This is a genomic window from Allocellulophaga tsushimaensis (genome assembly GCF_055383085.1).
In genome coordinates this window covers 692,060-749,730 of sequence record NZ_AP039451.1, presented here as the reverse complement: position 1 = coordinate 749,730, position 57,671 = coordinate 692,060, and the positions used below count along the sequence as shown (strand labels likewise).

Here is a 57,671-nt window from a genome sequence, read left to right as displayed (position 1 = left end):
TGTTTCCACCATATAATCTGTCGTTTTGCTCTTTTCTAGGTCCAGAAATCCAGTATTCGTCTCCCGATTTAATTTCTACATAATTAGATTTAAACCCCATTCCTTTTAGGCTTTGGAAAATCAATCCACGATAGTATATTGTTTTACCTGATTTAGAAAAATATACCCTTCCGATTCTCGCTGTTCCTTCAAGTCCACCAGACTTATCTTCAATATACATAATCTTTGAGCGTTCAATTTTAAATTCTTTTGGTAATTCAAAATCTACTTCTTGTCCAAATCGATTTGTGATTTTATTCTTTTCATTTCAGATATTTTAAATTGACCTTAATTCTTTGGGTATATCTTCCATTAGGCGCAGACTTCTATGAAGAAGATTGCTGAGATATCTTATATATGTGATGTTATATGTAGTGACCTAATATAATATTCAATTCTAATCCATTCTGTGTAAGAGTGTGGCTAATTCTTTACCATAATCTATAAATGCAATAGTTTCATCTGTTCTTGCCAATTTAATTTTATCAAATATCACTAGTGCCTCGCCATTACTTTCTAAATGATACACCTGATGATTTTCGAAAAAGCGAATGATCTCATCTGTAAAAAATGATCTGATTTCGGTTTCATTATTTCCCAAAATGAGAAATTTATTTGAAAAATCTGGATACATTTCAAAATCGATATCTTTATAGCCTGTATAGGCTCTTACACGGTCAATTATTTTATCAAACATCCCTTCTTTTTCCATTGTAAAAACAGGAATTTTTTTAGGTAGTTTTAAAACCATTAATGTTGTATTAAAAGTCTCAGCTGTAAAAGCGGCGCCTTCACTAAAAGTTACATCAGTAATTTCCCAAGGGATATCTAGGTCTTTAAATGTTCCTTTGAGACAATTTGATTTGCGTTCGATAGGTCTAATTTCAAAAAAGTGAAATTTCTTTAAATATGTAGTATTCCAATTTACTTGACTCGTGTATTGGTAATCTTTTTCATTGGCTAAATTTTGCAATCGATCTTGCCTTGCAGATAATTTTACGACTTGATTGTTTAGTGCAATTTTTAAAGCTCTATTATGGGTAGAAGAGGAAACATGAGAGTCTAACCCTTTAATGATCACTTTGCCTCCTGTATTTTTATGCATTTTTAGGTAATCTACAATATAATCCATAAAGGTTATACCTACTAATCTTGTTTCTGATAAATCAATATTAACATCTGTTCCAGAAGGAATTTGAGCTACCATTTTATCAATTTTTAAGATCCCTAAAAAATTCGCAATTCCTTTAACCTTTATATCATAATTGCCATCTGGTCTCATAACCAAATTTGAACCAGAGCGATAGACCATTTTAAAAAATTGAGGTATAGAAACCTTAGCCAATAGCATATGACTTAACATTACCAATACTAATCCACCAAGTAATCCAACTAATAAATTAGTGTAAAGGGTTAATACCATAGTACAAACAAAAAATATTAATTGCTCAATACCTTGATTATAAATTTGTTTAAAGACAGAGGGCGATGCTAATTTAAATCCAGTATAAACTAGTAAAATTGCAAAAGCACATAGCGGTACCTGCCTCATTATGGGGCTTAAAACCACAATAAAAAGCAGCAATAAAAGCCCTTGATACATATTAGACCACTTTGTTTTTGCACCATTATGAATATTAACTGTACTTCTAATAATCACAGCAATTATAGGTAGACCTCCAATCATACCAGCTGCAATGGTGCTCAATCCAATACCTGTTAAATCCTTATTTAAATCTGTTTTTCGCTTATATGGATCAATTTTGTCAACAGCTTTTGCAATGGCTAATGATTCAATACTTGTGATGATTAAAATAGAGACTACCGTTGTCCAGAATTCTATAGTATTAATTTTACTGAAATTAGGATGCATTATAGAATCCATAATATTATCAGGAATATCCAACAGTAGATTTGGTCCTACTTCGTATGCCTTTCCAAAGAATGAAAGCGTATGCTGGTCAAAGAAATTAAAAGCATAAACAAAGGGAATAGAAATTGCAATGACCCACATTGGGGTAGGCAAAATATGAAAAAACTTAGAACTGATTTTGGAATGAAATAACGATATAAGTAAACCTACTAATGCAATAATCACCACAAATGGATTTGCTTGCGGTAAGTGTAGAACTGCATCAACAAGGTTTTGAATAATGCTTGGGCTATCTGAATGTGTGCCTAATGCAACATGGATTTGTTTTGCAAAAATGATAATTCCGATGGCCGCCAAAATACCATGAATTACTGAAGAATGAAAGATATCTGCTAACCTGCCCAATTTCAATAATCCCATTAAGACCTGTATTGCACCAGAAACAACTACTGCAGCCAACACATAATTAAAGGCCTGTCCTGAACCATCATCCATCAACGCGATCCCTAAAAGTATTACCGCAATGACTCCTTTAGCTGGCCCGTTTACGGATATATGGCCTCCTCGATATAAGGTAGTTATAACACCACCAACAATTGCTGAAATGATACCTGACATCGCAGGAGCACCCGCTGCTAAAGCAATACCTAATGAAAGCGGTAAAGCAATGAGAGACACACTTACTGCTGCAATTAAATCACTTTTCCAATTTTCAATTAAACCTTTAAAGCCTTTTTTTGGTGTAATTTCCATTTATCTACTTATCTGTATTATACAATAGTAAAGTTTTAAATAAAAAATATAGCTATAGATCGTTTCACGATTCTAAAATTATGTAATATATGACTTAGTTTTACTTTTGAAAAATTTAAATTGATGATTTTTGTCACAAAGTTGTATTAAATATGTTGATTCTAATACACCGCCTTGGATATACGCAATATTACATGTAGTAATCTAAAGGGATTAAAAAATATAACCAGTACAAAAAATACTATGATTTTAAATTGCGGTATCCCCAGTTCTTTGTGCTTAAACTGTTGTTAATTTCTACAAGCGCATTCTTGGTGTTCATTGAGATATACAATTGTTTCCATGTTAAGTTTTTTACAATAGGAATATGTATATCGGCTAGTTTTTTAAAATAAATACAGGCTTTTCCCATTTTAAATTTGCCTAGATCTTTTAGAAGAATAGCACTCTTTTCTGTTTTTGAATAGCTATAGAGTGAAAACTGGTTTTTTCGAGGTGAGAAGCCCAACAAAGGAGCATCTCCTTCATGACCACTAGCATATGTGTAGTGATAGTTTCCAATTAAATATCTGTCATGTTGTATACTAACCTAAAGTAGTGACAAAAATTAATATGCACAGAAATACTGATATCAAGCTCGTATTATTTCCAGAGTCTTTTTGAGTAGCAAAACAAGCATTCTTGGACTTCTTTATTGTTTTTCAGCAATATTATAGTAATATTTATGACTATTCTTTTTTAACCCTTTATCTTATACTTTTGTTCTAACTCTTTTATATACTCTATTGTGCTTCTACTAAATGAGGGGTATTCTTCTGGATTTTGCTTAGTAATCTCATCGTAAAGAATAAAAAAAGCAAATGGATTATCAGCTACTTTTATCAAATCTTTATTCCTACCATTGTCTACAATAACTTTCGCCATCCAATATCCTGGCACATGCCCTACCGTACCTAATAATATATCTCTAAAATCATCTGTAGTGTGGTGAATGCCTTTTGCCTGCTTACGTATAGTTTCATCTAATTTGAGTATAACTGCCTCAGATTGTCCAATGTAAAAATTATTTACCATTTCTTTTAACCACCAATCTGATGCCTCCGAGAGCATAACATCTTTATCCACCATATCGGCAATACCTTCATTTAAGGTTGCATCTAAGGCCCAAATAATACCCTTATCGATTGGATCAATATTTATTTTTTCTAAAATATTTGGTCTTTGGAGATGATGAAATTCGTGAGATTCAAAGTTTGCTAGTCTTCTATTGTTATTTTGAATAGCAGCCATTATTGATATGAAAATACCTTTATCATTTGCACTTCCGTCATGGTCTAATGCATGATAGTAAATTTTAAATAAACTATCATTTGTCAATTTGTTTTCGGGTAAAAACTTAGTTGTTCTCAATACCATTGAATCTGCTATAGAGGCTAGATTATTCCTAATCCAAACTAGATGATTTCTGTAAAGTGTATCATTTTTTTTATACATACTTCTAATTTTGTAAAAGATATCATTTTCGTAATATGATTCGTTTATACTATCATTAGATGTGTAAATGTCAGTTATAGTTTTTCTTAGTTTATCAGTAAAAGATTTAGGTATATTGTTTTCTTTAATATAAAGAGAATTACCTTCAATTTTTAGATAGTTATTCCATTGTTTATTGCTTATATGATTCTTTATTTTCAGAGAATCTATCAAATTGAAATACCCTTCAGCAGCATCAAAATTAAAAGAGATATTAGGTTCAATTTCGTTCTTAGTATGAATATTACAAGAAATTAGATTAAAAAATAAAATTATTGTCAATGCATTTTTCATTTTTCTAATTGGTTTCAATGGTTTCAGTTATGATTTTTTTTGGTTTAGAAATCAGCTTGTTTTAAAAGTAGGAAATATTCTTGGATTTTTAGCTTAGCCCCTTGCTAAGGATTAGTGTTTTTATTTTTCTGCTGCATTTATTTCTGAGGGAGAAGTTTTTACGAAGCCATAAGAATCTGAAGTTTGAGTGTTTTCAGTTGATTTTTTGACTTTTTCTAAGCCCTTAATCTTATTTTAAATTGCTTCCAGTTATTGATGTTACATTACAGTTTGTACCTAACTATATGCTATTTAATTTAAATAGATACTCATTAGACACTTATAAATAATGAAAGAAAAATAGCTCATTAATGTATCTAAAAACAGCTAATAGTGCGTACATATAAAGTCTTTATAGATCAACAACATTAATTTAATTTTTAAAACCCCAATTTATGAAACGAAAAACTATTGAACTGGATAGCGTAAATCTATCCATCCGAAATCGAAGAAAAAGTATTTTTTTTACCCTACTTACTATATTTATTTCAATGATTAGCAACAAGCTATTCTCACAAACAGTGAGTATTAGTCACCGAACCCAGCGTTTTGTAGGTGATGTTTCCGAATTAGATAGGAGTAAATTTTTTATGCTCCATCAAAGAAGTTTTCTGCCACCTGCCACAGTAAATGCGCTTGAACCCTTATTTACTCAGTTTAATATTGTAAATGGTAATAATTTAAATACAGCAAGTAGTTCAAGTATAAATGGTGGAGTAAGAACCTTCTTTGGGCCAGCCGCAAAAGCAAGATCTGAAGGCCTTGCACATGGAACCTTCAGGGTTGCTGCTAATAATTTTCCTAATCCAAGGGGTGTAGTCCCAGGTGTGGTTTGGGTAGAGCGCTTAAATGCTTTTTTCCCTCCACGTAGTACAAATATTTCTTTACCAAATGCGGCTAATTGGGTTCGAGATTATTTTGCTACGGAGTCTGGAGAGCTTCCAGAATATTATGAACCTTATAATGAGCCTGATGTTAAATTGGGAGACCATACATCAAGTACAAATTTTAATCGTGCGCAACAAGATGCGGTTTGGAACACATCTGTGGAACTCACCAGAATTATTGCCAATAGGATGGCACAAAATCCTAATACTGCTAACGTTAAGGTTATTGGTCCGGCTAATGCATTTCCTCAATTTGAGCAAGGAGCATTTAGTTATTGGAACACCAGACAAAAAGTGTTTATTGATGAGATGTTGAACTCTAGTATTGGCGGTATTTCTTTTCATACCTATGATGCAGTAGACGGAGGTGGTGTAAACAATACTTCGGGTTCTTTTAGATCAGGATCCAATAACGAAGCACTTTTCGATCTTCAGGAAAATTATAGTCAGAATGTATTGAACGAAATCAGACCATTTGTCATCACAGAATATGGTAATCTCGTTGCTGAGGTTGTTGATAACAGCTATAATGATCAAGATGCATGGCAAAATGTACGTTCTTGTAATGCGATGATGTTTTCTTTCTTGGAAAGAGAGCATATTATAGGAGAGGCCATTCCATTCATTATCATCAACGATAATGCGAGCCTGAGAAATTACCGTATTTTCCGACCAGCTCCAGGGAATATAGCAGATATTAACCTAAACCAGACTTCGCCGAACATTAATTTCTATGAAACGTGGAAAGACATCAAAGGACAGCGTATTTTGGTAGAATCCTCTGATCCAGACGTTGTAGTGCAAGGGTTTAAAGATGGCAACCAAGTGTATGTTCTTCTCCATAGTTTAGAAGGCAACAAAAATGTAAACCTTGACTTCCTTCAAGCCAATACAGGTCTGTCAAGTGTAAATATCAAAAGAGTTAAAGCACCTTTCCAAGCATTAGGAAGTGTATCTAGTACGAACCAAAACAATGCACCTGGTTCAGTGAGTGTTGATTTTGGAGAAACTGTTGTATTAACGTATACCTATGGTAGTGCAAGTCAAATTAGCAATACAAATACAGTAAGGTCCACTAAGTATTATGCAACGGAGACTGTAAAAGCAATGGTCTCTGGTAATAATAACTTCGCTGTCAATGGTCTTCCAAACAGCATTAATGGAACGGCAACTTTAAGAATTGGTGTGAGTAGATCATCCAGTACTAATGTGAATAAAATGCCATCTAGTGTAGTAATTAATGGTACTAATATCCCTATTCCTGCTAATAACTATCAGGGTTTTAATCAAAGTGTAAGAAATCGTTTCTTTGGAGTAGTTGAAGTTCCTATACCAAATGCTTCTTCAGTACTCAATGCTAATAATAATATTGCTATTCAATATGGCGGTGTAGTTACCTCTGGAAATCAGAGAGATTTTATCAGTTCAGTAGTAATTCAGGTTGAAGCTGGAAACCCTGGAGGAGGGGATAGCGGTACTTCTTGTAGTGGAAGTTCAACAATTACAGGGCTCACTGCAACAGCAGTGTCTAATACTTCTGCTAATGTAACATTTACCCCATTAACAGGTGTTACTACCTACGAAGTGAGAGCGTTTAATGCAGGGACCTTTAGTGGTAGTGCAACAGGAGCGGTTAGTTTTGCCTCAGGTTCAAGTGCTCCCATTACAGTAACAGGTTTAACTGCTGGCACTAACTATACTTTTGCCATCAGAGCAATTTGTACTGCTGGCGGAGTATCTCCATTTGCAAGTGTTGATGGTGCTACGAGTGGCGGAGGAAATACGGGTACTCCTTGCAGTGGAAGTGCAACTATAACAGGACTTACTGCAACAGCAGCCTCTAATACTTCTGCTAGTATAGCATTTACCCCATTAACAGGAGTTACTACCTATGAAGTGAGAGCGTTTAATGCAGGGACTTTTAGTGGTAGTGCAACAGGAGCGGTTAGTTTTGCTTCAGGTTCAAGTGCTCCCATTACGGTAACAGGTTTAACCGCAGGTACTAATTATACTTTTGCCATCAGAGCAATTTGTACTGCTGGCGGAACATCTCCATTTGCAAGTGTTGATGGAACTACAAGTGGTGGTGGAAATACGGGTACTCCTTGCAGTGGAAGTGCAACAATTACAGGACTTACTGCAACAGCAGCCTCTAATACTTCTGCCAGTATAGCATTTACCCCATTAACAGGAGTTACTACCTATGAAGTGAGAGCGTTTAATGCAGGGAACTTTAGCGGTAGTGCAACTGGAGCGGTTAGTTTTGCTTCAAGTTCAAGTGCTCCCATTACGGTAACAGGTTTAACTGCAGGTACTAATTATACTTTTGCCATCAGGGCAATTTGTACAGCTGGTGGAACATCTCCATTTGCAAGTGTTGATGGTGCTACAACTGGTAGTAGCCAAGTTACTGCTACTTCCTATGATTTTGGTACAAATACTTCACCTCTTCAACCTACGTATACCAGAATTACGCCAACTTCCAGTAACTGGACAAATACTGCAGGTTTAGACAGTAGAGATAGAACTACTGGTCCTGGATCTTTGCCCAATACTATCAATAGAGATTTTATCTTCAGTGCTAGTCCTAGAACTTTTGAACACACTACAGCTAATGGCACATATAACGTATTGGTAACCTTTGGAGATAGAGGTTTTGCCCGTACTGGTCAGGCAGTGAGAGCAGAAGGTACTCCGGTAGTCACTGGTTTTAATACGGGTGTTAATGAGTTCCGTAATGCCACTTTCCAGACTACTGTTAATGATGGTAGTTTAAGTTTAGAGTTTTCTATTGCAAGTGGCGTTTGGTGTGTTACTCGAGTAGTAATTACACCTGTTACTACTGCTAGTGCAAGATTCGATGTTGATAGTATTATCAGTACAACAGAAAGTGCAGATGCAATTGTATATCCTAATCCTTTTGTTGATACGATTAATATAAAAGTGGAAAATAATACAGAGACTACTACTATGGAAATATATAGTATTAATGGACAGTTATTATATACAAAACAAGTTAAAGCTAATGAATCTGGCGAATTAAATATCGACTTGTCTTGGTTATCTAAAGGTGTATATATCGCAAGATTTAGAACTCTAGATAAAGCGTTTAAGCTAATTAAGAACTAAAATTTCAATAAATAGGAAAGACTATTTTTTATTTTAATAAAAGGGACTGTCTAAAAAGGCAGTCTCTTTTAATACATATCCAGTCCTAGTTTTTAATATATTAGGGACTTTATCTATTTTCGTCAAGATATATTCTAAAGATATTCTTTAGCCCTCCAGGGAGCTGTTTTCTAAAAACCTAAATGGTGTAAATTGAGCAACAATATAAGCGTAGTTCTCTCATGCGATCATATTCGCTAAACAAGTGGTAAAGGCTAAGCGGTTTGCGAGCTATTTTGTTACAATGCTCCAAACCTTAAGAACAATATTAAAATTTTAAGTTTTGAGTTAGTCTAACATATTTGTGTACAATTTTGTGGTGTTGAATAGGTTAAATCTAACAAAAGAAACGTTAACTTTAGTATACCTAAATTATTCCTAACAATCTTGGGACTAGCTATTAACTATTTATATATGTCTTTGTTGGGTACGTTTTAATTTTCTTAAACGATTTGCTAGCATGTCTAAAATTAATGTAAAAATCTAATTGGATAATACTATTTCCATAGGTAGCACATATCCATTTTCATACATCTCCCATTTATTTGAATTTAAAGAATATAGGCTACCAAAGTAAGTATGCTCATCTTTTTTTTTGCTTAAATATACAACAGGAGCATACAGCGTTACTTCATGACGATATTTTTCAAAACTCAATAATTTTGAACTTTCAGAATCTTTTGAGTGCCTTTTTTTATCAAACTCTGAGACATATTTAGGATATGTTGAACGTTCTATAGGAGCTACAAAACACATATTTGTGGGAATAATGAGTTTTTCTATTGCAATAAAAAAACCGTCTTCTGGAACCTCCACAAAAAAATCATGAAAGTCTATTTCATATTTTTTTTGTTTCCGATTAATATTAAGAATAATACTTTCTCCTAGAAGATCATTATTAGGAGTTCCACTAATAGAATCTTTATCATATACTCTAATTCTAATTTTTGATTCTGGTATGATCTTATTAGTAAACTTTAAAGTCACTTTTTTTAGATAAGAAATGGATAAATCTATTTTTTCACCTTCAATAAATTGAGCGATTATAGTAGTATCTTGTCTATGTAAATGCCTTTTTTCTTGATTTCCTTTTAAGTTGCCAATGGAAATTTCTTTAGATTTATAATTTTCAAGAACAATTCCCTGTAACTGTTCTATTTTTGGTTGTAAATAAAAGTTTTTGTTATAGAGTTGGTTTGCATTAACAAGCGTGTCGTGATAGCTTAAGCAAGAGATAAGTATTTTAGAATCTAAAAGTTTTTTTTCTATTACCAGTTTAAAGTTTCCATCTTCAGTAGTGGAAACACCAATTTTAGAATTTTTAAATTGTATGTGCGCATATGCAATAGGCTCTTTAGTTTCATTATCTAATAATTTACCTTCCAAAGGTATAATTTGTGCATAAAGAATATTTGAGATTAAAAATGTAATGAATACTAATTGCTTCATATTTTTTAAAATTATTATCAAAGTTCTGTATTATATGTTTTTAACTATTTATGTTTTGTTCATCAATGTGCTAAAAAGTGTTTCTGTATGATTTCCATGAGATTTTTTGGATACTGAAATTAGCAAATAAATCACAAATAGAATATTTGCAAGGATTTTATGAATAGGTTTGTACTAACAATGATTATAAACGGCTTAAGTTAGCAACAGTTCTATCAATTGAATACAATGCTATCATTTGTTTTTTCATAAATTTTTTTGGTGTATACTTTAAAACAAGATTTCTAATAATTTCCATTGGTCTATTAGTTATCGCAATTTTAGAGGTAGTTCGGGATTGTCTAACCAGTTTTTGAACTTTAGCTTTTCTACAATTATAGAATCTTTCAAATGCAATGTCAATTTTTTCTGAATTTTTGATAAAATTAGATAGGTAATATGCATCTTCTATTGCTTGTGCCCCTCCTTGACCTAAGTCAGGTGTCATACTATGAGCAGCATCTCCTATTAAACAAACACTGCCAGAATACCATTTATCTAATAACTCTAAATCTGATAAATCTCCTCTAATTATTTTATCATTTGTTGTATTTTTAATAAGTTTAGTTACGATCGGATGAAATTCATTAAATATTTCGGTTAATTGCGTTTTTAGGACTTCTTTATTGTCAATACCATTTGGTTCGCTTAGTTTTACGGCAAACCAATAGGTCTTTCCATCCTCTATTTTTGAAACTCCAAATTGTAATTTTTTGCCCCAAAGTGTAAATCCAATTGAAGCGAGCTTCTTTTCAATTTCAAAATTAGCAACTCCTCTCCAACAAGTTTGGCCTGAATATCTTAATCTACTATACAGAAATAATTGTTTCCGTACACTGGAGTGTATTCCGTCTGCACCTATAATTGAATTTGTAGTAATAGTAAAATTATCTTGAAACGTTACATTGTAGGAGTTGTCAGAGTTTAGCGAATACCCAACAAATGCTTTACCAAGAATAATGTTTTCCTTAGCTAGATAGGAATACAGAATCTTCTGTAATTTTCCTCTATGAATTGCCAGAGTACTATAACCAAACTTTTCTTTTACAAACAGCTGGTCCGAATCTGATATTGGTTTGAGTTTGTGGTCTGCTACTAAAATGCTATTAAAAGTATTTCCAGAACTTTGTATTTCCGTTAATAATTTTGGATTTATCCACTCAATTACTTGAAGTGCATTTGGTGAAAGCCAAATTCCAGCTCCAATTTCTTGTAATGTCTCTGCTCGTTCATATAGTTTGTAGTTAACACCTAATTTATCAAAGCACAAGGCTGTCATAAGCCCTCCAATTCCTCCTCCAATTATTGATATTGTATCCATTTAATGCAATTATTACTAACGGTCTTGCGTATGAAATGTAGTTTGCAAAAAGAAACTAAATTTCCGTCCTGATAGCTATCGGAATAACACAGAGCCGAATTTTTATCTTTTCTACTTTTAATTATAGCAAATTAAAAATTTGTAGGTCTTCATAAATAATAAAAAACCTTTTGATTTAGAACTTCATAGCTATATTTTATACCTGGTGTTGTTGTGCGTTTTATTAGCTAAATTTCGATTTTATTCTTTTCCAAAAAGTTTGTTTTCCCTTTTCAGTATTACCTTTTGTCAAGTTAAAAGTTATTGAAGATACTCGTCTATCAACCATTTTTATTTCGTTGGCATTTTCTGCTTCAGCATCCAAAAAAGATTGGGTCAGCATTTCAGACTGTTCTCTTAACTCTCCCCAAACAGACGAATCAAATACTTTGTTTTTTGCATCAATATGCTCAAATCCGAAATCTTTGATTAGAGTCAAAATTGTATGCATAGGTGAGATTCCAATAAGTTTTAAATCCGTAATCAATTTGTCAAAATTGATTTTTTCTTCAGAGCTTTTTAATTTATTTATCAATTCATTTTTTAAATAGTCTTTGGCTACTTCTTCGGCTTTTTCTCTTGCTTTTTCCCCTCCAATAATTCGCTCATTATATTCATTAGAGCTATCAATCTGATTTTCATTACAGAGCATATCGTAGACACCCCACCACCAATAATCTTCATCCATCCATTCAGCACGTAAGGTTAACCCTGACCACTTTGCAGTGCAATCATCATTTAAATCCCCGGTCCATTTTATTGGCTGGTTAAAATCTCTGTTATTTTCTTTTATTTTCATTAGTTCGTATATGATGTATTACCTGGGTTAAGGTATAAAGTAAGTAGGGCGTTCCTATCTGATATGCTTTACATGTTCTTTACAAGTTTGATTATTTTTTTGGAATGAGTTTGTATAAGATTAGTGGCGTGCTTTAAGAACTAAATTTAGTAAATAAATTCCACAAGGGTTTTCATAAGTAAACGTGCAATAGCAATTGATTTTATACAGTGATGTAACTAGTGTTTTTTATCCACTTTAGTAATTAAAACCCTACCTTGTTTTTTTGCTTCTGAATCTCTAATTCCACCAAGAATCACTCCTAAAATCATTCCGCTATTAATTCCAATCAATAAAGAATATACGCCTAGTATTGATTGAAATAATATGCTAAAAATTGAACCCATAACAATTCCAATTCCTGCTCCAATTCCAACGTAATAACCTTCAGGAACTAAAGAAAGTTTGTCTTTTAAGAATTTCTGAAATTCGGACAGTTTTTGTTTTAAGTATTTTTTTCTATGATCTAGGTCAACCATTAAATTCAGAGTTTCTAACTCAGATTCAATTGATTGAATCTGATTTTGAGTTAAATCTCTATTTTTTAAATCCGATAAAATTCCAATGTATTTATCGTAAATTTTTATTTCAGATTTTTCTTTAGAATCATTTTTCAAATTCAAGAAGAAATTTAATATTTCTTTTATCATACTGCTCTGCTATTAGCTATAACGATCAAGGTATAAAGCGAGTAGAGTGTTCCTCTCTGGTTTGCTTTACCTTTAGTTTTTTCATGTTCTATAAAAGTATGCTAATTTTTTTGGAATAGCGAGCACTATATGCAGCTTTTAGAACGCCTTATTCGTTTTGTATTTTATTGTGTGCTGTTGTCTTTAGACATTGAGAATATCACGGATTGTTAGCTTGTTAGTTAAGGCATTTAACACCTTGTTTAGCTTAGTTATTCACTACATTGAACTTTTTGCTTTCTATTAATCTCAATAAATTTTCTTTCCAATTCTTAGCCAATGAACCACCATTATCATTTTCTATTGAATCTGTAATTACTCCATTTAAAAGATATTCAGTTGAAGCAACAACTTTTTTATTGTCAATACTTATACCAGCTGGTCCTCTAGCAGAATGATGTTCATGCATTGGCATTTTAGAATAAGTAATTTTAAAACTATTTTTGCATATTTCTTTTGCGTGAATATTAAATTCAGAATCAATGATTGAAAGAATGACGAGAATTTGAGGACTAGCCCAAGAGCCAAATTTTAGACGATTCCATAAATCAATTTTAATTTCTGACTGTAGTTTTTTGGCAATTTTAAGAGTCGCAAGAGAAGCTACTAAATGTGGTCTCCAATTTTCACTCTTTAATAACAGTTTAATTCCGTCTACTACATCATTACTTGAATTTTTAGAAATTATATAATCGAGCCTATCAATACTTTTGGCGAGATTCCATTCTTTTGGCGGATTAGGAATGTCGTACAGATTCATAAGTGGTAAATGATTAGGATGTCCATTCCAAAAATCATTAAAAACTCCGAAATTTGGTCTTTCACCCATTTTTTTCTAATTAAACACCTTCGTTTCAGTTTATTACTTAGCTAAATATAAATATTTTGCTTTTATCTTTTTTTTTGAAAATACTAAATCCAAAAGATTTGGCGGTGATTGTTGATATTTCAGGTTTATAACTCAAGCAGCCAAGCCAGTATTGTTTATAGGTTTTGTTGTGCGTGGGCTTTTCCGTTTGGGCTATGTTTTAATAGAACTTTATTTTTTTTTGAATTCCAAAACATTTATTTGAATTTCATTCAATTCACAATTGAACATTTTTCCATTGATATCATATCCATAAAAGGCTATCCCGTCTTTACTCTCTGTTAAAATCAATGTTGGCCAGTTATGGGCAAACATTAAATCAAATCCCTTAACTTTTGCTAAACCCCAGCTTGGCGATTCCCAGCTTGGAATATTTTCAATTTGTTTCCTATGCATAATGAATTGGCTATCAAAATAAATTGTGTCATTAGATTTAGGAATGTTGGCAAATTCTGAGAAGTTTACATAACTAGGGGTATTGAATTCAAAAGCTTTTCCTGTTAACTTTTTTTTCCAATCAGAATTGTTTTTTAAAGTATCTGGGATTTTTTTTAGTACAATTTCACGTTGTACTGAACCAGTTAAGTTTAAGACTAGGCTATCTTCATTCATTTGATTAATCTTAAAAGAAAAACCATTCACATTTTCCTCTGATTTTAAATTAAACTTCACACCAAAGTCAAAATAATTACTACCACGAACATTTTCTAAAGAACTTAAATTATAATGATAAATTTTTTGGTTTTCAATATCCCAAACACCTTGTCCGTCACTTTTAAATTCTATCTGATTGTTGTCGGTTGTATGGTTAAGTACCCAAACTCCTTCTATTCGTTTGTTCAAAAAAAACAAATAACAACTACCTCCTAATAGAAAAAGAATAAGTATTGGTATGAACAGCTTTTTCATTTAATTCTTTAATTTTCAGGTTATGCACAACGGTTCGGCTAAGGCAAGTAGGGCAGGCAAGGAAACTTTTCGTTTCCGTCTGATCTGCAAGCCAGAGCTTTTTCTTTTTTAATTGCCATATCCGAAAGATTTGGTGGACTTAGTAAACAAATCCAAACCACTAAATTTAGAGCTTTATGCCCTATTTGCTATAGGTATTGTTAAGTTTAGTTATTTATTCCAGTTCCAGTAATAATTTAGGACCATCGTAAAATCCTTCTCGGTCGACTTGAATCATTCCAGAAAAGTTTTTTTCAAAGAACTGCATAAGTTCTCCATTTGCGTCATAACCTTTGTCCACGATATCATTTGTTGGCAATTGAACACAAATTATATATTCGGTCTTTTTTAAGTGTTCAGCCGCCTTTTTCTTTTTCAGTTCATAGAAACGTGGTTTACCGACTAACTCCAAAAACTCTTCTAATTCCTCTTCCGCAAGTCCGCCAGAATTTTCAAGTCCATTTAGTTCAACTAAAAGCGGCAATCTTTTTTTATCATAGATTAATTCAAAATGATTCCAGTTTTCAGTTAGCAACTCTGCTCCATTTAGATTAGAACTTACACCTATTCCATTTGCGATTACAAAGTCCAAAATACTTTGAACAGTCGGTTTATTTTTGGTTGCACAAAATACTCTTGTGAAATAACCCATATATTATTTTAATTAAGCCCAACGGTTCGGCTATGCCTAGTACGGTAATAAATAAGAGATAACTTTCCGATTAAGCACTTAGCCAAATTTTTTTATTTTGTTTTAATTTTTCATTGTTTAAACCCAAATCAAAAGATTTAACGGACATTATAAAAATACACTAAACTTTTAATTAAGCACTAAAACCTTTATTAATTATAGCCATTTTTGGCGGTAGTTTTATTTCCGCAGGGTGCTTTTTAATTCCTCTGCTTTTGTCCGTCCTGCTTTATACTCTGGGTCAAGCTCTATAGCTTTATCAAGATAACGTAAAGCCTTTTGGCGATATTTTTTTCCTTGATATTGATTGGCCCAGGCCCAATAAGTAAAGCTAAGAACTTTGGAGTTTGCGTAGTCAGAATTTTGTTCTGCTTTTTTGATTATGGCGCTAAAGTCCTTTTTTGAAAATTTACGTTTGCTAAAAAAGAACCAAGGTAAGTTCTCCGCTACACTACCTCTCAAAAATTCAGGCAAGTAGGTTATGTCTGAATATTTTTTGACGGCTTCTTCGAATAGGTCAAAAGACTTACCGAGTAAACTTAACTTTTTGGTTTCAGCTACAATCAAGGATAGTGCAGATGCTCTGTAAGATGCCACAAAAGGCATTAGTTCTTTGGTTGTACTTTCTGAATCAAAAAGTTCGCTTAAATGGTCAAAACTTTTCTTCGCATAGCCTTTATACTCTGTTTCTGATAGAAATGATAAATTCAAAGCAACTTCATGATAAACAATACCGATTCGTGTTTTATTGATTTCACTTGGCTCATTTTTGAAATCATATTCTACTTTTATCAGTTTTTCTTTGATTTCTGTAGTATCGATAAGCTCCATTACATCATCAAGTTTCTGTTCAATTGCCCGTAACTCTTTTAAGTCTAACTCTTGTGCTTTTACCGTGTTCATCATTGCGAATAGTATAAATGTTAATAATCTGTACTCCATAACTTTTAGTTTTAATTGAGTACAAATTTGCAAGTGAAATGGGTCTGAAAACGATGACTTATGTTAAGATTTTTCTTTTTTTTGTATTCGCGCTCTAATCCTGCTCAAGCTTTCAGGACTGATCCCAAGGAAGTTTGCAATGTGTTTCTGCGGTATTCTTTGAAAGAAATCGGGTCGGTTATTTATGAGATTTAAATAACGTTCTTCGGGCTTTTCGGAAGAAAGCGAAATTGCAATTTGTGTTGCTCGATTGGCAACTTCTTCAGTCATTAATCGACCAAATGTTTCGTATTTCGAACAATCTCGATACAAATCTCCTAATTGTTTCTTTTCAACCGTATAGATAACAGAGTTTTCCATTGCTTGAAGATTCATTATGCAATGTGTTTCTGTTGTAAAGCTTTGAAAATCTGTGACCCAAGAATTCTCAAAAGAAATGTCACAGGTTTTTTCAAGACCATTTTTTATATGAAAATGACGAATGGAACCCTTTGCAATAAAACCAAGAAAATTACAGATATAACCGTCTTCAAGGAGATATTCCTTTTTTTTCAATGTTCTTTGCACAAAATATTTGTCAATTAGTTTCAGTTCACTTGTGGAAACGGGCACGATTTTTTCACAATATTTTTTAAGTTCATTGAACATTCAAAAGGCTTTTTTAAATTACCGCCAAGGTTTCTTGTATGTTGCGTTTGCTTCCCGAAGGGAGCATATGCAATATACAAATTGTTATGTGCTAATTTTTTTATAAAAAAACCTAATCTTTTTAGTTAATACATTCTTTTCGAAAGTCTTTTCTTCGATTAAGTTATTTTCATTATCATATTTATATTCAATATGCTTATTTGATTTTATAAGCAATCTTTTAATTAAATTACTTTTTTCGTCATATTCATACGAAACAGTTAGATCTTTATTACCATCCTTGATATTATATACTTTTGACTTATTTCCTTCCTTGTTATATTCATATTCTGATAAACGAATTAATTTCCCGTTGGGATTAAAAGATTTAATTTTTGAATATTTACCATCTTTATTATAATAGTACTTACTACTTCTAAAATAATCTTCACTATTTTTTCGTTTGTTATGAAGTTCAGTATTTAAGTTCTTTTTATTATAAATGCGTTTCTGATGAATTAACAAAGTCCCGTCTGGTTTATGTTGAAAGTTATCTGTTCTGTTGCCATTCTCATCATACTTATAAGTTATAACAGTTGAAATTTCTCCAAATTTATAACCTGTTTGTTTTTCCATTAGCCCTTTTGAATCGAGTTCAATAGCATAACGATATCTTATTTCACCTTTTTCGTTAAATCTTAAATCTTTAATATGCTTTCCGTTTTTATTATAGAAGTCTTGATTAGTCAAAATGCTATCATTTGTTTCTAAATTAAATTCATAAGTTAGTTTTTCTCCAATCTGATTTTTAGCTCTAAGGTTTTCTTCTTTTTCGGATTCATTTTGTCCGAATAGTTGAATTGAAATAAATATTATAAAAAGAATAGTAAATTTTATTTTCATACTTGTTTTATTTGCACTTAACGTTTAACTATTATTAGTACGGGGGCAGAAAATCCGCGGATTTTCGTGTCGGCACAAGCCATAAGCTTTTCGGTTTTGTGTTTATTTTTTAGTTTTTAATAGCCAAATTAAAAATTTGGCGGACATTCTAAATATACGCAAACCTTTCGGTTAAGCACTTATTAGCTATGTTTTATACACCGTGTTGTAGTGCGTTTTTTCCAATTCTTTAATTTTAAATTTAATTTAAGTGTGCCAAGTATTACTCCCGAAAAAACTAAAAGTATAGTCAGCTTGTAATATTCTTGATTTGAAAACGATTCTGTAATAATCATAACTGAAGCCAAAATACAGGCAATTGGAATAAAATACGACATTACCATAATAGCTTTGAAAGCAATATTTTGTATTGTTGAATTGCCTTTTACCCAATTCAGTTGCTTTATTGAGACAATACTAATGAGATGATAAAACATATGAAAACCAATATTCATAACTAATGTAATTCCAAATTTATCTTGTACTGATAAGTTCTTGATTGGTATTAAAATCAAAATCAGACTTACTGCAATTAGAGTATATGCAATCAGTTTATAAAGTTTATGTAATTTATTTTCGGTCAAGGTTTTCAATTAAGTTTTTTATTTTCTAACTCCGTAAATCTTTGTTTGTCAGTTGTTTTTATTTCAGTCAATTCAAAGCGGTTTTTGTCTAAAATATTAAAATCAACTAGACTCAAATAGAGCTCAACAATATTTTTGTCTATCATTATCTTTCCACCACCAGTCCAATGTCTATCAGTTCCATTTTTCTTAATTCCAGAAACCCAATATTCGTCTCCGTTTTCTATATCAAAGTAATTTCCTGCAATTCCTTGAGCATTTGAATTTTTAAGTGCTCTTCCATTAAAATACACAGTCCGTCCAGATTTCGAAAATTCAGCCATTCCAATCCAAGCTGGTCCATTATCTCCAAATCCACTTTTCAATTCGATATATTTTAATTCAGGTTTCATTTTTCTCAAATGCACACAACGGTCTCGGCTATGAACAGTTGCATGGGTTAGCACGGACTTTTGCAAGTACACGACAAGCTGAAAATTCCGCAGGAATTTTCAGAAATAGGCGAGAACAAGCAATTACTTATAGCCATTGTTACCTGCTGGCTTTTTTTAAATTTGATTCAATAGTTTCTATCAATTTTTCGCCTCTCAAATTTCGAGCGACTATAATTCCTTTTTCATTAATTAGGAAATTATCAGGAATTCCATTAATTCCATAAATTAGATATGGGTCGGCCTTTCCGCCATTATCTTCCCAAAGATTAACCCAATTCAATTTATTTTTTTCTATTGATTTTAGCCAAATTTCTCTAGTTTGATCCTCCGAAACACTGACAATTTCAAATCCATCATTATTAAATTTAGAGTAAGCTTTTCTTAATGCTGGATATTCCTTAATGCAAGGACCACACCAAGACGCCCAAAAATCCAATAATATTAGTTTCCCTTCGAAGTCCGATAGTTTAGTGATTTCTCCATTTTCGTTCGGCATTGAAAAATCCACATATTTTTCACCAATTTTCGGATTTTTATTTAGCTTCAAATAGTGATTTATCGATTCTCCATAAGAAGATTTTTTTAAATTTTCGCTAAAATTATTGTACAATTCAGAAACAATTTTGTTTGGTAATGATGTAGAATAAAAGTCAAGAGTTTGAGCACTTACGTATGATTTTGGATTATTTCTAATAAAATTTTGCTCAATTTTCAATCTATTTTGCTGAACTTTTTTCAATTCTATTTTGGCAGTTACTTTTAAACTATCATTTAGTTTGTCATTATATACTATGCTTGAAAGACTATCTCGTCTTTTCCTATATTTCCAAATTGGTTGCCATAGTCTTACACTTTCTTTATGAGTTTCAGAACCTTTAACGATTGCATCTTTGAATTCTCCATTCTTAGCTTTAAAATGAAGACTCCCTGGCTCTATCCAAATAATACCATAGTTTCGTGAATTTTTAATGAGTAAAACATATTCTTTAGGATGTTTGGTTACTCCATTCATTGAAAACTTATTGTTTTCAATTTTAGTCGAATCCACAGGTTTATTATCCAACATTAAATAAATCCAACTGTCGTTCTCAATTCCTTCTAATTCTCCGTCCAGGACAAACTCATTTTCTCCAAGTTTGTTAATACTTTCTTTACATCCAGAGATTGTTGCAAAGAATATAATTCCAATTAAGATTATTTTGTTTTTCATCGTTGTGTTTTTCAGCTTGCAGGTAACGGTTTCGGCTATGAGTAGTTGCGTGGGTTAGCACTTATTTTAGCAAGTACACACCAAACTGAAAATCCGAGAGGATTTTCAGAAGTAGGCTAGAACAAGCAATTACTTATAGTCATTGTTGTGTACAGTAATTTTTAATTTAATTTATTCAGTTCAATTTCCAATTGGTCAAGGGTGAATTCTTGGAAATTTGTAAGTTCAAAATCTTTAGAATCAGTAAATGATTCTCCAACTGCAAGTGTCGGTTTTCCATTTGAATAACTTATTCCAATAACCTTTATTTCTTTTCCTTTTGGAATGTTCTTAAAGACTAAAACCCCATTTTCATAAGTTCCAGTCATTATGCTCTTAATATCTTTGAATATTATTTGAATTTTAGTTTCGGTTGGATTGTTGGTTTTTACAATAAAATCTGTTTTCTCTCTATCTTCAATATCCCAAAACCTATCGCAATTTATCCAGCCCATTTCTGTTGCAGAAAACATATAGTATTGTAATGTATTTTGGTCAATTTTTTGAATAACTTGATTTGTATAATCAGAATACTGATTCCTAAATTTTTGTTTAAATCTTTTCCAATTAATTGAACGACTACTCATAATTCCGAGAGAAAAATCCCAATCATTTCTTATATCTGTTTCATAGTTTTCAATATCAAAAGGTGGTAAGGATTCGAATAGTTCTCTTACAATTTTTAAAGCCTGTTTATTATATGTTATTCCAAAATCCTTATTTGGCCTTAAATTGTAGATTTCCCCCTTTTTATTGATGTAGAAATCGAAATCAGCTCTCCAGTTATTTTTGTAAAAAAGATGTGCATTTACACTATCAATATTTTTAGGGTCCTCTATAAATTCTACAACTGTTTCTTCTCTATTTAATAGTTTTATTTCATCAAATGTTGCAGTCCGCAATGAAATCCAATAACCATAGTCATAAAGGTCTTCAGTCATTTCAATAGGATACTCAATTTCATATCCTATGTCTTCTCCGATTAAATCTAAACTATCAATTTCAACTACAGTTTCTGTGGTCGATTTAGTCTCAAAGAATTTATAATCAGGAATCCAAGTTTTTACACTATCATTAAGTTTAAATTCATAGAACAAATCCATTTCTTTATCCAATCCGTTCTTTGGAAATCCAATAGCAATAGCTTTGCCTTGTTTTATGGATAGTTTTTTACCATCTGCTTCCGCATTTAGATAAACCATTCCGTTGGTTTCAAGTATTTTGTCTCCGGAAACAGTGTGAAGATTTTCGAAAATCATATCTGTAAGGCTAAAGCACTCTTTAATTTCGATTGTGATAGGTTCTTTTGGTTCAGTTCCATCTGTGAATTGAAATGCATTAGCAGGAATGTATATGGAAGTTCCTTTTTTGCCTTTTATAACACTTTCTTGGTTCCCTTGAATTTCGAAATTTTCAGTTATTGGGGAAAGAATAGAATCGATTTCGGTAATCGATTCGACAGGAATATTCCTATTCTTCTTTTTATCAGAGGAACAATTTGTAAATAGCAATGAAGCTATTAATATTCCCAAAATTATATTGATTGTTCTTGTCATTTTCTTATTGTGCACAACGGTTTTGTGTATGGCTTGTTGCGGGAAATTCGCAAGAATTTTCCGCCGTAACCTAAAGATAGTAAATTGCAATGAATTCCGATTAGGAATTCAGCCGCAATCAGCTATAGCATCGATGAAAAAGCAGTAAGTCGAGTATCTTTAAAGTGAACTAAAAATTAAAGATATGGAAACTCAAATTACTGCATGCCCTAAGTTATATATTGGCATTGACATACACAAGAGAAGTTGGAAGGTTCATTGTGCTACGGATTTATTTTCGGGTAAATCATTTAGTATGTCTCCTGATCCGGAACAATTGTATAGATATGTTTTAAAACATTTTTCTGCTCATCAAGTAAGTGTAGCTTATGAGGCTGGTTGTTGTGGTTATTATGCCCACCGTTGTTTTGAGAGTTATAGTTGGCGCAGCTTGGTAGTCAATCCTGCTGATATTTATAGAAAAGGTAAGGAGAAACATACCAAGACAGATAATATAGACGCACAGTTGATAGCTAGAGAGCTTAAAGATGGTCGTTTAGAAAGTATCATAATACGAGATATCAAGCGAGAAGAACTTCGTAGTTTGTTTAGAAGGCGAAATGATTTGGTTAAAGATTTTAGAAGGATTAAGAGTTACATCAAGATGCAGTTATTGTATTTTGGCATTAAAGAACCAGAGGAATTTGATAATGACCATTGGAGTCATAAGTATCGTAATTGGTTAGATGCTATAGTTTTTAAACATCCAACGGCAAAAGCTACTTTGGAGAGTCGCATGCGTTCCTTCCGATTTATAGATCAAGAGTTACGAGGTGTATCAACACAATTGAGAAGATACTGCAAGACGCATTATAAGAAGGACTATATGTTACTGAGAAGCATCCCTGGTATTGGCGGGATAGTTGCTTGTGGTATTTTGTGTGAATTAGGCGATTTACGCAGATTCAATAGTGTAAAGCATTTAGCAGGTTATGTGGGTTTAGCCCCAGGGGTTCATCAAAGTGGTGCTAACTATAAGATCATGGGTATTACACCACGTGCACATCGACTGATACGAAGTTATTTTGTTGAAGCCTCGTGGCAAGCGATACGTACAGATCCTGTGATGCAGGCATATTACCGTAAGCATATGGGTAAGAACGTAAAGAGTATTATTATCAAAGTAGCAAGAAAGTTACTAAGTAGAACATTAGCAGTTATAAAAACAGAGACTCCTTATACGATAGGAGTGATATCCTGATAAAAAGTAACCATAACAAAGCTCATAGATAAAGCTCGTATCACAAAACAACGTGGGTGATCTAAGGTATTAGAATCACATTTTTATAGCAAGTGACCGAGTTTATTATAACTTAATAATCATACAGATGCTGGTGACGTTTCGTAAAAAAGAATCGATCACAAATAGGCGATGTCCTGAGCTAGCCGAAGGGATGCGGAGCAAGTTATATTAAAAGAAAAAAAGGTGGTTTAAAGCAAAAAAGAAAATATTATTTATCTTTAGAGAACTGGACTAAGGCTTTTCATAGGACACGTTGTTGTATGCCGTTTTTTATTCATTTCGGATTATTATATTTTCAGTGAATTTAATTTCGGTAATGTCTGTTTTTTCATTTTTAAGTAGCAAGTCATTGATTACTTTAAATTCAGCACTTCGTCCAGCAATTTTGAGTATTACTTCACTTTCAGGTTTATTTCCAAAATAAACTTTTGTTTCTGATTCGATTATCGAATAAAATTGATTTTCCGAAAACTGTTTTGACCGTTGTTTTTTGTCAGACAGTTGTTCGATGTAATTTTCTCGCCAATTCATTTTTGGCAACATTTTTCGAACAAATGCGATTGGTAGGAAAGTCAAGATTTCGATTGCGTGATTTTCGTTTATTCCGTTTTGGTTAAGCAGGTACAATAATTCTTCATCCTTTGGACTTTCGTTCAAACTTGCAATCAGTTTAATCGATTTTTTCACGTCAGAATGAAATTCGGATATATTTATGTCTGTTTTATGATTCATTCGTTTTTAGTCGAATAATTTGGTTTATTTCATCAAATTCGGAAATAACCAATTCCATTTCGTTATTCGGATACATTTTCTCTTTTCCGAATTTTTCTTCACAATCTTTGAAGTCAGATATAGCATTAAAATTCTCACCAAAATTTGATATAATTCCTGTCGGATAAAAACATAAAATTCGGGATTTAATTTTTTCTCCGATTTTATATTTCATTTTCAATTCATTCCAGTCTGATTCAGATTCTATCATCGATTCTTTCCACAAAATGTCAAACTCCTCTTTTGAACTTAAGTTCATAAATTTTAAACCATCTTTTAAGTTTCCTTCAGGTAAAAAATACGGTTCTTTTTCAATTGTCAAATATGTATTGATTAGTTTATGTTTTGTCTTGTAAACTGCTCTTTCGCAATAGAATTCTTCATCTAATTCTAAAAAGCATTCAGTATAATCTTCGTCTGTATATTTAAAGTAATTTTTCATTTCGGATTTCGGTTCTCAAATGTTCGTAAAGGGAGATGGTTTACACAAGTTAAAGATTTAGGTTTACACTAAATTAATTTCAGAATAAACTTGCTATGATTGGCAAAATTCCGAAAATTACTAGTCCGACAATTGAAGTCCAATATTGATAATTTTTCTTCTCTTTTCTTATGCTACTTAAAATTATAAAAATGAAACTCAGTAAAAGTAAAACTGTTCCTAAAATTCCAAAATAAAACAAAACTTCTGCAGTATTATTACCTTCATTAAATATACTAGTGTAACTGATTGTCAGATAAAAGGAAATAATATTGATTATTAAAATCCAAATCATAAAATGGAAAGCCCATTTTTTAAAATTTATATTATCCATTATGAGTTTGAGTTAGCTTTCTAGTCAATGTCGTAATCCAAATTAGATTAGTTATTCCAATTCCGATAATCCCAAAAGTCGCAATGAATTGAGTAGGTGATTCCTTTCCAAAAGCGAGTGTTAGCATAATTAGAATAGGAATGAGTCCAATACTGATTTTCAAAATCAGATTTTGAGTTTTTAATTCCGCAATCCAAAGTAAATATCCGTTGAGAATTGCTAAAATCAGAGCTGGAAGTGGATATAAAATCAGTAAAAAGAAAATTTCTCCGTATTGTGTATTTTCATAAAACAATGGCGTGATAAAAATTCCGATTAAACAGAATAAAAATCCAATTATTATTATCGTTCGACGTTCCATTTGAGTGAGTTCAGCTTGTTGCCAACGTTTAGCTATGTATAGTGCGGAAGCAAAAAAATCACTGATTTTCAAGCTAGTACCTAGCCAAAGTTTATGTTTTGTTTTTATCTTTTCTAAAATACTAAATTTAAATCTTTGGCGACAAACTAAATAAGCAATTACTTTTCGATTAAGCCAAAGCCCGCATTATCGCATAGGTGTTGTTGTAAAACGTTTTATCTGTCCCAACCATCAATTATATAATTTTTTTCAGTTAGCTTTTTTTCAATCCCAGACTTTTGGGATTTAAACCATAATTCAAATCTTGTAGGATAGAAATTTTCAAAAGTTCCCTCATCAATTACAGTACTCCCTTGATAAAGTTGATATTTGTTACTCAATTTTGTTATAGTATTTTTTGTCCGATTACTTAATTTCCATTCAGATAACCGTACATTTCGCGTCAATTCAAATGCTTTTATATAAATCTCACCTTTTTCAATAGGCTTATGCCACATATAAAAATTATAACCTCCATATCCGTTCCCAATTACGACAAGTTTATCATCATTGATTTTTATTTTTTTTAATGAATCTATTTGAGAATTTGTTAGAAATTCAATTGGTTTTTCGAATTTTAAATTTTCAGGAATTTCTATATTATAAAATTTAGATTCTTGATAAGAATCATAAGATAATAATCCTATAAATGAAATTATTATTACTCCAATAATTATTCCGAGTATTAAGAATATTTTTTTTATAATTTTCATTTAATGTTTTACAACGCTCTGGGTATATCTTCCGGGAGGCGCAGCCTACCGAGTAGGAAGATTGCTGCGACTTCTTGAATATATGCCTTGTTGTGTGTAGTTATCTAAAGTAGTTAGAAAAGTCAACAAGTACAAAAATACTTATGGTAAAGTCGTGGCATACCCAGAGCTTTTTGTTTTGTATTTCTTTTTTCTTTTTCAATTACCAAATCCAAAAGATTTGGCGGACTTGGCAAACATGCCCAAGCCATTAAATGTAGCACTTTACGCCCTATTTGCTATAGGTATTGTTGGCAATAGTTTTTACTTTTTTGTTATCAATTTTTCAATCGAGTCAATTGCTTTTTGACCAATATTTTGAGCAGTGTAAAATTCAGTTTTAGAATTTTGCCAATCCTGTCCTTTTTTCTGAACATCCATCGCTAACTCTCCAATCCTTTGATTCAATTCCGGTTTATTAACTATCGTTGAGTCAACAATACTTTCAACGAAAGCAGGAATGTTTTCTTCCAATAATGTAACCGATTCTAGATAAGTAATAGTCGATTCAAATAATGATGTCACATTATGGTCTTTTTTTTCAGCTGATAGTAAATCGATATTTTCTTCTGTTTTCTTAACCAACTGTTGCGATAAGCTATAAATCCCTTCGATGTCCTCCATTTCAAAATTGTTGTCGCGGACTTTATACAATAGTGAATTAATATCTTCGGAGGCTAAATAAGTTTCATATCCAATATTTAGCGAGGTATGGGCTTGTTCAAGTGCCTTTGTTTTATCATATTGTTCTTCTACACAAGAATTCAGCAAGAGAATTATAAAAACCCATAATGCTGTGAAGTAATTCAATTGTTTATATCCTTTCAATTAGTGTTATTTAAATTATTGCCAACGGTTTTGGCTATGGTTTCGTTACGGAATGGTACGCGAGTATCATTCAGCCGTAATGAACTATAGCCGATGTTGTGCGTATTTTTTTATATATTTTCCTTACTTTTTTTTCCGACAATCCATAATTACTTGAAGAAATACAAACAAAACCTTTATCGTCTTGCAAATTGAAATATGTGGACCACTTATTTTTCAATTCAGATATTTCTAATTTCTCAAGGTTTAATTCAGTCCGTAAATTCTTTTGAAACACTCTTAATTGATTAATTATTAATAGGTTGTTTTCTGAATCTATATAGACACTAATTAAATGTTTTCGCATTATTAGTATTAGTGTCCTGACTAAGAAAACGATTTCAAAAATTATTGTAGTTTCAATTATATCGTTCAGTCCAGGTTTTGACCAAGTCACTAGATTTATCCATAAACTCCAAATAATAGCACCTATTACGTAAACGAAAAAACTCCATATCAGGCTCGCATATTTGAAAGTATTTTTATTTAAGTAAAGTTTTTTCATAATTACCCTCAACGGCTCTTGTATGTTTCGTTTGCCTGCCGAAGGCGGCATATACAATATACAAATTGTTGTAACACGTTTTTTATTCAATAGATTGTTGGTTAAGAGCGTTTAATAAACTTTCAACTTCTGAATTCAGTTCAATTTTATTAAAGTTCATTTCTTCATTCTTATTGTTCCTAATTATCATTTTATTTTTTTGGAACGAGAAAGTCAAGTATTTTTGATTTTCAGTAAGTCCGTGCCTTCTCGATTTAGAAAGGACAAATGTATATAATGATTGACCTGCCCTTAATGTTTTATCAAACCCTTTAGAACGTAAATCTGATATAAAAGATAGAACATCATTTATATAATCTCCATTTATTTCCTCGTAAAATCTAGTAATATTATTCCAACTATCTATAAACTCTCCTTCAATGCCATTTCCATTCTCGTAAGCTTTAACTAAATCATTTGAAATTATCCAATTAAATTCTTTCGATAAGCTTGATAGATTCTCTTTTTCAATTAAAAATTGATTCAAAACTTCAGCTATTTCATCATTATTAGCCACAGATTCGAAAAGCACACATTCGTCGATACTGAAACTAATGGAAAGTTCTTTATTTTCTCCAGTTGTTGTAAACCAACAAGCTCTGTCGTTATTATTTATTTCAAATCTAATTATTCCACTGCCGTGATTATCAATTACTCGATTTGAGTTTCCTAAATTCGGATATTTTATTAACCAGTTTTCTTCTAATTGCTTAATGGCTCTAAGTCCTTTGTCAACAAAAGTGAAGTTGGTATATAGTTCTGATTTTGATTTTTTTAAAGCCCAATTTTCAACTGATTCAATTACTTTTTTTCGGTCATATGAACGTCCACAAGATATTTCACTATCTTCTAAAAAGTAAGAAACAATAAATTCCTCACTATTCCCTTTATTGTCCCTCATATATGATAGGTCACAAGAATAAATAGATACTCTTGCATTTTCTGATTCACAAATACAATTCCAATGAACACCAGCTCCTTCTAATTCAGATTTTATTGGCAATCCTTTTTCAGATAGATAGTTTGACAATTCACTATAAAGCGATTTTGCTATTTTTTCTTGTTTGAACAATGTTTTGTTTTAATGTGTTACAACGCTCTGGGTATATCTTCCGGGAGGCGCAGCCTACCGAGTAGGAAGATTGCTGCGACTTCTTGAATATATGCCTTGTTGTGTGTAGTTATCTAAAGTAGTTAGAAAAGTCAACAAGTACAAAAATACTTATGGTAAAGTCGCGGCATACCCAGAGCGTTGAGGGTAATGAGTATTATAGCTGTTTGTGTTGATAATAGAACAGTAGAAATGAAAATGCCAGGTGGTGAATCTTTACCAGATGGATATGAACTTATTTTTCTTTTGATTTCAGATTATCTTACAGGAAAAGTAGATACCTCACGTCAAGAACTTGACTTACCAGATGCAACTATTAAACAGTTAAAAAGGGTGTTTAAAAAACATGTGAGTGAATTACTTAAAGAGAGTATTCCTGAAATTTCAGAAAGGAATAAAGAACTTAAAAACTCTCTTCAGAATACTTATCCTCATTTACATGGTTATTTCAAAGATGAATCCATAGGAATTGCTGATAGAGCTGTGACTCTTGAAGCTGCACAAATGCGTTTTTTTCAAGATCAGAAAAAACTGCTCGAAGCTACTCACTTGGATGATGAACAATATGACAAGGCTTTGGAAGTTTCTTCAAGATTATTAATGGAGTATATTCTTTATCGTGAGTTTTCTTTAAAGCGCTTGAAAGAAGCCACAGAAGATGGAAATGAAGACGATATACATGATGTAATTATACCTAAAAGGACTTACGACCATAATGAAGGAGGTATTGATACATATTTCAAGAATAACGTTTGGATATTTGATGACAAGTTTATGACTTATTCTTCAGTATTGAGTGAGCGTAGAATGGATGAGTTGTTGAAGGAGTTGGCTGGTGAAGATGATAAAGTTGATTCCGATGGTACACGACCAGATATTGCAATAATTTTTTCCGATAATCCTGATAAAGCTGATAAAGTTGATGTTGTAATTATTGAGCTTAAGCAAGAAGGAATTAAATTGGCTAAACAAGAGGAAGTTGTGAGTCAACTTAAGCAACGTGCTAGAATTCTAAATAATAAGTTTGTAGATAAAATTCAGAGAGTTTGGTATTATGGAGTTGCTGAGATTGACGTTGAATTTGAAAGGTCGTTGTTAGAAGACAATTATATTCCATTATATTCAAAAGGTAAAATGTTGTATGGTGAAGAGTTCATTATTCCAGATATGAGTGATAGGTTTAGTAAAATTCCAATTAAATTATTTGTGCTTAATTATGATGCACTTATCAGTGATGCAGAAGCGAGAAATTCTTCTTTTATGCAATTGCTGAAAAAAAGTATTGCTGGTGAAACAAAATAACTAGTAATATTATTAGTGATTTTTTTATTCTTCTTTGCGTTTACCTTTGATTTATAATACTGTCCATTTTTCGTTTGAACTTTCCTTTGAGATTCATGTTTCTTTCATCGCGAAGCTGTTCACAATAGTTTTCATAAATTCTAAGTACCTCATGGTGAAATTTTTTGCGGTGAATTTTTAATCCATTTCTAGGATTATTATTGTCAATCCATTCCAACATTGGTTTTTCTCTAATGTGAATTATGGATTTACCTTTAGTTTGAGCTTGATGCAAAAGTCCACATCTAATTTGTTGATAGAATACAGTTGCCTTTGTTTGAGTATTAAAAAAAGATTTAAATTCATCGCTTCTTTGAAAAAAATCAAAAAAGGATTTTTCATCCATTCCTTGTCCAGTTCTTAATCTTCCATTTATAAACTGTTCTATTGTTTCAATCAGTAAACAATCCAGCGACATTATTGCAAAACCAGCAAAAATTCCAACATCTCTATTTGGGTTTTGTTCAAGCAATTGAATTTGTTCAAAAAATCTACCATTCATCCTGTCGTTAAAAATTTCAACAGCCTTATTCCAATCGGAGGTTTTTCCATTTAGATTTAGATTTTCCCAATCAGATTTATAAAATCTTGGACTGATTTTTATTCCTTTAGTTTTCATTTTTTAGCTTGCGTACAACGCTCTGGGTATATCTTCTGGGAGGCGCAGCCTACCGAGTAGGAAGATTGCTGCGACTTCTTGAATATATGCCTTGTTGTGTGTAGTTATCTAAAGTAGTTAGAAAAGTCAACAAGTACAAAAATACTTATGGTAAAGTCGCGGCATACCCAGAGCGTTGAGGGTAATGAGTATTGTGGGAGTCGTGAAAAAACAACTATTTAGGGGCTTCTTGTTTTTTTGCAGCGAAGCAATACGGCCTTTAGGTCATTACCCTCAACGGCTCGGCTATGGCAAGTAGGGCAGGCAAGGAAACTTTTCGTTTCCGTCTGGTCTGCGAGTCAGAGCTTTTTGTTTTGTAATTATTTTTTCTTTTTTAATTGCCAAATCCAAAAGATTTGGCGGACTCAATAAACAAGCCCAAGCCTTTAAATATAGAACTTTACCCCCTATTTGCTATAGCCATTGTTACCTGCAGTTTTTTATCCGAGCAATAATTTTTTAGCAAGTTCTGTACTAAATTCAATCAATAGTTTTTCTCCGATTTTCAGTCCAATTTTAAATCCCTTCGCAATAATTGTCCTAATATTTTTAATTACTTGTCTTTTGGTTGATTTTGTAATTTCTGATTTAGTTTTCTCTATTAATTCAATTGTGATTTCGGAGTCCTTAGTCTGTTCCTTTTTTTGCTTGATTACTTTCTCCGCTTTTTCTAGAAACGCTGTAATCATTTTTTGTTGTTCAATCGAAAAAGGTTTGAAATCTGCATCTTCTTCTACTATTTCAAACCGTGGTGCGATTTCTTCAAAATATGTTTTTTCAAATTCATCATCAAAAAATGGACTTTCTTTATTGGATTCGATTAAGAGATTTTTCCATCTTTTAAAATGTTCTCTGAAATTCGAAAGTTCAACATTAAGTTGTTTGGGTGCTAAAGTTTCTTCATTATACGGTCTGTACTTTATGGTGTACGAAACCTTATTTTGTCCATTTGCCGGATTCACTTTAATTATTTCGAAATAGAAATCACTTGATTTGTCCAAATCCACAAACCTAATCAGAGGGGTTTCTCCAAATTCAATTTGAAACAAGCGATTTTTATCATTTGCTTCTTGGTCCAATATTTTTCGTAATCCTATTGGTACTTTTTTCTTCATTTTTCAAAATTGCAGGTAACGCTCTGGGTATATCTTCCGGGAGGCGCAGCCTACCGAGTATGAAGATTGCTGCGACTTCTTGAATATATGCCTTGTTGTGTGTAGTTATCTAAAGTAGTTAGAAAAGTCAACAAGTACAAAAATACTTATGGTAAAGTCGTGGCATACCCAGAGCGTTGAGGGTAATGAGTATTGCGGGAGTCGTGAAAAAACAACTATTTAGGAGCTTCTTGTTTTTTTGCAGCGAAGCAATACGGCCTTTAGGTCATTACCCTCAACGGTCTTGTGTATGAAACGTAGCGTGCAAAAAGACACTAACTTTTTGGTTTAGCACAGAGCCGAATTTTTATATTTTGTTTTTAATTTTACTCTTTTTAAAAGCCAAATTAAAAATTTGGCAGACTTTCTAAATATACACAAACCTTTTGGTTAAGCACTTATTAGCTATGTTTTATACACCGTGTTGTAGCACGTTATTATTTCCTTTGTGATAATACAATATCATTAATACTTTCTAGGCATTTAAATCTAACTCTATTATTTCCCCAATGAAAAGAGTTCATTTTTTTCTCATTTGTTATGTCGAATTCTATTTTCTCTCCGTTGTAACTTTCATCATCTTTAGCACCAATTACAGGTGTTATTTCAATCATTGCGTCAGGATTGTTAATAGAGTCTGTTGTATTAGTCAGAAATCTTTCGGATAGGTGAATTTCTTTAATGTAAGGTCTCCAACCTTTTTTATAGTTTAAGTTTCCTTTTATTCTATAGCTAATAAGGGATTTACTGTTGAAGAGATTCAATTTGCTGTCAACTATATTAACCTCAAAAGTATCAATGCTTAGGGCTTCTTGTTTAGACCACCATCCGATTGTATGTGTTTCATTTATTTCTACTTTTGGATTTCTTGGTTCAGTAGATAAACTAGCTAATAATAATTTTGGTAAAAGAAAATAATAAGCCAAAACGAGAAGAACCACAATCAGTCCAATCCATATTAGTATTTTTTTCTTTTTCTTCATTTGGTTTTATGTGCTACAACGGTCTAGTATAAGAATAGTAGCGGATTTGCACGCACTAACTTTTCGGTTAAACACAGACCTTTTTTGTATTTACTTACTTTCGTTTTTGCGATTAAACAGCTATTATTTTTATACATTGTTGGCAACCGTTATTTTTTCCAGCCTGTATAATTCGAAAAGGTCTCATAATCACAACCTGTTTCATATTCCAATTCCTTGTTCATCCGTTTTTCATAGGCTTCTTCGGCAATATATAGTAATGGCTCAAAGTCCATATCCTTCGGCATATCCTTTGGATTTTTCAATATACTTTCAAAATACTCCTGACCATTTGCTATGACACAACATCTAACATAAAGAAAGTAGTCAACTGAAAAATATGTATCATCATCTTTGAATGAATCTTCGCCAATATTTTCAGCGTGTTCTTTGGTGTCCAACAAATACAATTTATAGGTCAAACTTTCTTGAAACTGTTTTATCTCACTAACCTTTCTCTCTGCTAAAAAATCAATCGCAGGTTGCATTCTTTCTCGGTCGTCTTCTTTAGTCCAATCAATTTTTTCTATTGCTTCCCAAAAAACTTTGTTGTCCAACATTTTTTTAGGCTTCATTGCCTGTTTTATATATTCTTCTCTTGCAAGACGAGCTTTTTCATTTTCTATTTCAACTTCTTTTTGGAATTCTTCTTTCTCATTTATCCAACGCCATTCATAAAAAGCTGTTTTACCATAGTCAGATTCCATTAAACCAACTAAAGGAAAACCACCTTTTTCTCCATTTCGTCCATCTCCTAATTTGAAATCAATTCTTTTTTCTACTTCTGTCATTGGTTTATTTCCCAAATATTCAAACTTGCTTAAATCATTGTATTTTGGATTATTGGTATAAAAGTCGATTGCATATTTATTTGAGAAGAAAAATCGGTTGCAACGTAGAATTTGATTTAATCTTAAATCATCTATTACTGGTTTTTTCTTATCCACATAGTCCAAGATTCCGAGCATCATTAAATCACCATCTATTTCTTCGAAAAATGACTTTCCAATTTTGATGACTTTGAAAGCTCCAAAAAAGTCTCTCTCCAGTTTTGTTATGAATATGTCTCCTTCTTTTACGCTCATTTTTTTAATGGTTGCAACGTTCTGTGTATGGACAGTAGGGCAAAAATGAAGTACTTCACTTTCGGTTTACCACTAAGCCAAAACAAACGTTTTTACTTTTAATTTTCTTTTTTGTTAAACGTCAAAACTTTGTTTTGGCGTTGCTTGCTCAAAGAACAAGACTTTCAATTTATCTCTAAACGCCCTATTGGCTATACACCTTGTTAGGCAATGTTTTTTATTTTCATTTAAACAAGTCTTTCAGTTTGTCCCAAAAGCTTTTGTTGTCGGATTTTCCATTCGTTAATATTTTTTCATCAGAAGGATTTGGAGCATTATTTTTCTTTTGTTTTTCAAGTTCGGTCAAGAATTGTGGAGTGTCAGAAACAAGCATTTCTCTTGAGTATTTCATCTCGTCATCCAAATAGTAAACAAGTGCTTGTCCTTTGTCAATTAGGGCAATTGATATTAGTCCAATGCAGGCGCCTGCTGCAAAGTCCGCTCCCCAAACGAATGAAATAGCCGTGTCCTGATTTGTTAAGTCAGGCAGAATCCAATCACAATCGTTTGTTATTTCTGTCGGTTGGTCAAAATAGGTTTCAAAGTATGTTTCGTGTCCGTTTATCGAGCAAGAAATTCCGTCAAGTTCAACAATATTTTCAGAGTCTTCCAAAATTTCGAACTCATAACCTAGTCCTTTGATAATTCCTTCAATTTCTGTTTTAGTTGGTATGTCTGCTTTTCGTAAAAAAGCTACTTGGGTCATTGACATTTCGTTCTTGTTTTAATATTGCCTAACGTTCCTTGTATGTTGTGTTTGCCTGCCGAAGGCGGCATATGCAATATACAAATTGTTGTACTGCGTTTTATTAGTCGTATTTGTAAATCTTTGTCAATTCCAATTCGTTATTCCGATTGAATCTTTGCTCTTTTACAATCTGATTATTCTCATATTCTTTTTCTATTCGGTAATCTAAAGTTCCGTCTTTTCTAGTTTTAGTTTCCTCAATTATATTTCCTTTACTGTCTTTTTTGAAACGAACTTTGTAATAATAGGGCCATTCAGATTTATTTTTAATGGTAACGTTAGCATCTCGATTATAAAAGTAATCATAGCCATTATAAACAAAGCTGAAATACTTTTCCCAAATTAACTCATCATTATTAAGCGATGTCTCTTTTATCAAATTATCTTGTTCGTCATATTCATAAAAATAATGATTTTGACTATCCCAGTGTATTTCAGGTGCATAGTATTCAATTTTTCGACCTTTATTATCATACTTAAAGCTTATACTTGATTCTAGTTTCCAAGTTGGGTAAGGTTCATAATCGGTCGAATCAATTAGACAATCTCCAAATTCTATAGTTTTTTTTAGTCTTTTTTTTAAATCAAAATGTCTTCGCTCAATTAATTGACTCTTAGCATTGTATTTATATTCAATTCGCGCACTATCAGCGTCAACAGAATTCGGATAATATTTTGTTGTTTTTACCAGTAGTTTGTCTTCGTAATAATTGGTTATCTCTACGTCCGAAAAACTGTTGTATTTAGAGGCCTTAAATCCAGAATATTTTTCAAAAAAGACTTGCATGTTTTCATTTAGTTTAACTTCTTTTACTACTTGAGAATTCTGGTTGTCATTTCCTTCAAATTGAATTATTTTGTAATCATTTTTTTTCTCTTGGCAAGAAGCATAAGATGATATTAACAATAAAACAATCAGAAGTTTTTTCATTGATTTCTATGTTTTTCTTAAATGAAGTACAACGCTCTGGGTATATCTTCCGGGAGGCGCAGCCTACCGAGTAGGAAGATTGCTGCGACTTCTTGAATATATGCCTTGTTGTGTGTAGTTATCTAAAGTAGTTAGAAAAGTCAACAAGTACAAAAATACTTATGGTAAAGTCGTGGCATACCCAGAGCGTTGAGGGTAAATGCGTATTGCGGGAGTCGTGAAAAAACAACTATTTAGGAGCTTCTTGTTTTTTTGCAGCGAAGCAATACGGCCTTTAGGTCATTACCCTCAACGGTAAAGTGTATGATTTCGTTGCGTGTTTAATCACTAAAGTTAGCAAATAATCACGGATAGAAAATTCCAGCGGAATTTTCGTAAGTAAGCCTTTATTAGCAATGAATTATACACATTGTTGTAGCTAGTATTTTATTCCATTATTGTTTAGTATTTCCGCTGTTTCATTTTTTGTCAAAACTCTAATTATCTTTCCAGAATGACCATATAAATCAGAAGTGTTTCTCGGTCTGTTATATTCTTTCAGTTCGTAATTGAATTTTTTAGTCTGAAAGTTATAGTTAATCGAAACTATTGTTTTTAAAGAATCGACCATTACAACATAGTTGTCATTTTCCATTTCAATTCCTTTATTCCATTTGTCAAACGAAGCATATTTAGCATAAAATCTTGGTACATCCTCACTTTCATTTTTCCAAGTTTGATATACATACGTGTTTTCTCCTTTCATAACCAAACTAGAATCGATTGGTACAAGTCCGATTTTTATTCGTTCGTCGTTAAATGATGTTCCGTAAAAAGTCGGATGATATTCTTTAAACAACTCAAATCCGAAATAAATAATCAAGATAAGGCTTAATATTTTCCAAGAGTGTTTTTTCATATTAGCTACAACGGTAAAACATATGATTTCGGTTGGTGAGTAGCACAGCACATAAAAGGGAAGGCTTACATTTCAAATGTGCATTGATTTTGTAGGTATAACCAAGCCCTACCAACTGAATTATATATCGTGTTATCTACTGCACGGGTTAAACAATAAAAACTAAATTAAAATGCAAAAAATTAGAGAAGAATTACAGGAAATGGAAGACGAACAAATGGACGGATACCAATTGAAGACAAACGAACAAATAATTGATATTATCAGCGAATTTGGCAACGGTGAAACTGAATTTCACACACTAGATATCAATAGGCTTGTGGTTGAAAATGACCGAGCAAAAAGGCTTATAGAATTATTTGAAGCAAGTAAAATGCATCACGAACTACCAAACGATACAACAGCAGAATATAACGAGGGATATGTAAAAGCAATGTGTAACGCTATTAATCGCTTAAATGAGATATTCTAGTGTTGTAGATAACACATATATATGTGCAGTTAATTTTAAATTATTTACAAAGTACGCATTTTGTATAACCTAAGCAATGACAGTAGCTATAAAGATATTCTAAATAGCGTATTTGATATATCAAAATTGTACTTTTGTAAAAATGATATATAAAATGATGAATACAAATTACAACTATACTTTTGGTTTTCATAGGAATAAAAAAGTAATTTGGATTCATTTCCCATACAATAAAAAACTTTTAAAAGAATTAAAGACTTCATACCCTTCGGCGAAATGGAGTAATAGGCAAAAAACTTGGTATTTACCAGACCTTAGCGTTGTTAGAAAATCTCTAGGTTTATTAGAAGAACCTTTAGGGGATAAATTATTATATAAAATTAATAGTGAAAATAAACCTGCTTTTATCGCTCTAAAACAACAGTTAGAGCTTAAAGCATATAGTACAAATACTATCCGTATATATCTTGCAGAATTTACACACTTATTATTGCTATTAAAAGAATATGATGTTAATAAGCTTACAGCAAAGAGGTTAAAAGATTACTTTTTGTATTGTGTACATCAAGAAAAAATGGCAGAGCGTAAAATGAATGGTAAAATAAATGCTATTAAGTTTTATTTTGAGCAGGTGCAACATCGACCTAAAATGTTTTTTGATATTCCTAGACCAAAAAAACCGATAACATTACCTAAAATGTTAAGTAAGTCTGATGTTAAAAAAATACTTTCAGAAACTAAAAACCTAAAACACGCTATAGCTTTACAATTCTGCTATGGTATGGGCTTGCGAGTATCAGAAGTAGTAAATATAAAAATAAAAGATATCGATAGTTCTTTAATGTTAGTACACATTACAAATGCTAAAGGAAAGAAAGATAGGTATGTGCCACTACCAGAAAGTATTTTAGAATTGCTTAGAAAGTATTACAAAGCATATCAACCTAAAACATATTTATTAGAAGGACAATATGGCGGTAAATATTCTAAGAGTAGTGTGCAGCAGACTTTTAAAAAAGCAATGAAAAAAGCAGGCATTCATAAAAATATAGGAATCCATGGCTTAAGGCACAGTTATGCTACTCATTTATTAGAATCTGGAGCAGATTTGCGTTTTATACAAGAACTATTAGGGCATAATAGTATTAAAACAACCATGAAATATACTCATGTTTCTAATAGAAGTCTACGTAACATTAAAAGCCCTTTAGATACTTTATAGCCTTAATAATATACTTTATGAAGAGAAATACTTACCACTTCTGGTTTCTAAAATTCTTTGCTTTGGCAAAAGCCACTGTTTCAGATAAGTAATCTTCTAGATTATAAGTAGGCATGGGTAAAATGCTTTCCAGTAATTTAGTGTCCCACTCATTAGGTTTAGAAGTCATATAGGGATGCAGATGAACCCCGATAGTTTCATAATAAAACTCTTCTAATTTAGAAGTAAAACCAGTAGCAGCCGTAATTTGCTCGTCTGTAAAAGTAAAATTTGTGAAGCCTACTACTTCTAGTATTTTAGCAATACCACGCATCATATTCGTTTCTTGTGAGTGCACAATATTAAGCTGTTCAATATCGGTATCAATTACTTTAGCAATAACCTGTGCGGCATAATCTGTTGGGATAATATTTAAGCCAGTTGTTACATTGGTACTAATACGGATAGCATCTTTAGAATTACTATGGTAAAAAAACTTGGCGAAAAGATAAAACACCATATATTTTGATATAAAGTAATTTGGTGCCTCGTTAATATTACCGCCCAAAACACTAGGTCTTAGAATTTGAATTGGAATATTTTTTTGTTTGCCAGCGTTTAATAAGAATTTTTCAGAGGCATGTTTAGAGGCTTCATAATAATTACGGTAGTTCCCTAAGTTTTTATGATTGTAATCATTATTTATTTTTCCGCCAACATTGCCTGCAGAAAAAGCTGTACTGATGTAAATAAACTTTTTAATTTTATCAGAAAAGGCATTAAAAATATCTTTTGTAAACTCTAAATTTTCTTTAAAAATCTCTTCTTTAGCTGTTGGATCAGTAGATAGGTTTACAAAGCCAGCAGAGTGTATAAAATAGTCTAGTTGTTCTATTTCTAAAAAAGAAGATGGGTCCAGTAAAGATGAAGCAGGAATTACGTGTATCTTTTTCGTAATTTGTGTTGCATTTGCTTTTATAAATGGGGTGGTAAAATCACTCTCAAGCATATTTTTGATACGCTTAGAGGGCGAAACTGCTGTTTTTTTACGTACAGGCAGGTAAATCTTTTCTATGCTATTAAACCGGAGTTCTAATAGCGAGAATAGAATTCTAGATCCTAATGTTCCTGTAGCGCCTGTAAGCAGTATATTCATAAAATTTCTTTGCTATTAGTGCAAACATAGCGAAGAAATCTATTGGTTGAGATTCCTCCGCTATCTTTGTAAAAACCATTAAGCTTGTAATAAGCTTTTGCCATTTAATACCTGTAATACTCTGGCTTAAAAGGCCCTTCTACCGTTACACCAATATATTCGGCTTGGTCTTTCTTTAATTCTGTTAACTCTACTCCTAAACGCGCTAGGTGCAGTTTTGCTACTTTTTCATCTAAATGCTTAGGAAGCATATACACTTCATTTTTATAAGCAGCACTATTATTCCACAGTTCTATTTGTGCTAAAGTTTGGTTAGTAAAAGAATTACTCATTACAAAACTTGGGTGTCCAGTAGCACAACCTAAATTTACCAATCTTCCTTCTGCTAAAATAATAACATCGTTTCCATCAATCGTATATTTGTCTACTTGTGGCTTTATTTCGTCTTTGGTGTGTCCGTAATTTTTATTTAACCAAGCCATATCTATTTCATTGTCAAAATGCCCAATATTACAAACAATAGCTTTGTCTTTTAACGCTTTAAAGTGTTCAGAACGGATAATATCTTTATTTCCAGTAGTGGTAATCACAACATCTGCATTTTCTACTACGTTTTCCAATCTTTTTACTTCAAAACCATCCATTGCCGCTTGTAATGCGCAAATAGGGTCTATTTCGGTAACCGTTACAATAGCCCCAGCACCTTTAAAAGAAGCAGCAGTACCTTTACCAACATCTCCATAACCGGCAACAACAACACGTTTACCAGCAAGCATCGTATCCGTAGCTCTACGGATAGCATCTACAGCACTTTCACGGCAACCATATTTATTATCAAACTTAGATTTTGTTACAGAATCATTTACATTAATGGCTGGCATTAATAAAGTACCGTTTTTTACTCTTTCATATAAACGATGCACTCCAGTGGTTGTTTCTTCAGATAAACCTTTTATTGCAGCTGCTAATTCTGGATATTCATCTAAAACCATATTAGTTAAATCACCGCCATCATCTAAAATCATATTTAATGGCTCACGTGCTTCACCAAAAAATAAGGTTTGTTCTATTGCCCAATTAAATTCCTCTTCGTTCATACCTTTCCATGCGTAAACTGGAATTCCAGCAGCAGCAATAGCTGCAGCAGCATGGTCTTGGGTAGAAAAAATATTACAAGAACTCCAAGTCACATCAGCCCCTAAAGCAACTAAAGTTTCTATAAGAACGGCAGTCTGGATGGTCATATGCAAACAACCAGCAATTCTAGCACCTTTTAAAGGTTTTTCCTTCCCGTACTCTTCACGCAATGCCATTAAGCCAGGCATTTCTGCTTCGGCCAGTTCAATCTCTTTTCTTCCCCAATCTGCCAGAGAAATGTCTTTTACTTTGTAGGGTACATAAGAAACAGTTTTAGTGCTCATATCCTTTTTTATTTATATTTTCGTTGTAAATCAGTTATTTCGCTCAATATTTGCGATTGCAAAGGTACTAATATCTTAAAATATAGCCATGCCTCTTTACAAAACAATAACAGTAACCCCTAGTATTACCGTTTACATCTGGAAAGTAGAAGAATCTGAGGATGAGCTCTCTGAAGAAATTACGCTAACACCCCATTGTCAGAATCGATTAGACCAAATGAAATCTGAACAACACCGTAGAGGTTTCTTAAGTATTAGGAACCTTATGGCTGTGGCCAACTATACCGATGCAGATTTGTTTTATACCGATGATGGAAAACCACATCTAAAAGATGGGAAACATATCAGTATTACACATTCACATCATTTTACAGGAATTATAATTGCTGATACCGATGAAGTTGGAATTGATATTGAAAAGCAGCGCGATAAAATTTTAACTATTGCTCATAAATTTACACAACCCGATGAATACAGAACCCTTGCTAATACAGATGCAGTAGTTCGTAAATTAACCGTTGTTTGGGGTGCAAAAGAATCGCTCTATAAAATATACGCTCAAAAAGGACTTAGCTTTTTACATCATATAGATGTTAAGGAATTTTCTATAGATACTGATGAAGAAAGCATTGCCGAAATTATGTACGAAGGGCAACACTCTGCCTATTCCATAGATTTTTTAGAATTTGAAGGGTTTACCTGTGTCTATGCAATAAAATTATAGTTTAAGTATATAAATTTACACATTGAGCCCAGCTAAAAATTTATTTTTGTAAGGCATAACCTAATTAGCGATCATTAGATGAATATTTCTGTAGAACTTACCCTTTCTCCTTTACAAGATACTTTTGAGGAGCATATTATTAATTTTATTAAAAAACTGAGAGCCTCAGGCCTTACCGTTTTAGAAAACCCGTTAAGCACGCAAGTGTATGGTGATTATGAGACCGTAATGAAAGTGTTGCATACCGAAATTAGAACTGCTTTTGAACTCATGGATAAAGGGGTACTTTATATGAAAATGGTAAAAACAGATAGAAGTACCTATGAACCACATTTTTGAATTGCTATTTAGCCAATATGATACCTATGAAACTACAGATATTGCTTTAGAAATTATTGCCGTTTTATTTGGTTTGTCTTCAGTCTTATTTTCTTGGTTAAATAAAATTTGGGTGTACCCAACCGGAATGCTAAGCACTGCTATTTTTGTATATCTATTATTAAAATGGAGCTTTTTAGGAGATATGATGATCAATGGCTACTATTTTATAATGAGTATCTATGGTTGGTATATTTGGACCAGAAAAGGAGACGATGAACAGGTAACGCCAATTTCTACTACAACCAAAAAAGAACATTTTATCTCTATTGGCATATTTTCGGCAACATTAATGTTTGTATACATTGTTTATATTTCTTTTGATAAATGGACCAGTTGGGTAGCCTATGTAGATACCCTTACTACCGCTATATTTTTTGTAGGGATGTGGCTGATGGCTAAACGAAAAATTGAAAATTGGATCTATTGGATTATTGGGGATATAATATCTGTGCCGCTCTATTTTTATAAAGGCTTTACATTTACAAGTTTACAGTATCTTATCTTTACAATTCTAGCTATTTTTGGTTATCTCGCATGGAAGAAAAATATAAACAAAAGCCTTCAGATATCATAAAAGTTGTGCTTTTTGGACCAGAGTCTACAGGTAAAACTACATTATCTCGGCAGTTAGCACGCCACTACAATTCGGTTTGGGCGCCAGAATATGCACGAGAGTACCTGCAGCATAAATGGAATGAAGAGCGAAAAACATGTGAGCCAGAAGATTTGCTGCCTATTGCAGAAGGGCAAATACAATTAGAAAATGAGCTTACTAAAAAAGCAAATAAGGTTTTAATTTGTGATACCGATTTATTAGAAACTAAAGTGTATTCCGAAGCTTATTACTTAGGAAGTTGCGATCCTGTTTTAGAAAAATATGCATTAGAAAATACATATCATCTTTATTTTTTAACGTATATTGATGTTCCTTGGGAAGAAGATGATCTTAGAGATAAACCATTAGAAAGAGAACGAATGTTCAACTATTTTAAAGATACTCTAGAGAAATATAATAGGAATTACATTCTTTTAAAAGGAGATAAAAAAACCCGATTGCAAACTGCAATTAAGCACATAGATAAATTATTAGATTAGCATGACACAATTTTCAGCAAAAGACCAGCAACAATTACAAAATAAAGGCGTATCTCAAGAAAAAGTTTTAGACCAGATCAATATTTTTAAAGAAGGGATACCGTTTGTACAATTAGAAAAAGCAGCGGTAATTGGAGCGGGTATTTCTAAATTTTCTGAAACAGAAGAGCAAGAATTTATTCAGTATTTTGATCGTGCCAAAAAAGGACTTTCTCTACTTAAATTTGTGCCTGCATCTGGTGCTGCATCACGTATGTTTAAAGCTTTTTTTAATTTTTTAGAAAAGTATAATCCTAAAGAAGAAAGTATAGAAGCCTATTATGAGAGAACCGGAGATACAGACGTTAAAAAGTATCATGATGGTATCAAAAACCTTCCATTCTATAGCTTAATTCAAAATAACATAAAAGGAAAATATGCTTCTAAAGGAGAGGAATTACATTTGTTTATAAGCGAAATGTTACAAGAAAGTGGTTTAAACTATGGTTTTTACCCTAAAGGATTAATTCCTTTTCATAATTATGAAGGTGCTACTGCAACACCTTTTGAAGAACATTTAAAAGAAGCTGCACTTTATGCAAATGTAGACGGTAATGCTAATCTGCATTTTACCATTTCTGAACAGCATGAAAACCTATTTGCTGGGGAAGAAAAAAGGGTATCTCCAGCAATATCAGAAAAAACAAATACTAATTTTAGTATTGGCTATTCTTTTCAAAAATCGGCGACAGATACTATAGCAGTGGCTACAGATAACACTCTTTTCCGGAATGCAGATGGATCCTTATTGTTTCGCCCAGGCGGACATGGTGCTTTAATCGAAAATTTAAATGACCAAGAGGCAGATATTATTTTTATTAAAAATATAGATAATGTAGTTACCTCTAATTGGTTAACGCAAATAGCCAATAGTAAAAAAGTTTTAGGAGGCGTATTACTACAAATACAAGAAAAAGCCTTTGCTTATGCTGCAGATTTAGAGGCGAATGCTCCAAACATATCAGAAATAAAGACCTATGCCGAAACCAATTTAAATATTGTTTTTTCAGATCATTTTGATCAGGAATCACAAGATGAGCAAATTAAAATTTTAAAAAACTACATTAATAGACCTATTCGCGTTTGTGGAATGGTAAAAAACGAAGGCGAACCCGGTGGTGGCCCTTTTTATATTAGTGATACAAATGGTGCTATTTCATTACAAATTATAGAATCTGCTCAGATAGATACCTCCAATAAAAACCAAGCCAGTATCTTAGATAATGCTACGCATTTTAACCCCGTAGATATTGTTTGTGGCGTTAAAAATTATAAAGGAGAGAAATACAATTTATTAGATTTTGTAGATGTAAAACAAGGTTTTATTACGGCAAAAACAAAAGATGGTAAAGACTTAAAAGCACTAGAACTTCCAGGACTTTGGAACGGAGCCATGGCATTTTGGAATACTATTTTTGTAGAAGTACCGCTAGTTACTTTTAATCCAGTAAAAACAGTTACAGATTTATTAAAACCTGCGCATCAGGTTTAGTATTGTCCCCTTGAGGGGACCTTAGGGGTGTCTTTTCACGATTTATTGAATATTTCTTTTTGATAGAAACGTGTCAACAGTTTCTTTTAAAGCTAGTGTAACACTAAACATATGCTGTTTTACTTCATTATCTGAAAACCGAATAAATCGGATTCCTTGTTTTTCCAATAAACCTTGTCTTTTGCAATCAGCTTCATATTTATAAAGATGAGAATCGCCATCTATTTCTATAGCTAATTTTAATTCATGGCAGTAAAAATCTACAATAAATTCTAGTAAAGGCACTTGCCTATGAAATTGAACTCCCATGGCTTTTTGTTTTATTTTCTGCCAAAGTAACACTTCTGCTAAGGTGCTATTTTTTCTCAGTTGACGAGCATATTCTTTTAAAATGGGGTTGTATGGAATGATTTTATTTTTCAATAATCAAGGCTTTAGAGAAGAAAGATATACTTTTAATTTATGACATCATGTTTTACACCCCTAAAGTCCCCTCAAGGGGACAGTCTCTGATTTGTTTTTTGTACTGTTTCGTTTAGATTTAAAGTATTATGTCGATTTTCTTTTAGATTTTAAAAAGTGGATTGATACATCTTTAGAAATGAAAAATTTTAATTTTAAGATTGTCCCCTTGAGGGGACTTTAGGGGTGTCTTTTCGTGGTTTACCAAATAGTTCTTATAGATAAAAACGCAGCAACAGTTTCTAATTTAGAGTTTTCATTGCTCAACTTCATTCCCCTCCATAAATGCCCTAAGCATCATATTGGTTTGTTTTTGGATTTTAGCTTTCATAAAAGAAGACCAGCCTAAGAAATATCCTGGGAAACCCAAAGCTTGTTGTGTCCAACGCCATAAATTAAAATGATCTGTATGGCGAATTATTTTCCCTTCTTTAAATATAAATTCAGCAGAAACTCTATTGATGACCTTCCGTTTTTTAGGCCCATACAGATAAGTGGCTTCCCAATTTGCTTTTCCAGAAGTATCATCTGCAGAAATAACATCAAATGTAATGTCTAACCCTGTATCTTTTCTACTCAATAACATTTTCCACATGCTTTTAGCTTGCTCCCCTTTTAAGGTACCAAAAGCAGGATCGTGAAAAACAATAGTATCATGGTAATGCGCTACCATTTTTTCTGCATTTCCAGCGGCAAAAGCCTCATAAAACTGTTGAATAATTTCTTTATTTTCCATGATAATGTATTGGTTAAAAATACTGACTTTATAATAAAGTAAAGCCTTTCTATACAGTTTAGTAATTGCTATAACTTACTAAGTGTAAAATTTTTACACATTAAAGGTGCTATAATAAACAACTTTACACACATTTAATGATGACAAAAAATTATAAAAATCTGATTATCAGTATTTTAAATATTTGGCACTGTTTTGTCTTTATACTTTTCAAATAAAATACACTTTAGGTATTCCAAATAAGATCATAGCATTATAAAGAAATAAAATTTAATATCATGAAAAAATTAGTATTTGCAACAGTATTAGCAGTAGGGAGCATAGGAACAACAGTAGCTGCAACTGCACCAATTTTCCACGATGGGATTATGGAAACCGTTATTGCTCAAGATTATACAGAAATTAGTGTAGAAGAAGTGCCAGCAATTGTAAAAGAGGCTTTAGCAAAAGATCATGAAGGAGCAGTAATCAATAAAGCACATATGAATGGTGAAGCTCAATATAAATTAGAAGTAACAAAAGCAGATGGTGAAGCCGTTATCCTGTATGCAGATGCAGAGGGGAATTGGTTAGAATTATAATAATAGTAATTAATACATTTTCAGTTAGTTAGTTTAAGGAGGGGTTGCATTTTGCAACCCTTTTTTTATACAATTAAAGCTTCTTTCACTATATCCGCAATGATTTGGTACCCTGTAGCATTAGGGTGTATAGGATCTGCACCATAGGCAGTTTTTTTAGCTTCCCAAAGTGGTCTATAAATATCTACTTTTTTTAGAAGCGTATCATGTTCTATCTGTGCTACAATTTTTTTAAAAGCTAATATCACTTCTTTGTTATAATTAGGATAAGGCACCTGCCAATTATAGGAATCTGGAGTTTTATTTTGTTTTGGAACAAAAGCTAAAGGTGGTGGCGTTAATATAATAGCTTTAGCACCATGTATTTTTACAGCATCAAGATATTTTACAATTCCAGCTTTGTATTTCGTTAATTTTTCTTCCGTTAAAGCTTGATATATGCCACAGTTTATACCGTAACAAAAAGTATATAGATCTGCTTTTGTAGCCTGTAAAATTTTATCTAATCGGTTAAATAAATAAGGTCTTGGTCCTGGATGACGCTCTTCTGTTAAACCCGTAATCGTTTCGCTATTTAACCCTAAATTAATAAAACGAAGTTCTAACTCAGGGTGTGTGGTATCAAACAATTTTTGTAAGTTTTCCACATAACCATGACCACCACCAAAAGTAATACTATCTCCAATACAACCAATTTTCATTCCTTTTTTTAAAATAGTTTCTGAAAAATTACAGGAATGTAAAAAGCTAATACCAATTGAGGCTAAGATGCTATTTTGAAGAAATTCTTTTCGAGTCATACAAAAATTTTACACTTTAAATATAGTTTAAAGTTAGCGATCCTACTTGTATCTATTTTACACAAAATATTGGTAAGGTATCCATTATTATACAACTTAAAAAATAGTAATAAAATATAAAAATTTGATTTTTAGTTAGTTAGATTTAAAATCAACTTTGGCATTATTATGCTATTACAGGTATTAAGTTTAACAATTTAAAGAACATATCATGAAAAAATTAATTTTAGCCTCAGTATTTACATTTGTTGGTTTAACTGCATTTGCTCAGCAAGGTGAAGCTATAGCGGAAGTAAAAAGCGTAGCAACAACTCAAGACGGATTTACAGAAATTGAAATGAACGATTTGCCAGAAACTGTAGCTAAGGCTGTCGCTAAAAACTATCCCGCAGCAAAAATAGACAGAGCTTCTGTTAACGATAAAAAACAATATAAGTTAGAGGTGTCATTAGAAGACGGAACTTCTGGTACTTTATATGCCGATGAAGAAGGGAATTGGTTAGAGCTTTAAAAGCATCTATGTTTTAATTTATATCAAATTGATTTTTATGAAAAGAGCAACAGAAATGTTGCTCTTTTCTTTTTTATGAAATTTTTAAAGGGTTAGTCAGTCTTTTGCATCCTATTTTAACGTATGTATTGTCTATAAAACCATTTTTATGCCAAAAATCTTGATCATTGATGATGATACTGCGTTTTGCCAGATGCTACAAAAATTTTTAGCACGGCAAGGCTACATTGTAACTTCTAGTTTTGATGCACAAGATGCTAAAAAGAAAATTACAAGTACTCTTTTTGATGTTATTCTTACAGATTTGCGTTTGCCAAATTACGATGGGATACGCTTACTTTCTGAAATTAAAATAGCAAACCCTAAAATACCAGTTATTGTAATGACGGGTTATGCAGAAGTTGGTACCGCTGTAAATGCCATGAAAAAAGGAGCTTTTGATTATATTTCTAAGCCTTTTACGCCAGATGAAATGCTAAGAGTTATTGCTAAGGCTTTAAAAAATGAAGCCACAGCAGTAGAACATGCCATAATTAAAAAAGAAGTAAAATCTACAATTTGTAATACTACCATTTCAGGAACAAGTGATGCCTCAAAAAAATTGTATGAATATATACAGCTTGTAGCTCCTACTAACATGTCTATTTTAATAACAGGAGAAAGTGGTACAGGTAAAGAAGTAACCGCAAAAGCAATTCATGATAAAAGTAAAAGAACGCAGCAAAAGTTTATAGCGGTAGATTGTGGTGCTATTCCTAAAGAAATTGCAACTAGTGAGTTTTTTGGACACCTAAAAGGAAGTTTTACAGGAGCAGTAGAAGATAAAATTGGGCATTTTGAAGCTGCTCATGGAGGAACTCTTTTTTTAGACGAAATAGGAAATCTAAGCTATGAGAACCAAATACAATTATTAAGAGCTTTACAAGAGCGTAAAATAAAACGGATTGGAAGTACAAAAGAGATTGTTGTAGATGTCCGTATTATTACGGCAACAAATGAAGATCTGGTAGAAGCAGTAGAAAAAGGAACTTTTAGAGAAGATTTATTTCATAGAATAAATGAGTTCTCTATAGAAATACCTTCACTTTCAGATCGGTCTGAAGATATAGTGCTATTTGCTAATTATTTTTTAGAAAAAGCAAACGCAGCATTAGAAAAACAAGTTATAGGGTTTTCTGATGAAGTCTTAGAAGTGTTTAAAACATATCATTGGCCTGGAAACCTTAGAGAATTACAGAATGTAATTAAAAGAGCAGTACTGTTGACTCATACAGCTTATATACAAGTAAATGCATTACCACGTTTGGTTTTAGAAAGTGAAAATAACAGTTCGGTACAAGAAGGTTTCTCTAAAGAAAAATACGAGATCGATCAGATTTTAAAAGCATTAAAAAAAACTAATTTTAATAAGTCTAAAGCAGCGAAACTCCTTCAGATTACAAGAAAAACATTATACAACAGAATAGCGCATTATGAGTTAGATATTTAAATAACAATACCCTCTAGATATTCTTTTAATGCCAATTGTAGCGCTGTGATATGATTTTTAAGTGTATCATATTGTAGCTTAATCTTTTGAAAGGAGCTATTGTTTCCCTGTAAAACTTCAAATTGTTCTAAGATTAAAATAACGTCTTTACTTTTTAATTGTCGTACCATTGGTAACATTCTATGCGAAACAGAATTTATAGCAACATAATTTTCCGCACTAATTGCCTTTTCAAGCTCTTCTAAATTACTTTTTATATCACTTAAAAAAGTTTGTAGCACTTCATAAATAGCAGCATTAGAATTCCCTAAAAAATCAGAAATAATATCTAAATTATACAGGGCAGAAGTATGTTCTTTTGTAGGTTTTTTTGAAGAAGCCAGTGTTTTATGAATTACTTTAGGAAAAATATGCTGTAGTACTTCTATAAAAGAATCTTTAGAGAATGGTTTTTGTAGAAGCGCACTAAAACCAGCTTTATAGTAAGTAGCTTCTCTAAGATCTTTACGCCCCGTCATTGCAATTATCGGTTGTTCTTTATAATGTAAATAGTTGGTATTCTTTAATTTTTCTAGAACTTCAAAACCATTTGTAGTTGGCATTTCAATATCCGTAAGTACTACATCATAAGGTATAGGAGCATTTTTAGGAATGTTATTAAAATCTATAAAGGTATGAACGTCTATTTCTAATATGGCACAAAATTCTTTTAGTAAATGTAGCATCGCCGTATCATCATCTACAATAAGCATTGAGAGTTTATTTTTAAACAATTTTGTTTTCTGCTGCTTTACAACTGTTTTCGTTTTTTCTAAAGGAATTTCTAGAGTAAAAGTACTTCCTTTGTTTGTTTCGCTTTCTAGTTGCAGTGTGCCGTTAAGTAAATGCGTCAATTTTTTAGAAATCGTTAACCCTAAACCATAACCTCCATATTTTTTTTCGGTTAGCTCTTCGGCTTGTGAAAATTCTTTAAAAACCAGTTTTTGTTTTTCTTTTGGTATTCCAATTCCGGTGTCACTTATCTGTATAGAGACTATGTATGTTCCATCTTGTTCCTTTTTTATTTTTGCACTGATAGTAATATTTCCTTCTGGTGTAAATTTATACGCATTGCCAATTAAATTGCTTAGAATTTGGCGTATTCTAAAGGGATCGCCAATAAGAGTTTCCTTTAATTTGTTCTCTAGATGTAGGTGTAGTGCAATAGCTTTATTTTTATGTGCCTCTTTAATCGTATGTGCAGTCTCTTGGATGAGTTCAGATAAGATAAAAGGGATTTTTTCTGTTTTTAATTTTCCGGCTTCTAATTTAGAAAAATCTAATAAATCGTTCACTAAATTATTGACATAACCAGCAGCAGATTTCACCTGCTTTAAATAAGTATGCTGCTTTAAATTTAAGATTGTATTTTCCATTAATTCGGAATACCCACTTATGGTATTTAAAGGAGTTCTAAGATCATGACTAACCGTAGCAATTAATTGTTCTCTACTTTTTAATAGCGATTCTGAATATTGTTTTTCCTCTTCCAAATGCAAACGGTATGTTTGTACACGCCAATAATCGCGTGTAATTAAAAAAGTAAAAAAACTAACAATTATAAAACCAATGAGAGCTGCCATACCTGCTAAGCGAATACTACGTTTTAAAACGGTTTCTTTTTTTTGATTTTCTGTATATGTATCTACAATTACCTCTTGCTCAAAAGCTGTAATAATACGCCTTAGCTGTTGCGAAATCGTAAAGTCATTGCTATTAATTTCTTGTTCTTTTCTTGCTAAGAATTGTGCTGCTAATAGATCTTTCTGTTTGGCTTCTTGCAATAAGAGTTTAGAGGCATTTAAAATAGAATCTATTTTTTGAGTAGAATTCGTTTCTTTATTTTCAGGGATATTTTGGTTTAAATACTGCGCTAATTCTTTTATGACTTGCTGTACATTAGGTGCTAAATCGTTAATATTTGGAGCTAATACTTCTGGTGTAATTTTTCCGAGAGAGGCCTCCAGCGTATTAAATTTTTGTAATGCAATATCTAACGAACTGTTGGCATTATTTTTAATTTTTAGATCGCGTAAATTTCCACTATTGGCAACTTTTTGTTGTAAAAGGAATTGTATACTATCTAATAAAGCACACTGATAATTGCTCTTAATAAGTTTTTTTAAAGTATCTATTTCAGTAGTAACAATCTTTATTTTTTCTGCATATTCAAAAAACTTTTCTTTTCTTTTATTTTGAAGTGCCAATTTAGAAAGACTTTCCGCTTCGTATAATTTAGTAACTAAAGAACTTGTTTTTAATAATTTAGTGTTGTTATTTGTATCTGCCTCTTCAGACATATAATCTTTAATTTCGGTAAGAATAAAAACCCCAGCAATTAAAGCTAAAGCTCCTAAAATTAGATAACTGAAAATAATGCGTATGGTAAATTTACTTTTAGATTTTCTCATTATGCTCAGGAATAGTATTCTCCATATATACGAGATGAGGTACTGTAAAAGTTGCTATAAATTATAAGGCAATGGCTATCTAAAATGAACAATTGAAGCATGCTATAAATATTTTACATTTTTTATAGCAGGTTAACTATTGGCTTATTACATTTGCAGCATCTCAAAGGGGTGCTAAATCCCGAACTAGAATCAGGCAATTCCTGAAACAAGTTCAGGATGAAGCTGAGATTATACCCAATGAACCTGGGCGGATAATGCTGCCAAGGGATGGAATACTTATAAAAGTATAGTAGACTTTTATAAGTATTCGCAAGATGTAATGCTGGATTTTTTTGGCTAGTTGCATCTTCAAAAATGGGGAGCTTAGATGCTCAAAAATCAATTTTTAACTAAGAATAATAGCCCCTTTTATTCGCACTAAACTTATAGTACGAATGAAACCTATTTTCACAACTTTAGCCCTTATTGGGCTAACAATGGCCTCACAGGCACAACAGCAACAACCAACAGATTCTATTAAAGGAAAAAAAGTAGTCTTAGACGAAGTTTTTGTCTCCGCAATTCGTGTAACCAATGCAACACCGGTTACCTTTTCTAATTTTACCAAAGAAGAAATTAAACTAAGGAATTTAGGACAAGATATTCCTATTTTAATGAACTTTTTACCCTCAGTAGTCACTACTTCTAATGCAGGAGCAGGGATAGGATATACAGGTATTAGAGTTCGTGGTAGTGATGCTACACGAGTAAATGTAACCATTAATGGTATCCCATATAATGATGCAGAATCGCATGGTACTTTTTGGGTAAATCTGCCAGATTTTGCTTCGTCTACAGAAAATTTGCAATTGCAACGTGGTGTGGGTTCTTCTACAAATGGAGCGGGAGCTTTTGGGGCTAGTTTAAATATTTTAACCGATGCGGTTTCTGAAGATGCTTCTGCACAAATATCATCTTCTATCGGAAGTTTTAATACTCTTAGGAATAATTTGAAATTTAACACAGGATTGTTAAACGATCATGTAGAAATTTCAGGGAGGCTTTCCCGTATTTCTTCAGATGGTTATGTAGATAGAGCTACATCTGACTTAGATTCATACTTTTTACAAGGTGCTTATAAAGATGAGAATACATTGATAAAAGCATTGTTATTTGGAGGGCATGAAATTACCTATCAAGCTTGGTTTGGTGTAGATGCCGCTACCTTAGAAACTAATCGTAGATTTAATCCAGCAGGGCAATACACAGATGCTGATGGAAATATAAAGTTTCATGAAGGGCAAGTAGATAACTATAAACAAGATCATGCGCAGTTATTGTGGAATGAAACGCTAAATGAATTTTGGAGCACCAATATAGCTTTACATTATACAAGAGGAAGAGGCTTTTTTGAAGAATTTAGAGAAGATGACGATTTTGCAACCTATGGTATTACCCCTATAACTGTTGATGGAGTGGCGATCAATACCACCGATCTTATCCGTAGACGCTGGTTAGATAATGACTTTTATGGAGCTGTTTTTTCTGCAAATTATACAAAAGATAAATTAAACTTTATTACAGGTGGTGGATGGAACAAATATGAAGGAGATCATTTTGGAGAAGTTATTTGGGCACGATTTTCTAATAATGTAAATAATAGAGACCGGTATACTGAGGATAATTCCTTAAAAACAGATTTTAATATCTATACAAAAGCAAACTATAACTTAAATAGTAAATGGAGTTTATATGGTGATTTACAATACAGAACAATAGGATATGAAGCTAATGGCGAAGACACAGGTTTGGTAGATGTAACCTATAATTTCTTTAATCCTAAAGCAGGACTTGTTTTTGATTTAAATAAAAACAACAATTTTTACCTTTCATATGCGGTTGCGAATAGAGAGCCTAACCGAAACGATTTTGAAAACGGAAGCCCTAAACCAGAAAGATTAAACGATTATGAATTAGGGTGGCGTTATGTTTCTCAAACAGTACAGTTAAGTACTAATTTATACTATTTTGATTATAAAGACCAATTAGTGCTTACGGGTGAGTTAAACGATGTTGGTGCACCATTACGCGAAAATGTGGGGGATAGCTATCGTTTTGGTTTAGAAATAGATGCTAACATTCAATTAGGAGATAAATTTCAATTCAGCCCAAATGTAGCTTTAAGTACCAATAAGAATAAAGATTTTGTTTTTCAAAGAAATGGTGTTTTAGAAAATTTAGGAGATACTAATATTTCGTTTTCCCCAAACCTAATTGCTGGTGGTAGATTTAGTTACCTGCCTACACAAAATTTACAAATTTCATTATTTTCAAAATTTGTTGGCGAACAATATTTAGGAAATATTGACGCAGAAGATTCTCGTTTAGATGCATATTCTCAGACAGATCTTAATGTGCAATATGAAATACAAACAAATTCTTTTGTTAAAAGTATTGTGCTAACAGGTTTAGTAAATAACATTTTTAACGAATTGTATGTTTCTGATGGTTTTTTCGGTTCTTTTGATTTTCCAGATACAGGAAGTCCAACAGGAACTACAACTGGCTTTTTTAGTGGTTTTTATCCACAAGCAGGAACTAACTTTTTAGTAGGGGCTACGTTTAATTTCTAATGGCTATGAAAAAATTAACTATTGCCTTAGATTGGACTGCTAATACCAACCACACTGGTTTTTATCTAGCACAAGAAAAAGGCTTTTATAAAGCCTTAGGTTTGGAAGTGCGTATAGTAACTCCTAATGAAGATAATTATGCAGTTACGCCTGCTAAAAAAGTAGAATTGGGGGTAGCAGATTTTGCCTTATGCCCTTTAGAAAGTATCATTAGTTACAGAACAAAGAACACCCCTTTTGATGCCATTGCTATAGCCTCTATTTTTACAGAAGATTTAAGTGCTATTGTAACTTTACCAGAAAGTGGTATCAACTCACCTAAAGATTTAGAGGGTAAGCTATATGCTTCTTACAAGGCACGTTATGAAGATGAGATTGTACGTCAGATGATTAAAAATGATGGTGGAACAGGAGCCTTTAAAATTTCATATCCAGATAAACTAGGAATTTGGAATACACTTTTAAGTAAAAACTGTGATGCTACCTGGATTTTTAGCAATTGGGAAGGAATACATGCAAAAAATAAAGGTGTAGACTTAACTACATTTAAAATGTCAGATTATGGTATTCCATATAGTTATTCTCCTGTAATTATGGCAAGCGAATCTAAAGTAGGCCAACATAAAACAGCTTATAAAGCATTTTTAGAAGCCACTAAAAAAGGCTTTTTATTTGCTAAAGAAAACCCAGAAATAGCAGTAAGCTGTATAGCACCTTTTATCTCGGAAACCGATAAAGATATTGATCTGTTAGAAAGTCAAAAATTTACCTCTCCTTATTATGGTAATGCAGTGCATTGGGGGCAAATGAAAGAAGAAAATATTCATTTATTTTTAAATTGGCTACAAGAAAAAGGTTTAGAAAGTCAAGAATTAACTTTTAATACAGTAGCAACAAACAGTTTGTTAGTGTAAGCTTATAAAACTTTATAGATTTAAAAAAGGATGTTTTAATTTTAAAACATCCTTTTGTTTTTAGCCTATTTTTGTAAAGTAAGAATCTAATAGGGATAGGTATGAAATATGATAAACCAATACGATGGGGTATTATTGGCTGTGGCGATGTTACAGAAATAAAAAGTGGTCCGGCATATCAAAACACTCCAAATTTTGAGTTAATAGCGGTAATGCGCAGAGACCTTTCTAAGGCTAAAAACTTTGCAGAACGGCATGGCGTACAGAAATATTATAATGATGCCGATGCGCTCATAAACGATCCAGACATCAATGCTATTTACATCGCTACACCGCCAGATACCCATAAATTATATGGTTTAAAAGTAGCTAAAGCGCGTAAAATATGCTGTATTGAAAAACCTTTAGCACCAAGTTATCAGGATAGTTTAGAAATAGTAACTGCGTTTCAGCAAGAAAACCTTCCTTTATTTGTTGCCTATTACAGACGTTCATTACCACGCTTTTTACAAATAGAAAATTGGTTAAAAACAAATGAAATAGGAGAAGTACGTCATATCAATTGGCATTTAAACAAACCTGCATCTACAATAGATCTTAGTAAAGAATACAATTGGAGAACAGATGCTAAAATTGCCTCGGGGGGTTATTTTGATGATCTGGCAAGCCATGGTTTAGACTTATTTGCCTATTTGTTAGGAGAATATAAAGTAGTGAAAGGACACAGTACAAATCAGCAAGGTTTGTATACTGCAAAAGATGCCATTAGTGCATCTTGGATTCATAAAAATGGAATTACTGGATGTGGTAGCTGGAATTTTGGTTCGTATAACAGGCAAGATAAAGTCACTATTTATGGAAGTAAAGGAGAAATTAACTTTTCTATATTTGGAGAAGAAGAAGTAATACTAAAAAATGCTACTGGCATACAAAATATCTTTATAGAAAACCCAAAGCATGTGCAGCAATTTCATGTTCAGAATATAAGCAATCACCTGTTTTTAGAAGAAAAACATCCATCCATAGGAACAACAGCATTGCATACCAGTTGGGTTATGGATCGTATTTTAGAAAAAATATAATATGCCCAAAATAGAACTTACCACAAGAATTAACGCACCAATTCAATTCGTTTTTGATTTGGCAAGAAGTGTTGATCTACATAAAATTTCTATGGAACATACTAATGAAAAAGCAATAGCAGGGAGGACTTCTGGTTTGGTAGAATTACATGATACTATAACGTGGCGTGCAAAACACTTAGGCGTGTATCAAAATTTAACTTCTAAAATAACGGCGGTAGATTCGCCAACCTATTTTGCAGATGAAATGCTTAAAGGCGCTTTTAAAAGATTTAAACATGAGCATTTCTTTTCGGAGGAAAATGGTATAACAGAAATGAAAGATATTTTTGATTATAATGCTCCTTTAGGTCTTTTAGGTAAGTTTGTGGATTGGCTTTTTCTAGAAAAATATATGACTAATTTTTTGCTTAAAAGAAATGCCGTTTTAAAAGAATTTGCAGAGTCTGGTAAGGGAAAAGAATTAGTGTAAAGAAAAACTTATATTTAGGCACACTAAATAATGACACTATTGGCAAATGGAAGAGGTACAGGATAAATTTTCTAAAGAAGAATTAGAAGCACTTTTAGGAGGTTCAATAGGTTTAATTGTATGTATTGGAGTTATTCTTATACTTTATTTCTTACCTTCTATTATAGCATTGTTTAGAAGTAAAAATAATACGATAGCTATTATTGCACTAAATACCATTTTAGGATGTACTGTTATAGGATGGGTTATATCTTTAGTTTGGAGTTTGTCTGCTGATGCTAAACCCGCACAAGTTGTTATTAACCAACAACAAAATAAATCAGATTTAGACGAATTAAAAAAATTGAAAGAATTAAAGTCGCTTTTAGATGATGGGGCAATAACGGAGCAAGAGTACATTATTCAGAAAAATAAAATTCTGAATTCATAACTTTTATTAAAAATAATAGTATAATTCGTTTAGAGTTAACACATTTCTAACCTCTTTTTAGTTTAAAAGTTTATTTGTTTTTGTAGTGAAGAAAAATTATTTTCCTCTAACCTCTAACCTCTAACCTCTAACCTCTAACCTCTAACCTCTAACCTCTAACCTCTAACCTCTAACCTCTAACCTCTAACCTCTAACCTCTAACCTCTAACCTCTAACCTCTAACCTCTAACCTCTAACCTCTAACCTCTAACCTAATTGGTTACAGAAATGATATTGCCACTTGCAGATACTCGATATTCTAGCAGATTAAAAAAGCGTTGTCCTTCAGCGGCATCTTCAGGTGTATTTAATAATTGTCCTGTAAACAGGGTGTAGTTATAATCTTCACAACTACAAGTCACAGAATTCTGACTAGTATCTAGAGTCATTGTAGAACATTCGTTAGGAACATGGTTAGGGCAGCTTGCTTCAAAAGCTCTAAAACCATTCAGGGATGATATGGTTTTAATAACAAAAATACCTCGTGTACCTGCTTGTTGGTTTCCAATAAACACAGCACTTCCTTCATTTGTTAAGGCATTAAAAAGAGGAAGGTTTGTATTAATATCAAACCGAAAAGTAATTTCTTGTAAAAAAGGATTTCTATTTGTAGTATTCTTATCGCAAGACAATACTAGAAATAAGATAGAAACCATTAAAAAACTACGCATAAGACATTATATTTTAAAATTTCGCTAACACAAAGTTGAACAAAAAAACTGTATATTTGTCTTAAATCCTCCATAAAAAGAGGATTTTCTTATTGAACTCATATTTATTTTTGTTCTGATCTAAGCTTTTGGGCTTGTTTATTTTTATCCCCCTTTTTGCAGTCCTTAGTTTTGCTAAGATAGTAAGGGGTAATAAAGCCAAAAACAATAGATGAAAA

The 57,671-nt window shown here is 32.2% G+C and carries 55 protein-coding genes (1 of these 55 cut by a window edge); 18 read left to right on the top strand and 37 right to left on the bottom strand.

The annotated features are described in order from the left end of the window. From ACZ451_RS03330 to ACZ451_RS03320, 3 genes are all read right to left on the bottom strand, one after another. Positions 1-220 carry the 5' portion of a hypothetical protein gene (locus ACZ451_RS03330; protein ID WP_464215673.1) on the bottom strand. Its footprint begins 62 nt before the window's first position, so 220 of the gene's 282 nt are visible here — the first part of the coding sequence; the start codon lies at positions 218-220; the stop codon falls past the left edge of the window. A gap of 216 nt (positions 221-436) precedes the next feature. Then, positions 437-2,665, bottom strand: coding sequence for a SulP family inorganic anion transporter (locus tag ACZ451_RS03325; protein WP_464215672.1), 2,229 nt, complete (start codon positions 2,663-2,665; stop codon positions 437-439). A 738-nt stretch (positions 2,666-3,403) separates the two neighbouring features. After that, entirely contained in the window at positions 3,404-4,492 is a 1,089-nt protein-coding gene (locus tag ACZ451_RS03320) for a DUF5700 domain-containing putative Zn-dependent protease (RefSeq protein WP_464215671.1), read from the bottom strand. Between the two features lie 434 nt (positions 4,493-4,926). On the opposite strand from ACZ451_RS03320, the gene ACZ451_RS03315 reads away from it, so the two are divergent. Next, positions 4,927-8,547: a fibronectin type III domain-containing protein gene (locus ACZ451_RS03315; protein WP_464215670.1), complete on the top strand. Its 3,621-nt coding sequence runs from the start codon at positions 4,927-4,929 to the stop codon at positions 8,545-8,547. A gap of 522 nt (positions 8,548-9,069) precedes the next feature. Here the strand turns inward: ACZ451_RS03315 and ACZ451_RS03310 are convergent. The 14 genes from ACZ451_RS03310 to ACZ451_RS03245 all read right to left on the bottom strand — a co-directional run bounded on the left by ACZ451_RS03310 (position 9,070) and on the right by ACZ451_RS03245 (position 21,802). Then, positions 9,070-10,035 carry a carboxypeptidase-like regulatory domain-containing protein gene (locus ACZ451_RS03310; RefSeq protein WP_464215669.1) on the bottom strand — a complete coding sequence of 322 codons (966 nt, stop codon included), beginning with the start codon at positions 10,033-10,035 and terminating at the stop codon, positions 9,070-9,072. Positions 10,036-10,219: 184 nt separating this feature from the next. After that, entirely contained in the window at positions 10,220-11,395 is a 1,176-nt protein-coding gene (locus ACZ451_RS03305; RefSeq protein ID WP_464215668.1) for an FAD-dependent monooxygenase, read from the bottom strand. Positions 11,396-11,618: 223 nt separating this feature from the next. Then, a complete protein-coding gene (locus tag ACZ451_RS03300; RefSeq protein ID WP_464215667.1) occupies positions 11,619-12,233 on the bottom strand; it encodes a hypothetical protein in 615 nt (204 codons plus the stop codon). A gap of 218 nt (positions 12,234-12,451) precedes the next feature. Continuing rightward, positions 12,452-12,922 carry a hypothetical protein gene (locus ACZ451_RS03295; RefSeq protein WP_464215666.1) on the bottom strand — a complete coding sequence of 157 codons (471 nt, stop codon included), beginning with the start codon at positions 12,920-12,922 and terminating at the stop codon, positions 12,452-12,454. Positions 12,923-13,169: 247 nt separating this feature from the next. After that, positions 13,170-13,790, bottom strand: coding sequence for a hypothetical protein (locus tag ACZ451_RS03290; RefSeq protein ID WP_464215665.1), 621 nt, complete (start codon positions 13,788-13,790; stop codon positions 13,170-13,172). Positions 13,791-14,000: 210 nt separating this feature from the next. Further along, entirely contained in the window at positions 14,001-14,738 is a 738-nt protein-coding gene (locus tag ACZ451_RS03285) for a hypothetical protein (RefSeq protein WP_464215664.1), read from the bottom strand. Between the two features lie 214 nt (positions 14,739-14,952). Continuing rightward, positions 14,953-15,429: a hypothetical protein gene (locus tag ACZ451_RS03280; RefSeq protein ID WP_464215663.1), complete on the bottom strand. Its 477-nt coding sequence runs from the start codon at positions 15,427-15,429 to the stop codon at positions 14,953-14,955. A gap of 219 nt (positions 15,430-15,648) precedes the next feature. Next, positions 15,649-16,410 carry a hypothetical protein gene (locus ACZ451_RS03275; RefSeq protein WP_464215662.1) on the bottom strand — a complete coding sequence of 254 codons (762 nt, stop codon included), beginning with the start codon at positions 16,408-16,410 and terminating at the stop codon, positions 15,649-15,651. Positions 16,411-16,473: 63 nt separating this feature from the next. Next, complete coding sequence (locus ACZ451_RS03270) at positions 16,474-17,058, bottom strand: Crp/Fnr family transcriptional regulator (RefSeq protein WP_464215661.1); 585 nt, start codon at positions 17,056-17,058, stop codon at positions 16,474-16,476. A gap of 84 nt (positions 17,059-17,142) precedes the next feature. Then, positions 17,143-17,940, bottom strand: a complete 798-nt coding sequence (locus ACZ451_RS03265; protein WP_464215660.1) for a hypothetical protein — start codon at positions 17,938-17,940, stop codon at positions 17,143-17,145. Positions 17,941-18,122: 182 nt separating this feature from the next. Further along, entirely contained in the window at positions 18,123-18,572 is a 450-nt protein-coding gene (locus ACZ451_RS03260) for a hypothetical protein (protein WP_464215659.1), read from the bottom strand. Beyond that, positions 18,569-18,955 (bottom strand): hypothetical protein, encoded by a 387-nt coding sequence (locus ACZ451_RS03255; RefSeq protein WP_464215658.1) that lies wholly within the window; start codon positions 18,953-18,955, stop codon positions 18,569-18,571. The genes ACZ451_RS03260 and ACZ451_RS03255 overlap by 4 nt, the downstream gene beginning before the upstream one ends. Positions 18,956-19,094: 139 nt before the next feature. Next, positions 19,095-20,207, bottom strand: coding sequence for a redoxin domain-containing protein (locus ACZ451_RS03250; protein WP_464215657.1), 1,113 nt, complete (start codon positions 20,205-20,207; stop codon positions 19,095-19,097). 161 nt (positions 20,208-20,368) lie between these two features. Then, a complete protein-coding gene (locus tag ACZ451_RS03245) occupies positions 20,369-21,802 on the bottom strand; it encodes a hypothetical protein (RefSeq protein WP_464215656.1) in 1,434 nt (477 codons plus the stop codon). A gap of 184 nt (positions 21,803-21,986) precedes the next feature. Between ACZ451_RS03245 and ACZ451_RS03240 the strand changes: the two genes are divergently transcribed. Next, a complete protein-coding gene (locus ACZ451_RS03240) occupies positions 21,987-23,042 on the top strand; it encodes an IS110 family RNA-guided transposase (protein WP_464214865.1) in 1,056 nt (351 codons plus the stop codon). A 312-nt stretch (positions 23,043-23,354) separates the two neighbouring features. Here the strand turns inward: ACZ451_RS03240 and ACZ451_RS03235 are convergent, their stop codons facing one another. From ACZ451_RS03235 to ACZ451_RS03210, 6 genes are all read right to left on the bottom strand, one after another. Then, complete coding sequence (locus tag ACZ451_RS03235) at positions 23,355-23,816, bottom strand: hypothetical protein (protein WP_464215654.1); 462 nt, start codon at positions 23,814-23,816, stop codon at positions 23,355-23,357. Further along, on the bottom strand, positions 23,806-24,297 hold the full coding sequence (locus tag ACZ451_RS03230; protein ID WP_464215653.1) for a hypothetical protein: 492 nt from the start codon (positions 24,295-24,297) through the stop codon (positions 23,806-23,808). Before ACZ451_RS03230 ends, ACZ451_RS03235 begins: the two co-directional genes overlap by 11 nt. Before the next feature lie 365 nt (positions 24,298-24,662). Beyond that, entirely contained in the window at positions 24,663-25,103 is a 441-nt protein-coding gene (locus ACZ451_RS03225; RefSeq protein ID WP_464215652.1) for a hypothetical protein, read from the bottom strand. A 143-nt stretch (positions 25,104-25,246) separates the two neighbouring features. Further along, a complete protein-coding gene (locus ACZ451_RS03220) occupies positions 25,247-25,783 on the bottom strand; it encodes a hypothetical protein (protein WP_464215651.1) in 537 nt (178 codons plus the stop codon). Between the two features lie 303 nt (positions 25,784-26,086). Next, entirely contained in the window at positions 26,087-26,650 is a 564-nt protein-coding gene (locus ACZ451_RS03215) for a hypothetical protein (RefSeq protein WP_464215650.1), read from the bottom strand. A gap of 626 nt (positions 26,651-27,276) precedes the next feature. Then, complete coding sequence (locus ACZ451_RS03210) at positions 27,277-28,305, bottom strand: hypothetical protein (RefSeq protein ID WP_464215649.1); 1,029 nt, start codon at positions 28,303-28,305, stop codon at positions 27,277-27,279. A 189-nt stretch (positions 28,306-28,494) separates the two neighbouring features. On the opposite strand from ACZ451_RS03210, the gene ACZ451_RS03205 reads away from it, so the two are divergent. Then, a complete protein-coding gene (locus ACZ451_RS03205; protein WP_464215648.1) occupies positions 28,495-29,646 on the top strand; it encodes a hypothetical protein in 1,152 nt (383 codons plus the stop codon). 40 nt (positions 29,647-29,686) lie between these two features. On the opposite strand, the gene ACZ451_RS03200 is transcribed toward ACZ451_RS03205, so the two are convergent. The 7 genes from ACZ451_RS03200 to ACZ451_RS03170 all read right to left on the bottom strand — a co-directional run bounded on the left by ACZ451_RS03200 (position 29,687) and on the right by ACZ451_RS03170 (position 36,271). Beyond that, positions 29,687-30,304 (bottom strand): hypothetical protein, encoded by a 618-nt coding sequence (locus tag ACZ451_RS03200; protein WP_464215647.1) that lies wholly within the window; start codon positions 30,302-30,304, stop codon positions 29,687-29,689. 479 nt (positions 30,305-30,783) lie between these two features. Further along, positions 30,784-31,458 carry a hypothetical protein gene (locus ACZ451_RS03195; RefSeq protein ID WP_464215646.1) on the bottom strand — a complete coding sequence of 225 codons (675 nt, stop codon included), beginning with the start codon at positions 31,456-31,458 and terminating at the stop codon, positions 30,784-30,786. 476 nt (positions 31,459-31,934) lie between these two features. Continuing rightward, positions 31,935-32,480, bottom strand: a complete 546-nt coding sequence (locus ACZ451_RS03190; RefSeq protein ID WP_464215645.1) for a hypothetical protein — start codon at positions 32,478-32,480, stop codon at positions 31,935-31,937. A gap of 149 nt (positions 32,481-32,629) precedes the next feature. Beyond that, complete coding sequence (locus tag ACZ451_RS03185) at positions 32,630-33,604, bottom strand: DUF4240 domain-containing protein (RefSeq protein ID WP_464215644.1); 975 nt, start codon at positions 33,602-33,604, stop codon at positions 32,630-32,632. A 223-nt stretch (positions 33,605-33,827) separates the two neighbouring features. After that, on the bottom strand, positions 33,828-34,349 hold the full coding sequence (locus ACZ451_RS03180) for a hypothetical protein (RefSeq protein ID WP_464215643.1): 522 nt from the start codon (positions 34,347-34,349) through the stop codon (positions 33,828-33,830). A 103-nt stretch (positions 34,350-34,452) separates the two neighbouring features. Then, the gene (locus tag ACZ451_RS03175) at positions 34,453-35,322 is read right to left on the bottom strand and encodes a hypothetical protein (RefSeq protein WP_464215642.1); all 870 of its coding nucleotides are present in this window, start codon (positions 35,320-35,322) and stop codon (positions 34,453-34,455) included. Positions 35,323-35,740: 418 nt separating this feature from the next. Beyond that, positions 35,741-36,271 carry a hypothetical protein gene (locus tag ACZ451_RS03170; RefSeq protein WP_464215641.1) on the bottom strand — a complete coding sequence of 177 codons (531 nt, stop codon included), beginning with the start codon at positions 36,269-36,271 and terminating at the stop codon, positions 35,741-35,743. Positions 36,272-36,392: 121 nt separating this feature from the next. Here ACZ451_RS03170 and ACZ451_RS03165 point away from each other — a divergent pair, with 121 nt between their 5' ends. Beyond that, positions 36,393-36,692 carry a hypothetical protein gene (locus tag ACZ451_RS03165; protein WP_464215640.1) on the top strand — a complete coding sequence of 100 codons (300 nt, stop codon included), beginning with the start codon at positions 36,393-36,395 and terminating at the stop codon, positions 36,690-36,692. Between the two features lie 154 nt (positions 36,693-36,846). Then, positions 36,847-37,914 (top strand): tyrosine-type recombinase/integrase, encoded by a 1,068-nt coding sequence (locus tag ACZ451_RS03160; RefSeq protein ID WP_464215639.1) that lies wholly within the window; start codon positions 36,847-36,849, stop codon positions 37,912-37,914. A 31-nt stretch (positions 37,915-37,945) separates the two neighbouring features. On the opposite strand, the gene ACZ451_RS03155 is transcribed toward ACZ451_RS03160, so the two are convergent. Together ACZ451_RS03155 and ahcY are read right to left on the bottom strand one after the other, a co-directional pair. Beyond that, positions 37,946-39,049 carry an SDR family oxidoreductase gene (locus ACZ451_RS03155; protein ID WP_464215638.1) on the bottom strand — a complete coding sequence of 368 codons (1,104 nt, stop codon included), beginning with the start codon at positions 39,047-39,049 and terminating at the stop codon, positions 37,946-37,948. A 104-nt stretch (positions 39,050-39,153) separates the two neighbouring features. Continuing rightward, complete coding sequence (gene ahcY, locus ACZ451_RS03150) at positions 39,154-40,470, bottom strand: adenosylhomocysteinase (RefSeq protein ID WP_464215637.1); 1,317 nt, start codon at positions 40,468-40,470, stop codon at positions 39,154-39,156. An 88-nt stretch (positions 40,471-40,558) separates the two neighbouring features. On the opposite strand from ahcY, the gene ACZ451_RS03145 reads away from it, so the two are divergent. The 5 genes from ACZ451_RS03145 (at position 40,559) to ACZ451_RS03125 (ending at position 44,201) form a co-directional block, all read left to right on the top strand. After that, a complete protein-coding gene (locus tag ACZ451_RS03145; protein ID WP_464215636.1) occupies positions 40,559-41,194 on the top strand; it encodes a 4'-phosphopantetheinyl transferase family protein in 636 nt (211 codons plus the stop codon). Positions 41,195-41,272: 78 nt separating this feature from the next. Further along, on the top strand, positions 41,273-41,533 hold the full coding sequence (locus ACZ451_RS03140; protein ID WP_464215635.1) for a YkoF family thiamine-binding protein: 261 nt from the start codon (positions 41,273-41,275) through the stop codon (positions 41,531-41,533). Continuing rightward, entirely contained in the window at positions 41,517-42,149 is a 633-nt protein-coding gene (gene pnuC / locus ACZ451_RS03135; protein ID WP_464215634.1) for a nicotinamide riboside transporter PnuC, read from the top strand. The genes ACZ451_RS03140 and pnuC overlap by 17 nt, the downstream gene beginning before the upstream one ends. Then, a complete protein-coding gene (locus ACZ451_RS03130) occupies positions 42,110-42,670 on the top strand; it encodes an AAA family ATPase (RefSeq protein ID WP_464215633.1) in 561 nt (186 codons plus the stop codon). The genes pnuC and ACZ451_RS03130 overlap by 40 nt, the downstream gene beginning before the upstream one ends. A gap of 1 nt (position 42,671) precedes the next feature. Further along, positions 42,672-44,201, top strand: coding sequence for a DUF4301 family protein (locus ACZ451_RS03125; RefSeq protein WP_464215632.1), 1,530 nt, complete (start codon positions 42,672-42,674; stop codon positions 44,199-44,201). Positions 44,202-44,243: 42 nt separating this feature from the next. Here ACZ451_RS03125 and ACZ451_RS03120 read toward each other — a convergent pair whose 3' ends face one another. Next, complete coding sequence (locus tag ACZ451_RS03120) at positions 44,244-44,624, bottom strand: endonuclease domain-containing protein (protein WP_464215631.1); 381 nt, start codon at positions 44,622-44,624, stop codon at positions 44,244-44,246. Between the two features lie 295 nt (positions 44,625-44,919). Continuing rightward, entirely contained in the window at positions 44,920-45,399 is a 480-nt protein-coding gene (locus ACZ451_RS03115) for a nuclear transport factor 2 family protein (protein WP_464215630.1), read from the bottom strand. A 278-nt stretch (positions 45,400-45,677) separates the two neighbouring features. Here ACZ451_RS03115 and ACZ451_RS03110 point away from each other — a divergent pair, with 278 nt between their 5' ends. Beyond that, positions 45,678-45,980 (top strand): hypothetical protein, encoded by a 303-nt coding sequence (locus ACZ451_RS03110; protein ID WP_464215629.1) that lies wholly within the window; start codon positions 45,678-45,680, stop codon positions 45,978-45,980. Between the two features lie 65 nt (positions 45,981-46,045). On the opposite strand, the gene ACZ451_RS03105 is transcribed toward ACZ451_RS03110, so the two are convergent. After that, positions 46,046-46,780 (bottom strand): SGNH/GDSL hydrolase family protein, encoded by a 735-nt coding sequence (locus ACZ451_RS03105; RefSeq protein ID WP_464215628.1) that lies wholly within the window; start codon positions 46,778-46,780, stop codon positions 46,046-46,048. 211 nt (positions 46,781-46,991) lie between these two features. On the opposite strand from ACZ451_RS03105, the gene ACZ451_RS03100 reads away from it, so the two are divergent. Together ACZ451_RS03100 and ACZ451_RS03095 are read left to right on the top strand one after the other, a co-directional pair. Then, on the top strand, positions 46,992-47,291 hold the full coding sequence (locus tag ACZ451_RS03100) for a hypothetical protein (RefSeq protein WP_464215627.1): 300 nt from the start codon (positions 46,992-46,994) through the stop codon (positions 47,289-47,291). Positions 47,292-47,439: 148 nt separating this feature from the next. After that, the gene (locus tag ACZ451_RS03095; RefSeq protein WP_464215626.1) at positions 47,440-48,780 is read left to right on the top strand and encodes a sigma-54-dependent transcriptional regulator; all 1,341 of its coding nucleotides are present in this window, start codon (positions 47,440-47,442) and stop codon (positions 48,778-48,780) included. Here ACZ451_RS03095 and ACZ451_RS03090 read toward each other — a convergent pair. Then, the gene (locus ACZ451_RS03090; RefSeq protein ID WP_464215625.1) at positions 48,777-51,230 is read right to left on the bottom strand and encodes a hybrid sensor histidine kinase/response regulator; all 2,454 of its coding nucleotides are present in this window, start codon (positions 51,228-51,230) and stop codon (positions 48,777-48,779) included. The genes ACZ451_RS03095 and ACZ451_RS03090 overlap by 4 nt on opposite strands. Positions 51,231-51,667: 437 nt before the next feature. Here ACZ451_RS03090 and ACZ451_RS03085 point away from each other — a divergent pair, with 437 nt between their 5' ends. The 5 genes from ACZ451_RS03085 to ACZ451_RS03065 all read left to right on the top strand — a co-directional run bounded on the left by ACZ451_RS03085 (position 51,668) and on the right by ACZ451_RS03065 (position 56,743). Further along, a complete protein-coding gene (locus ACZ451_RS03085) occupies positions 51,668-53,845 on the top strand; it encodes a TonB-dependent receptor (RefSeq protein WP_464215624.1) in 2,178 nt (725 codons plus the stop codon). A gap of 5 nt (positions 53,846-53,850) precedes the next feature. Continuing rightward, on the top strand, positions 53,851-54,759 hold the full coding sequence (locus ACZ451_RS03080) for an ABC transporter substrate-binding protein (RefSeq protein WP_464215623.1): 909 nt from the start codon (positions 53,851-53,853) through the stop codon (positions 54,757-54,759). Positions 54,760-54,860: 101 nt separating this feature from the next. Further along, the gene (locus ACZ451_RS03075) at positions 54,861-55,841 is read left to right on the top strand and encodes a Gfo/Idh/MocA family protein (protein ID WP_464215622.1); all 981 of its coding nucleotides are present in this window, start codon (positions 54,861-54,863) and stop codon (positions 55,839-55,841) included. A gap of 1 nt (position 55,842) precedes the next feature. Then, positions 55,843-56,313: an SRPBCC family protein gene (locus tag ACZ451_RS03070; protein WP_464215621.1), complete on the top strand. Its 471-nt coding sequence runs from the start codon at positions 55,843-55,845 to the stop codon at positions 56,311-56,313. A gap of 46 nt (positions 56,314-56,359) precedes the next feature. Further along, positions 56,360-56,743: a superinfection immunity protein gene (locus ACZ451_RS03065; RefSeq protein ID WP_464215620.1), complete on the top strand. Its 384-nt coding sequence runs from the start codon at positions 56,360-56,362 to the stop codon at positions 56,741-56,743. A 251-nt stretch (positions 56,744-56,994) separates the two neighbouring features. On the opposite strand, the gene ACZ451_RS03060 is transcribed toward ACZ451_RS03065, so the two are convergent. Beyond that, positions 56,995-57,453: a hypothetical protein gene (locus tag ACZ451_RS03060; RefSeq protein ID WP_464215619.1), complete on the bottom strand. Its 459-nt coding sequence runs from the start codon at positions 57,451-57,453 to the stop codon at positions 56,995-56,997. Positions 57,454-57,671 lie beyond the last annotated feature (218 nt).

Coding starts and splice junctions, on each gene's coding strand:
- ACZ451_RS03100 (WP_464215627.1), top strand. CDS start 46,992: ATGAAAAAATTAATTTTAGCCTCAGTATTTACATTTGTTGGTTTAACT.
- ACZ451_RS03295 (WP_464215666.1), bottom strand. CDS start 12,922: ATGATAAAAGAAATATTAAATTTCTTCTTGAATTTGAAAAATGATTCT.
- ACZ451_RS03290 (WP_464215665.1), bottom strand. CDS start 13,790: ATGGGTGAAAGACCAAATTTCGGAGTTTTTAATGATTTTTGGAATGGA.
- ACZ451_RS03275 (WP_464215662.1), bottom strand. CDS start 16,410: ATGGAGTACAGATTATTAACATTTATACTATTCGCAATGATGAACACG.
- ACZ451_RS03130 (WP_464215633.1), top strand. CDS start 42,110: ATGGAAGAAAAATATAAACAAAAGCCTTCAGATATCATAAAAGTTGTG.
- ACZ451_RS03315 (WP_464215670.1), top strand. CDS start 4,927: ATGAAACGAAAAACTATTGAACTGGATAGCGTAAATCTATCCATCCGA.
- ACZ451_RS03140 (WP_464215635.1), top strand. CDS start 41,273: ATGAATATTTCTGTAGAACTTACCCTTTCTCCTTTACAAGATACTTTT.
- ACZ451_RS03060 (WP_464215619.1), bottom strand. CDS start 57,453: ATGCGTAGTTTTTTAATGGTTTCTATCTTATTTCTAGTATTGTCTTGC.
- ACZ451_RS03220 (WP_464215651.1), bottom strand. CDS start 25,783: ATGAAAATTATAAAAAAAATATTCTTAATACTCGGAATAATTATTGGA.
- ACZ451_RS03155 (WP_464215638.1), bottom strand. CDS start 39,049: ATGAATATACTGCTTACAGGCGCTACAGGAACATTAGGATCTAGAATT.
- ACZ451_RS03320 (WP_464215671.1), bottom strand. CDS start 4,492: ATGAAAAATGCATTGACAATAATTTTATTTTTTAATCTAATTTCTTGT.
- ACZ451_RS03115 (WP_464215630.1), bottom strand. CDS start 45,399: ATGGAAAATAAAGAAATTATTCAACAGTTTTATGAGGCTTTTGCCGCT.
- ACZ451_RS03200 (WP_464215647.1), bottom strand. CDS start 30,304: ATGAAAACTAAAGGAATAAAAATCAGTCCAAGATTTTATAAATCTGAT.
- ACZ451_RS03305 (WP_464215668.1), bottom strand. CDS start 11,395: ATGGATACAATATCAATAATTGGAGGAGGAATTGGAGGGCTTATGACA.
- ahcY (WP_464215637.1), bottom strand. CDS start 40,470: ATGAGCACTAAAACTGTTTCTTATGTACCCTACAAAGTAAAAGACATT.
- ACZ451_RS03125 (WP_464215632.1), top strand. CDS start 42,672: ATGACACAATTTTCAGCAAAAGACCAGCAACAATTACAAAATAAAGGC.
- ACZ451_RS03265 (WP_464215660.1), bottom strand. CDS start 17,940: ATGAAAATAAAATTTACTATTCTTTTTATAATATTTATTTCAATTCAA.
- ACZ451_RS03160 (WP_464215639.1), top strand. CDS start 36,847: ATGATGAATACAAATTACAACTATACTTTTGGTTTTCATAGGAATAAA.
- ACZ451_RS03165 (WP_464215640.1), top strand. CDS start 36,393: ATGCAAAAAATTAGAGAAGAATTACAGGAAATGGAAGACGAACAAATG.
- ACZ451_RS03065 (WP_464215620.1), top strand. CDS start 56,360: ATGGAAGAGGTACAGGATAAATTTTCTAAAGAAGAATTAGAAGCACTT.
- ACZ451_RS03325 (WP_464215672.1), bottom strand. CDS start 2,665: ATGGAAATTACACCAAAAAAAGGCTTTAAAGGTTTAATTGAAAATTGG.
- ACZ451_RS03205 (WP_464215648.1), top strand. CDS start 28,495: ATGAGTATTATAGCTGTTTGTGTTGATAATAGAACAGTAGAAATGAAA.
- ACZ451_RS03300 (WP_464215667.1), bottom strand. CDS start 12,233: ATGAAAATAAAAGAAAATAACAGAGATTTTAACCAGCCAATAAAATGG.
- ACZ451_RS03190 (WP_464215645.1), bottom strand. CDS start 32,480: ATGAAGAAAAAGAAAAAAATACTAATATGGATTGGACTGATTGTGGTT.
- ACZ451_RS03195 (WP_464215646.1), bottom strand. CDS start 31,458: ATGAAGAAAAAAGTACCAATAGGATTACGAAAAATATTGGACCAAGAA.
- ACZ451_RS03105 (WP_464215628.1), bottom strand. CDS start 46,780: ATGACTCGAAAAGAATTTCTTCAAAATAGCATCTTAGCCTCAATTGGT.
- ACZ451_RS03285 (WP_464215664.1), bottom strand. CDS start 14,738: ATGAAAAAGCTGTTCATACCAATACTTATTCTTTTTCTATTAGGAGGT.
- ACZ451_RS03090 (WP_464215625.1), bottom strand. CDS start 51,230: ATGAGAAAATCTAAAAGTAAATTTACCATACGCATTATTTTCAGTTAT.
- ACZ451_RS03250 (WP_464215657.1), bottom strand. CDS start 20,207: ATGAAAAACAAAATAATCTTAATTGGAATTATATTCTTTGCAACAATC.
- ACZ451_RS03180 (WP_464215643.1), bottom strand. CDS start 34,349: ATGACCCAAGTAGCTTTTTTACGAAAAGCAGACATACCAACTAAAACA.
- ACZ451_RS03240 (WP_464214865.1), top strand. CDS start 21,987: ATGGAAACTCAAATTACTGCATGCCCTAAGTTATATATTGGCATTGAC.
- ACZ451_RS03280 (WP_464215663.1), bottom strand. CDS start 15,429: ATGGGTTATTTCACAAGAGTATTTTGTGCAACCAAAAATAAACCGACT.
- ACZ451_RS03075 (WP_464215622.1), top strand. CDS start 54,861: ATGAAATATGATAAACCAATACGATGGGGTATTATTGGCTGTGGCGAT.
- ACZ451_RS03080 (WP_464215623.1), top strand. CDS start 53,851: ATGAAAAAATTAACTATTGCCTTAGATTGGACTGCTAATACCAACCAC.
- ACZ451_RS03095 (WP_464215626.1), top strand. CDS start 47,440: ATGCCAAAAATCTTGATCATTGATGATGATACTGCGTTTTGCCAGATG.
- ACZ451_RS03255 (WP_464215658.1), bottom strand. CDS start 18,955: ATGAAACCTGAATTAAAATATATCGAATTGAAAAGTGGATTTGGAGAT.
- ACZ451_RS03270 (WP_464215661.1), bottom strand. CDS start 17,058: ATGTTCAATGAACTTAAAAAATATTGTGAAAAAATCGTGCCCGTTTCC.
- ACZ451_RS03310 (WP_464215669.1), bottom strand. CDS start 10,035: ATGAAGCAATTAGTATTCATTACATTTTTAATCTCAAATATTCTTTAT.
- ACZ451_RS03230 (WP_464215653.1), bottom strand. CDS start 24,297: ATGAAAAATTACTTTAAATATACAGACGAAGATTATACTGAATGCTTT.
- pnuC (WP_464215634.1), top strand. CDS start 41,517: ATGAACCACATTTTTGAATTGCTATTTAGCCAATATGATACCTATGAA.
- ACZ451_RS03235 (WP_464215654.1), bottom strand. CDS start 23,816: ATGAATCATAAAACAGACATAAATATATCCGAATTTCATTCTGACGTG.
- ACZ451_RS03185 (WP_464215644.1), bottom strand. CDS start 33,604: ATGAGCGTAAAAGAAGGAGACATATTCATAACAAAACTGGAGAGAGAC.
- ACZ451_RS03070 (WP_464215621.1), top strand. CDS start 55,843: ATGCCCAAAATAGAACTTACCACAAGAATTAACGCACCAATTCAATTC.
- ACZ451_RS03145 (WP_464215636.1), top strand. CDS start 40,559: ATGCCTCTTTACAAAACAATAACAGTAACCCCTAGTATTACCGTTTAC.
- ACZ451_RS03110 (WP_464215629.1), top strand. CDS start 45,678: ATGAAAAAATTAGTATTTGCAACAGTATTAGCAGTAGGGAGCATAGGA.
- ACZ451_RS03245 (WP_464215656.1), bottom strand. CDS start 21,802: ATGACAAGAACAATCAATATAATTTTGGGAATATTAATAGCTTCATTG.
- ACZ451_RS03085 (WP_464215624.1), top strand. CDS start 51,668: ATGAAACCTATTTTCACAACTTTAGCCCTTATTGGGCTAACAATGGCC.
- ACZ451_RS03175 (WP_464215642.1), bottom strand. CDS start 35,322: ATGAAAAAACTTCTGATTGTTTTATTGTTAATATCATCTTATGCTTCT.